Origin of the sequence: Nocardioides sp. YR527 (assembly GCF_900101045.1) — a bacterium.
Classification (GTDB): Bacteria; Actinomycetota; Actinomycetes; order Propionibacteriales; family Nocardioidaceae; genus Nocardioides.
In genome coordinates, this window is the sequence record NZ_FNFN01000001.1 from 676,295 (window position 1) to 731,319 (window position 55,025).

At 68.5% G+C, this 55,025-nt stretch carries 59 protein-coding genes and 3 tRNA genes (2 of these 62 running past the window's edge); 33 read left to right on the plus strand and 29 right to left on the minus strand.

Features of this window, described 5'->3' with window-relative positions; all coding sequences use genetic code 11:
• Positions 1–820 carry the 5' portion of an MFS transporter gene (locus tag BLT25_RS03215; protein ID WP_091041804.1) on the minus strand. The gene continues 497 nt to the left of window position 1, outside the view, so only the first 820 of its 1,317 coding nucleotides appear in the window; its start codon is at positions 818–820; its stop codon lies off the left edge, out of view.
• Between the two features lie 135 nt (positions 821–955).
• Here BLT25_RS03215 and BLT25_RS03220 point away from each other — a divergent pair, with 135 nt between their 5' ends.
• The 5 genes from BLT25_RS03220 to BLT25_RS03245 all read left to right on the plus strand — a co-directional run bounded on the left by BLT25_RS03220 (position 956) and on the right by BLT25_RS03245 (position 6,973).
• Positions 956–1,840, plus strand: coding sequence for a helix-turn-helix transcriptional regulator (locus tag BLT25_RS03220; RefSeq protein WP_091041807.1), 885 nt, complete (start codon positions 956–958; stop codon positions 1,838–1,840).
• Between the two features lie 51 nt (positions 1,841–1,891).
• Entirely contained in the window at positions 1,892–2,827 is a 936-nt protein-coding gene (locus tag BLT25_RS03225; RefSeq protein WP_091041810.1) for an AraC-like ligand-binding domain-containing protein, read from the plus strand.
• A 117-nt stretch (positions 2,828–2,944) separates the two neighbouring features.
• Entirely contained in the window at positions 2,945–5,350 is a 2,406-nt protein-coding gene (locus BLT25_RS03230) for a molybdopterin cofactor-binding domain-containing protein (RefSeq protein WP_256328424.1), read from the plus strand.
• Between the two features lie 13 nt (positions 5,351–5,363).
• Positions 5,364–5,846, plus strand: coding sequence for a (2Fe-2S)-binding protein (locus tag BLT25_RS03235; RefSeq protein WP_091041813.1), 483 nt, complete (start codon positions 5,364–5,366; stop codon positions 5,844–5,846).
• A gap of 575 nt (positions 5,847–6,421) precedes the next feature.
• Positions 6,422–6,973: a flavoprotein gene (locus BLT25_RS03245; protein WP_091041817.1), complete on the plus strand. Its 552-nt coding sequence runs from the start codon at positions 6,422–6,424 to the stop codon at positions 6,971–6,973.
• Positions 6,974–7,251: 278 nt separating this feature from the next.
• On the opposite strand, the gene BLT25_RS03250 is transcribed toward BLT25_RS03245, so the two are convergent.
• The 5 genes from BLT25_RS03250 to BLT25_RS03270 all read right to left on the minus strand — a co-directional run bounded on the left by BLT25_RS03250 (position 7,252) and on the right by BLT25_RS03270 (position 9,032).
• A complete protein-coding gene (locus tag BLT25_RS03250) occupies positions 7,252–7,500 on the minus strand; it encodes a DUF433 domain-containing protein (protein ID WP_091041820.1) in 249 nt (82 codons plus the stop codon).
• A 549-nt stretch (positions 7,501–8,049) separates the two neighbouring features.
• A complete protein-coding gene (locus tag BLT25_RS03255; protein WP_091041822.1) occupies positions 8,050–8,418 on the minus strand; it encodes a hypothetical protein in 369 nt (122 codons plus the stop codon).
• A 327-nt stretch (positions 8,419–8,745) separates the two neighbouring features.
• Positions 8,746–8,820, minus strand: a tRNA-Val gene (locus BLT25_RS03260).
• 33 nt (positions 8,821–8,853) lie between these two features.
• Positions 8,854–8,924: transfer RNA gene (locus BLT25_RS03265), tRNA-Cys, on the minus strand.
• A 35-nt stretch (positions 8,925–8,959) separates the two neighbouring features.
• A tRNA-Gly gene (locus tag BLT25_RS03270) sits at positions 8,960–9,032 on the minus strand.
• Between the two features lie 167 nt (positions 9,033–9,199).
• On the opposite strand from BLT25_RS03270, the gene BLT25_RS03275 reads away from it, so the two are divergent.
• Positions 9,200–10,021, plus strand: coding sequence for an aminotransferase class IV (locus BLT25_RS03275; protein ID WP_091041824.1), 822 nt, complete (start codon positions 9,200–9,202; stop codon positions 10,019–10,021).
• Here the strand turns inward: BLT25_RS03275 and BLT25_RS03280 are convergent.
• From BLT25_RS03280 to BLT25_RS03315, 8 genes are all read right to left on the minus strand, one after another.
• The gene (locus BLT25_RS03280; RefSeq protein WP_256328425.1) at positions 10,018–10,542 is read right to left on the minus strand and encodes a GNAT family N-acetyltransferase; all 525 of its coding nucleotides are present in this window, start codon (positions 10,540–10,542) and stop codon (positions 10,018–10,020) included. The two genes, BLT25_RS03275 and BLT25_RS03280, sit on opposite strands and share 4 nt — an antisense overlap.
• A gap of 171 nt (positions 10,543–10,713) precedes the next feature.
• Positions 10,714–12,078, minus strand: a complete 1,365-nt coding sequence (locus BLT25_RS03285; protein ID WP_256328426.1) for an OFA family MFS transporter — start codon at positions 12,076–12,078, stop codon at positions 10,714–10,716.
• A gap of 192 nt (positions 12,079–12,270) precedes the next feature.
• A complete protein-coding gene (locus tag BLT25_RS03290) occupies positions 12,271–12,708 on the minus strand; it encodes an SsgA family sporulation/cell division regulator (RefSeq protein ID WP_091041827.1) in 438 nt (145 codons plus the stop codon).
• 101 nt (positions 12,709–12,809) lie between these two features.
• The gene (locus BLT25_RS03295) at positions 12,810–13,718 is read right to left on the minus strand and encodes a 5'-3' exonuclease (protein ID WP_091041828.1); all 909 of its coding nucleotides are present in this window, start codon (positions 13,716–13,718) and stop codon (positions 12,810–12,812) included.
• Between the two features lie 24 nt (positions 13,719–13,742).
• Positions 13,743–14,555, minus strand: a complete 813-nt coding sequence (locus BLT25_RS03300) for an ABC transporter permease (protein WP_091041831.1) — start codon at positions 14,553–14,555, stop codon at positions 13,743–13,745.
• Complete coding sequence (locus BLT25_RS03305; RefSeq protein ID WP_091041834.1) at positions 14,552–15,412, minus strand: ABC transporter permease; 861 nt, start codon at positions 15,410–15,412, stop codon at positions 14,552–14,554. The genes BLT25_RS03300 and BLT25_RS03305 overlap by 4 nt, the downstream gene beginning before the upstream one ends.
• A complete protein-coding gene (locus tag BLT25_RS03310) occupies positions 15,409–16,596 on the minus strand; it encodes an extracellular solute-binding protein (protein ID WP_091041836.1) in 1,188 nt (395 codons plus the stop codon). Before BLT25_RS03310 ends, BLT25_RS03305 begins: the two co-directional genes overlap by 4 nt.
• A 25-nt stretch (positions 16,597–16,621) precedes the next feature.
• The gene (locus BLT25_RS03315) at positions 16,622–17,692 is read right to left on the minus strand and encodes an ABC transporter ATP-binding protein (RefSeq protein WP_091041838.1); all 1,071 of its coding nucleotides are present in this window, start codon (positions 17,690–17,692) and stop codon (positions 16,622–16,624) included.
• A gap of 86 nt (positions 17,693–17,778) precedes the next feature.
• Here BLT25_RS03315 and BLT25_RS03320 point away from each other — a divergent pair, with 86 nt between their 5' ends.
• From BLT25_RS03320 to BLT25_RS03330, 3 genes are all read left to right on the plus strand, one after another.
• Positions 17,779–18,519 (plus strand): FadR/GntR family transcriptional regulator, encoded by a 741-nt coding sequence (locus BLT25_RS03320; RefSeq protein WP_091041840.1) that lies wholly within the window; start codon positions 17,779–17,781, stop codon positions 18,517–18,519.
• On the plus strand, positions 18,516–19,217 hold the full coding sequence (locus BLT25_RS03325; protein WP_091041842.1) for a cache domain-containing protein: 702 nt from the start codon (positions 18,516–18,518) through the stop codon (positions 19,215–19,217). The genes BLT25_RS03320 and BLT25_RS03325 overlap by 4 nt, the downstream gene beginning before the upstream one ends.
• 114 nt (positions 19,218–19,331) lie before the next feature.
• On the plus strand, positions 19,332–19,775 hold the full coding sequence (locus BLT25_RS03330; protein WP_091042468.1) for an Lrp/AsnC family transcriptional regulator: 444 nt from the start codon (positions 19,332–19,334) through the stop codon (positions 19,773–19,775).
• Positions 19,776–19,812: 37 nt separating this feature from the next.
• Here BLT25_RS03330 and BLT25_RS03335 read toward each other — a convergent pair whose 3' ends face one another.
• On the minus strand, positions 19,813–21,192 hold the full coding sequence (locus BLT25_RS03335; RefSeq protein WP_256328428.1) for a KamA family radical SAM protein: 1,380 nt from the start codon (positions 21,190–21,192) through the stop codon (positions 19,813–19,815).
• Positions 21,193–21,302: 110 nt separating this feature from the next.
• Between BLT25_RS03335 and BLT25_RS03340 the strand changes: the two genes are divergently transcribed.
• The 7 genes from BLT25_RS03340 to BLT25_RS03370 all read left to right on the plus strand — a co-directional run bounded on the left by BLT25_RS03340 (position 21,303) and on the right by BLT25_RS03370 (position 28,310).
• Positions 21,303–22,349, plus strand: coding sequence for an L-erythro-3,5-diaminohexanoate dehydrogenase (locus BLT25_RS03340; RefSeq protein WP_091041846.1), 1,047 nt, complete (start codon positions 21,303–21,305; stop codon positions 22,347–22,349).
• Entirely contained in the window at positions 22,346–23,914 is a 1,569-nt protein-coding gene (locus tag BLT25_RS03345) for an amidohydrolase (protein WP_256328429.1), read from the plus strand. The genes BLT25_RS03340 and BLT25_RS03345 overlap by 4 nt, the downstream gene beginning before the upstream one ends.
• Entirely contained in the window at positions 23,911–25,464 is a 1,554-nt protein-coding gene (locus BLT25_RS03350; protein WP_091041849.1) for a lysine 5,6-aminomutase subunit alpha, read from the plus strand. The genes BLT25_RS03345 and BLT25_RS03350 overlap by 4 nt, the downstream gene beginning before the upstream one ends.
• On the plus strand, positions 25,461–26,201 hold the full coding sequence (locus BLT25_RS03355; protein WP_091041852.1) for a lysine 5,6-aminomutase subunit beta: 741 nt from the start codon (positions 25,461–25,463) through the stop codon (positions 26,199–26,201). The genes BLT25_RS03350 and BLT25_RS03355 overlap by 4 nt, the downstream gene beginning before the upstream one ends.
• Entirely contained in the window at positions 26,198–26,584 is a 387-nt protein-coding gene (locus tag BLT25_RS03360; protein ID WP_091041854.1) for a 3-aminobutyryl-CoA ammonia lyase, read from the plus strand. The genes BLT25_RS03355 and BLT25_RS03360 overlap by 4 nt, the downstream gene beginning before the upstream one ends.
• A gap of 500 nt (positions 26,585–27,084) precedes the next feature.
• Positions 27,085–27,837 (plus strand): polyprenol monophosphomannose synthase, encoded by a 753-nt coding sequence (locus tag BLT25_RS03365; RefSeq protein WP_176883611.1) that lies wholly within the window; start codon positions 27,085–27,087, stop codon positions 27,835–27,837.
• A complete protein-coding gene (locus BLT25_RS03370; RefSeq protein ID WP_091041859.1) occupies positions 27,834–28,310 on the plus strand; it encodes an FxsA family protein in 477 nt (158 codons plus the stop codon). Before BLT25_RS03365 ends, BLT25_RS03370 begins: the two co-directional genes overlap by 4 nt.
• 64 nt (positions 28,311–28,374) lie before the next feature.
• Here the strand turns inward: BLT25_RS03370 and BLT25_RS03375 are convergent, their stop codons facing one another.
• From BLT25_RS03375 to BLT25_RS03390, 4 genes are all read right to left on the minus strand, one after another.
• Positions 28,375–28,761 carry an RNA polymerase-binding protein RbpA gene (locus BLT25_RS03375; protein ID WP_008359714.1) on the minus strand — a complete coding sequence of 129 codons (387 nt, stop codon included), beginning with the start codon at positions 28,759–28,761 and terminating at the stop codon, positions 28,375–28,377.
• 241 nt (positions 28,762–29,002) lie between these two features.
• On the minus strand, positions 29,003–30,355 hold the full coding sequence (locus BLT25_RS03380; protein ID WP_091041860.1) for an MFS transporter: 1,353 nt from the start codon (positions 30,353–30,355) through the stop codon (positions 29,003–29,005).
• Positions 30,352–31,176 (minus strand): glycerophosphodiester phosphodiesterase family protein, encoded by an 825-nt coding sequence (locus BLT25_RS03385; protein WP_091042473.1) that lies wholly within the window; start codon positions 31,174–31,176, stop codon positions 30,352–30,354. Before BLT25_RS03385 ends, BLT25_RS03380 begins: the two co-directional genes overlap by 4 nt.
• Positions 31,177–31,348: 172 nt before the next feature.
• A complete protein-coding gene (locus BLT25_RS03390) occupies positions 31,349–32,875 on the minus strand; it encodes a UDP-N-acetylglucosamine 1-carboxyvinyltransferase (RefSeq protein WP_091041863.1) in 1,527 nt (508 codons plus the stop codon).
• 137 nt (positions 32,876–33,012) lie between these two features.
• Here BLT25_RS03390 and BLT25_RS03395 point away from each other — a divergent pair, with 137 nt between their 5' ends.
• Positions 33,013–34,041 carry a zinc-dependent alcohol dehydrogenase family protein gene (locus tag BLT25_RS03395; protein WP_091041864.1) on the plus strand — a complete coding sequence of 343 codons (1,029 nt, stop codon included), beginning with the start codon at positions 33,013–33,015 and terminating at the stop codon, positions 34,039–34,041.
• A 57-nt stretch (positions 34,042–34,098) separates the two neighbouring features.
• On the plus strand, positions 34,099–34,602 hold the full coding sequence (locus BLT25_RS03400) for a GNAT family N-acetyltransferase (protein ID WP_091041867.1): 504 nt from the start codon (positions 34,099–34,101) through the stop codon (positions 34,600–34,602).
• A 116-nt stretch (positions 34,603–34,718) separates the two neighbouring features.
• Here BLT25_RS03400 and BLT25_RS03405 read toward each other — a convergent pair whose 3' ends face one another.
• Complete coding sequence (locus tag BLT25_RS03405) at positions 34,719–35,609, minus strand: lytic transglycosylase domain-containing protein (protein WP_091041868.1); 891 nt, start codon at positions 35,607–35,609, stop codon at positions 34,719–34,721.
• 21 nt (positions 35,610–35,630) lie between these two features.
• Positions 35,631–36,320 (minus strand): alpha/beta fold hydrolase, encoded by a 690-nt coding sequence (locus BLT25_RS03410; RefSeq protein WP_091041870.1) that lies wholly within the window; start codon positions 36,318–36,320, stop codon positions 35,631–35,633.
• A 741-nt stretch (positions 36,321–37,061) separates the two neighbouring features.
• Between BLT25_RS03410 and BLT25_RS03415 the strand changes: the two genes are divergently transcribed.
• From BLT25_RS03415 to BLT25_RS03435, 5 genes are all read left to right on the plus strand, one after another.
• A complete protein-coding gene (locus tag BLT25_RS03415) occupies positions 37,062–38,084 on the plus strand; it encodes an LLM class flavin-dependent oxidoreductase (RefSeq protein ID WP_091041873.1) in 1,023 nt (340 codons plus the stop codon).
• 119 nt (positions 38,085–38,203) lie between these two features.
• Positions 38,204–38,701 carry a hypothetical protein gene (locus tag BLT25_RS03420; RefSeq protein WP_091041875.1) on the plus strand — a complete coding sequence of 166 codons (498 nt, stop codon included), beginning with the start codon at positions 38,204–38,206 and terminating at the stop codon, positions 38,699–38,701.
• A 7-nt stretch (positions 38,702–38,708) separates the two neighbouring features.
• On the plus strand, positions 38,709–39,485 hold the full coding sequence (locus BLT25_RS03425; RefSeq protein ID WP_091041877.1) for an SDR family oxidoreductase: 777 nt from the start codon (positions 38,709–38,711) through the stop codon (positions 39,483–39,485).
• Positions 39,486–39,574: 89 nt separating this feature from the next.
• Positions 39,575–39,874, plus strand: a complete 300-nt coding sequence (locus tag BLT25_RS03430; RefSeq protein WP_143033620.1) for a hypothetical protein — start codon at positions 39,575–39,577, stop codon at positions 39,872–39,874.
• A gap of 47 nt (positions 39,875–39,921) precedes the next feature.
• Positions 39,922–40,713 (plus strand): class I SAM-dependent methyltransferase, encoded by a 792-nt coding sequence (locus tag BLT25_RS03435; RefSeq protein WP_091041880.1) that lies wholly within the window; start codon positions 39,922–39,924, stop codon positions 40,711–40,713.
• A 15-nt stretch (positions 40,714–40,728) separates the two neighbouring features.
• Here the strand turns inward: BLT25_RS03435 and BLT25_RS03440 are convergent, their stop codons facing one another.
• From BLT25_RS03440 to BLT25_RS03460, 5 genes are all read right to left on the minus strand, one after another.
• Positions 40,729–41,403, minus strand: a complete 675-nt coding sequence (locus tag BLT25_RS03440) for a methionine ABC transporter permease (protein ID WP_091041883.1) — start codon at positions 41,401–41,403, stop codon at positions 40,729–40,731.
• The gene (locus BLT25_RS03445) at positions 41,403–42,449 is read right to left on the minus strand and encodes a methionine ABC transporter ATP-binding protein (protein WP_091041885.1); all 1,047 of its coding nucleotides are present in this window, start codon (positions 42,447–42,449) and stop codon (positions 41,403–41,405) included. Before BLT25_RS03445 ends, BLT25_RS03440 begins: the two co-directional genes overlap by 1 nt.
• Positions 42,446–43,384, minus strand: coding sequence for a MetQ/NlpA family ABC transporter substrate-binding protein (locus BLT25_RS03450; RefSeq protein WP_091041888.1), 939 nt, complete (start codon positions 43,382–43,384; stop codon positions 42,446–42,448). Before BLT25_RS03450 ends, BLT25_RS03445 begins: the two co-directional genes overlap by 4 nt.
• A gap of 169 nt (positions 43,385–43,553) precedes the next feature.
• Positions 43,554–44,414: an ABC transporter permease gene (locus tag BLT25_RS03455; RefSeq protein WP_091041890.1), complete on the minus strand. Its 861-nt coding sequence runs from the start codon at positions 44,412–44,414 to the stop codon at positions 43,554–43,556.
• Positions 44,411–45,322, minus strand: a complete 912-nt coding sequence (locus BLT25_RS03460; RefSeq protein WP_091041892.1) for an ABC transporter ATP-binding protein — start codon at positions 45,320–45,322, stop codon at positions 44,411–44,413. The genes BLT25_RS03455 and BLT25_RS03460 overlap by 4 nt, the downstream gene beginning before the upstream one ends.
• 132 nt (positions 45,323–45,454) lie before the next feature.
• Between BLT25_RS03460 and BLT25_RS03465 the strand changes: the two genes are divergently transcribed.
• Positions 45,455–46,636 carry a sensor histidine kinase gene (locus BLT25_RS03465; RefSeq protein ID WP_091041895.1) on the plus strand — a complete coding sequence of 394 codons (1,182 nt, stop codon included), beginning with the start codon at positions 45,455–45,457 and terminating at the stop codon, positions 46,634–46,636.
• Positions 46,633–47,304 (plus strand): response regulator, encoded by a 672-nt coding sequence (locus BLT25_RS03470; RefSeq protein WP_091041897.1) that lies wholly within the window; start codon positions 46,633–46,635, stop codon positions 47,302–47,304. Before BLT25_RS03465 ends, BLT25_RS03470 begins: the two co-directional genes overlap by 4 nt.
• On the opposite strand, the gene BLT25_RS29695 is transcribed toward BLT25_RS03470, so the two are convergent.
• Positions 47,301–47,465, minus strand: a complete 165-nt coding sequence (locus tag BLT25_RS29695) for a hypothetical protein (RefSeq protein WP_176883565.1) — start codon at positions 47,463–47,465, stop codon at positions 47,301–47,303. The two genes, BLT25_RS03470 and BLT25_RS29695, sit on opposite strands and share 4 nt — an antisense overlap.
• 110 nt (positions 47,466–47,575) lie before the next feature.
• Between BLT25_RS29695 and BLT25_RS03475 the strand changes: the two genes are divergently transcribed.
• The 6 genes from BLT25_RS03475 (at position 47,576) to BLT25_RS03500 (ending at position 52,493) form a co-directional block, all read left to right on the plus strand.
• Positions 47,576–48,034: a helix-turn-helix transcriptional regulator gene (locus BLT25_RS03475; RefSeq protein WP_091041899.1), complete on the plus strand. Its 459-nt coding sequence runs from the start codon at positions 47,576–47,578 to the stop codon at positions 48,032–48,034.
• A 5-nt stretch (positions 48,035–48,039) separates the two neighbouring features.
• On the plus strand, positions 48,040–48,462 hold the full coding sequence (locus BLT25_RS03480) for a VOC family protein (RefSeq protein WP_091041902.1): 423 nt from the start codon (positions 48,040–48,042) through the stop codon (positions 48,460–48,462).
• A 49-nt stretch (positions 48,463–48,511) separates the two neighbouring features.
• Positions 48,512–50,884: an ATP-binding cassette domain-containing protein gene (locus tag BLT25_RS03485; protein WP_091041905.1), complete on the plus strand. Its 2,373-nt coding sequence runs from the start codon at positions 48,512–48,514 to the stop codon at positions 50,882–50,884.
• A gap of 115 nt (positions 50,885–50,999) precedes the next feature.
• Positions 51,000–51,479 carry a DUF6069 family protein gene (locus BLT25_RS03490; RefSeq protein ID WP_218131220.1) on the plus strand — a complete coding sequence of 160 codons (480 nt, stop codon included), beginning with the start codon at positions 51,000–51,002 and terminating at the stop codon, positions 51,477–51,479.
• Positions 51,480–51,518: 39 nt separating this feature from the next.
• The gene (locus BLT25_RS03495) at positions 51,519–51,989 is read left to right on the plus strand and encodes a VOC family protein (protein ID WP_091041908.1); all 471 of its coding nucleotides are present in this window, start codon (positions 51,519–51,521) and stop codon (positions 51,987–51,989) included.
• A 21-nt stretch (positions 51,990–52,010) separates the two neighbouring features.
• Positions 52,011–52,493, plus strand: a complete 483-nt coding sequence (locus BLT25_RS03500; RefSeq protein ID WP_091041910.1) for a GNAT family N-acetyltransferase — start codon at positions 52,011–52,013, stop codon at positions 52,491–52,493.
• Here the strand turns inward: BLT25_RS03500 and BLT25_RS03505 are convergent.
• Positions 52,490–53,119, minus strand: a complete 630-nt coding sequence (locus BLT25_RS03505) for a class I SAM-dependent methyltransferase (protein ID WP_091041913.1) — start codon at positions 53,117–53,119, stop codon at positions 52,490–52,492. The two genes, BLT25_RS03500 and BLT25_RS03505, sit on opposite strands and share 4 nt — an antisense overlap.
• Positions 53,120–53,192: 73 nt before the next feature.
• On the opposite strand from BLT25_RS03505, the gene BLT25_RS03510 reads away from it, so the two are divergent.
• Positions 53,193–53,687, plus strand: coding sequence for a GNAT family N-acetyltransferase (locus BLT25_RS03510; protein WP_091041915.1), 495 nt, complete (start codon positions 53,193–53,195; stop codon positions 53,685–53,687).
• A 13-nt stretch (positions 53,688–53,700) separates the two neighbouring features.
• A complete protein-coding gene (ddaH, locus tag BLT25_RS03515) occupies positions 53,701–54,471 on the plus strand; it encodes a dimethylargininase (protein ID WP_091041918.1) in 771 nt (256 codons plus the stop codon).
• Positions 54,472–54,485: 14 nt separating this feature from the next.
• On the opposite strand, the gene BLT25_RS03520 is transcribed toward ddaH, so the two are convergent.
• A protein-coding gene (locus BLT25_RS03520; protein ID WP_176883567.1) for a lipase family protein crosses the window boundary here: on the minus strand, positions 54,486–55,025 show its 3' end. It continues 801 nt past the right edge of the window; the window shows 540 of its 1,341 coding nt (coding positions 802–1,341); its start codon lies beyond the right edge, outside the window — the gene reads right to left on this strand; it ends in the stop codon at positions 54,486–54,488.

A 55,025-nucleotide genomic window follows, 5' to 3' on the forward strand; every position in this document is an offset into this window, starting at 1 on the left:
TGCCGACCGCGTAGGCGACCATGAAGCTCGCGCCGGTGTAGAAGGCGCCGAAGACGATCGCCATGATGCCGCCGCCGAGCAGCACCTGGCGCCACTGGTCGCGGATGCACCCGAGGAACGGCAGCGTGCTGCGGCTGCCCGCCGACTGGAGCTTCTTGAAGGACGGGGTCTCGGCGATGTTCAGCCGGACCCAGAGACCGACGCCGACCAGGACGGCGCTCGCCAGGAACGGGATCCGCCAGCCCCAGGCCGCGAACGCGTCGGGCTCCATCAGCCGGAACGTGGTGAGCATGGCGCCGGCGGCGATGATCAGGCCCAGGCTGGGACCGAGCTGGGGGAACATGCTGTAGCGCCCGCGCTGGCCGTGCGCGGCGTACTCCGTGGTGAGGAGGGCCGCGCCGGCCCATTCACCGCCGAGCGCGATGCCCTGCAGCGCTCGCAGGAGCACCAGGATCACCACGGCGCTCTTGCCGATCGACTCCACGCTCGGGATGAGCCCGATCGCGAACGTCGAGGTGCCCATGATCAGCAACGTGGTGATCAGCGTGGCCTTGCGGCCGATCCGGTCGCCGTAGTGGCCGAAGAGGATCGCGCCGAGTGGTCGGAAGACGAACGCGACGCCGAAGGTCGCGATCGAGGCCAGGGTGCCCTCCGGACCACCCATGGACGGGAAGAAGATGGCGTTGAACACCAGGGCCGCTGCTAGCCCGTAGATGAGGAAGTCGTAGAACTCGATGGTGGTGCCGGTCAGTGACGCCGTCGCGACGCGGCGCATGGTGCGCCCGTCGACCTCGGCTCGGTTAGCCGCGATTTGGGCCATGATCGTGCCTCCTACTCGGATTGGTGAACCGAGTGTGGGACTGTCCTCACCTGCCCGATACCCCCGGACGAGTGCCCTCGAAAGAGGGGGTACGCCTCTTGTTGCCTGTGATGGTCGTCACTTACGCTCAACGCCATGAGCACCACCGCGATCGCCCCAGAGGCGCCTTACGACGGGTCCCGGATCGCCCAGACGCTGGCCTCCTTCCGGTCGGCGTCGGGGCTGGATCTGGCCTTCGGCGGTCCGGTGCGCGGTGACGGCACGGCCATCGACATCACCGCGACCTGCGGCGCCAAGGGCGTCTCGCTGCGCGGTCTGCGGGTCGTCAACGGGGAGGGCCTGGGCGGGAAGACCCTGCAGACCCGCCAGCCCGGCTCCGTCGACCACTACTACACCGCTCGAGGCATCACCCACCTCTACGACACCGCGGTCGCCCAGGAGCAGATCCAGACCGTCGCCGCCCTGCCGATCCTGGTCGACCGGGCCCCGCGGATGCTCATCTATCTCGCCTCCCGCTCGCGGCTGGGCCTCGGCGGCGTCTGGTTCGACTCGCTGCGCCCGCTGATCCGCACCCTCGAGCGCGAGATCCTGATCGACGACGAGGTCCGTAACCGGCTCTCCCGGCTTGCGCCCGCGCCGACGTCGGCTCGGAGCACGGTTGACGCCGCGGCGAAGCGTGATCTCGCCGAACGCCGCGAAATGGCGGCCGAGCTCACCGACCTGGCCGGCCAGGTGATCGACCCCGAGGTCCGCGGCCGGCTCGAGGCCATGGTCCGGCGGCTCAGCGCCACACCGGGGGAGAAGCCGGCTCAGCTCGCTCCGGCCGTACGCCTGGCCGCGCGCGAGGTCGACGTCCTGCGCCAGGTCGCTCTCGGGAACAGCAACCGGGAGGCCGCCGAGGCCCTGGGGATCGTGGAGAGCACGGTCAAGTCCTACCTCAAGAGCGCCACCCGCAAGCTCAACGCCAACAACCGCGTCCACGCAGTCAGGATGGCGCGCGAGGCCGGCCTGATCGACTGACGCCCTCGTACGGGGGTACCGCACGACAAGCAGCGTGCGCAGTATCTCGGCATGACGCATGCGGACTCGGGCGGAGTGTCAGAGAGATGGCGGACCGCGCTGGCGGACGCCTTCGCGGGGTTGCAGGCCGAGCGCCTGCCGCCCGGACAGCACGTGAAGCCCGGCCCGTTGGCCGGGGCGATCGAGCACGCGAGCCTGGGCCGGGTCGACGCGTTCCGCGTCGGCGGCACGCCGCAGGTCGTACGCCGCACCCGCCGCTCCCTCGCTGACGTACCCGGCGAGCCGTTCAAGGTCTGCGTCCAGCGCCATGGACGGTCCGTCGTCCGGCTGGGCGGCACCGAGATCGTCCTGAGGCCCGGGGACATCGCGATCTACGACACCAGCCGCCCCTACGAGCTGCGCTTCGAGGAGACGTGGGAGTGCCTCGCGATGACGCTCCCACGCCGTGCGCTGGCCGTCTCGGAGGCCGTGATCGAGCGGTCCATGTCGCACGGCTGGACGGCGTTCGACGGTCGGACCGGCGTACTCGGGCATCTGCTGGGGAGCGCTGTCCGCCAGGCACCGCAGGCCGGGGGAGCGACGCATCTGGGCGAGGCCGCCATCCAGCTGCTCTCGAGCATGGTCGGCGGTGACGACCTGGTCGACCCGGGGGAGGCGCTCCGGGCCCGGATCATCGCCCACATCGAGGCCCATGCCTGCGACCCGGACCTCGGCCACGATGCCGTGGCGGCCGCCCACGGGCTCTCGCCGCGAAGCCTGCACCGGCTCTTCGAGAGCCAGCCACTCTCCGCGATGGCACACCTGCGCGAGTTCCGGCTGTTGGCGATCCGAGACGCGCTTCTCGACTCGGCCCATGCCGCCCACTCCACCGCGTCGATCGCCGGCCGCTGGGGATTTCCGGACCCCTCGCACTTCGCCCGCACCTTCAGATCGCGCTTCGGGGTCACCCCGGGTGCGCTGCGAAAAGACACTCTGACCTCGGTGTGAGCTGATCGCCCGAGCTGGCGCGGAAAGTCAACGAAGTTGGCGTTCCATGGCGACACAGGTGTGACGGCCCGCACATAGCGTGACCTGGACCCGACCGGACCAACGGAGGTAACCGCCTTGTCAACACATCCCGAGACGTCATCAGGCCTATCGGTATCGGGCCTGGCCGAGCACGAGGTCGGCCGCCGTCGCTTCGTCGGCTACCTCTTGGCCGCCGCCACCGTCACCGGCGCGGCCCAGCTCGGGATCGGCCTCGGCACCCCGGCCGCGGCAGTCGTCCCGGGGGTGCCGCAGCCGGCCGACCTCTACGACCTCAACGACCTGCTGACCGATGCCGCACGCCCGACCGCGAACCTGATCCAGGTCGTCGTCGACAAGGACGGCACCGCGTCGTTCGAACTGCCTCGCGCGGAGGTCGGGCAGGGCATCACCACCTCGATCGCGATGCTGATCGCCGAGGAGCTCGACCTGCCCCTCAGCAAGGTGAACGTGACCCTGTCGAAGGCACGCCCCGAGCTGATCTGGAACCAGATGACCGGCGGCTCCAACACGATCCACGCCATGTACACGCCCGTACGTGTGGCCGCCGCCATCGCTCGTGGCGCGCTGCTCGACGCCGCGGCGATCGCGCTCGCGCAGCCGCACGACACCCTCTCCGTCTACGAGGGGGCGATCACCGCTCCCGGCGGTGCCTCCATCTCCTACGGCGAGCTCGCGACGTCCGCGGCCGCCCTGGTGACGAAGGTCGTCGACGTCGACCTCAAGCCGAAGTCCGACTTCGCCGTCATCGGCACTCCGCGGCGCCGCAAGGACGCCTTGGACGCGGTCACCGGGGCGAAGCAGTTCGCGATGGACATCGACGTCCCTGACGCGCTGCCCGCGATGGTCTGCCGCGCCCCCGAGCACAACGGCACGGTGAAGTCCGTCCGCAATCAGAAGGACGTCGAGGCGATGCCGGGCGTGACGCATGTCGTCACCATCCCGACCGGGGTCGCCGTTCGCGCCGGCACGTTCGGGCAGTGCATCAACGCCGTGCGTGCCCTCGATGTCGAGTGGAACCCCGGCTCGGTGAGCGGCAGGTCCGACGCCGATGTCCTCGAGGAGCTCCGCGGGATCGAACGCCCGATGCTGGTGCCTGACGTCGACGAGCTCCTCGGCACGGTGACCGACGCGGTGGGCGGACTGACCGGTGGACTCGGCGCGGCGGACGTGAAGACGCTCGACACCGACTTCGTCTTCTACACCCGCAGCGGCTCGCCGTTGGAGACCAACTGCGCCGTCGCGGATGTCCGCGCCGACAAGGCGACGATCTGGGCGGGTTCGAAGACGCCGATCGTGGCTGTCGAGAGCATCGCGCTCGACCTCGGTCTGCCCCCGACCGCCGTGACCTTCAACGTCGTGGAGTCCGGCGGCTCGTTCGGCCGCAAGCTCTTCTGGGACGCGGCAAAGGAAGCCGCCCTGATCTCACAGAAGTGCCAGGCGCCGGTCCGGCTGATGTGGCACCGCGCCGACGAGCCCCGCCAGGGCCGCAACCATCCGATGGCGACCTCCCGAGTGCGTACGGTCTGGGCGGGGGACAACATCCTCGCCGTCGAGCAGCAGCACACCTGCACGGCCACCGACTACCGCCACGGCTTCGGCGAGATCCTGACCTCGTCGGCCATCTCGCTGCCGGCCGGGGTGAGCAACCTGGGTGTGTCGGAGACCATCTTCGTGACCTCCCAGCAAGTGCCGTACGACTTCGGGGTCACCACCCAGGGCCTCATGGAGACGACCAGCCGCGCTATCAACTCCGGCGCGGTGCGCAACGTCTACTCGCCCGACGTACGCACAGCGCTGGAGCTCACGATCGACAAGGTCGCCAAGAAGATGCGGCTGAGCCCGGTCGAGTTCCGGCTGAAGTACGCCAAGGAGGACCGCCTGCGACGCGTCATCAAGCAGGTGGCGGCCGCCGGCAGCTGGGGCAGGTCGATACCGGCCGGCACGGCCCAGGGGATCGCGGTCCACCAGGAGTACAAGGGCTACTCCGCCTGCCTCGTCGAGATCGACTGCCGTCCCGAGACCGTCAACCGCAAGGTCTACAACGGCGTCACCGGTCCCCGGGTCACCAAGGTGACCTTCGCGATCGACTGCGGAGAGGTGATCAACCCCAAGGGCGTCGAGGCTCAGATGCAGGGCGGGATCATGGACGGCATCGCGCTCGCCCTGACGGCGAGCACCCACCTGGAGGACGGCCGCTACCTCGAGGCCAGCTGGGACAACTACTTCTACACCCGCCAGTGGAACACCCCTCCCGACGTACGCGTCTTCGTGATGGACCCGGTCACCGACATCCCCGGCGGCGCGGGGGAGGCCGGCGTCGCCGCCTCGTTCGCGGCGGTGGCATGTGCCTACGCCCGGGCGACGGGCACCACGCCGACCTCGTTCCCGATCAACCACCACGACCCCATCGGCTTCGAGGTGAAGTCGTTCGTCCCGCCCGTGCCCGCGTCTCCGACCGACGGCCTCAGCCACACCTACTGAGTAGAGGAAGAACATGCCCGAGTACACCTTCAAGCTCAACGGGGACAAGGTCACGGTCGACGTCCAGGACAGCGAGCGCCTGCTGTGGGTGCTGCGCGACGTCCTCGGCGTTCGCGGCCCCAAGTACGGCTGCGGCATCAACGTCTGCAAGGCCTGTACGTCCCACATCAACGGAAAGGCGTTCAACCCCTGCGCCACCCCGATCAGTGCCCTCGATGAGGACGACGAGATCACCACGATCGAGGGCCTCGCCGACACGGCTCCGGGCGACGGCCTGCACCCTATGCAGGAGGCATGGCTCGATGCCGACGTGGCCCAGTGCGGCTACTGCCAGCCCGGCCAGATCATGGCCGCGGTCGCGACCGTCAACAAGGCGCACGCCGAAGGCCGTTCGGTCACCGACGCCGACATCGACGAGATCCGCAACATCTGCCGCTGCGGCACCTACGTACGGATCCGGGAGGCGATCAAGGCCGGCGCCGGGAAGATGGGCTGATCCTCCACGCCAGCCGATGGATGGGCGGCCGGAATGCTTGTCTACGGAAACGGTACGGGCTTGTACGGGCAGCATCGTGTGGACGACCTCACTACCTTCTCAGGCTCCACCACCTCGGAGAAGGAGGTCCCAACGTCTGTCTCAAGAACGGCTCCTACAACGGCGGCACCAAGATCTGGCAGGACCGGACCCCGGGGTACCTGATCCTTCCCGAGGGCGATCGGAACGTGGCGGACTCCGTCATCAATACCAAGAACGACGACTCTGTCTGGCTTCTGGACACCGGCGTGAGCCCGGATCGCCATCTCTGCATTCCTGCTGACACCTACGTGAACCTGGGTTCCTATGCGCATCCGACGCGCGGAGGCACCTGGGCCGGCGATGTCGATGTCGTGCAGATCTGGCCCAGCTCCGACGACTGCAAGTGCAGTGGCAGCACCCAAGTTCGGCAGGGTTGGGTCGAGGACGGATGGAGGCCGTAACGGCGTGACCTCGCTGTGACAGAGGGTCCGACCTTGTGATCACTTCACAAGGTCGGACCCTCTGTCACAGTCCACGTCACGTACGCTCGCGGGGTGGCCATCGTCGGAGTCATCGCCTGCGCCGCAGGCGGTGTGGAGCAACTCTGCGACGAGCTGGTCACCCCGTTGGTGGATGCCGGCCATCAGGTCCCGGTGACCCTGACGCCGACAGCGTTCACCTGGCTCAGGGCGAACGGTGAGGCCGACCGGATCGAGGCCATCACCCGCTTCCCCGTGCGGGGACCGAGCCGTCTCCCGTGGGAGCCGCGAACCCACCCGGCGCAGCTCGACGTGATCGTCGTGGCCCCCGCGACCTTCAACTCCACCGCCAAGATCGCCCTGGGCCTAGCCGACAACCAGGCCCTCACGGTAGTGACCGAGAGCCTCGCGACGGTCCCAGTCGTCCTCTTCCCGCTCATCAACGCCGCCCACGCCGAGCACCCCGCCTGGCCCTCCCACATGGCAGCCCTACGCAGTGCCGGCGTCGAACTCATCGAAGGCCCCGACCTCTGGCCCCTCTACCCACCCCGCGAGCTGCCACCGGACCAGAACCTGCCGTGGAAGGCGATCCTCGATGCCACTCAGCAGGCGGTAGCGCGGAGTTAGGGCCGGGTCGAGTCCACAGGTGGCTTCGAGCCGAGTTATCCACAAAGGCGGCCTGCGGTTAGCCCGCGGTGGAGGCTTTCCTACTTCTCGACAGTCGGCGTGACGCCGAGCGGCAGCCGCTGGACGCGGACCGGGCGGGCGCGATCGAGAAGACAGCGTCGCCCACCGCCCTCGATGGCCTCACCGATCTGCGACATCCTCGGTGTGGACGACGACATCGCATTCGTCGGCGAGCGCCGCGGTCACGGAGTAAGGCAGGTTCTGGTCCAGCAGCAGTCTCACGCAGATTCCGGCAGCGGAAGGTAGAAGTCACGCTGCGCCAGAGCGCCTGCGTATGCGAACCCTTGCTGGGCGTCCTCGGGCTCGAGGAACGGAAAGTCCTCGTGGATCTCCTCAAAGGTCATCCCGGCCGCGAATAGTTCCAGCAGCTGATTGACGCTGAACCGGTAGCCGCGGATACACGGCCGACCACCGAGTTTTTCGGACTCAACGGTTAGCCGGTCGTATCCCGGAACTGTCTGCGTCATGCCTCGAGACTAAGCCTCCTAGACATATCCGCTGGCTGTCTGACTCGCTTGTTCGGGACGCAGAGGATGCCATGTGTGCAACGGAAAACGTAAGAACCCCGCTGGAGTCTCGGGTCACCAGCGGGGCAAGCACCATCATGCACGATACCCATGGGGGTTGTCCGAACTTCCAGGCGAGTCGCCCAAGAACTTTGAGCCGTAGGCCGTTGCCGCCGGTGCGTCAGGCGACACAGACCTCGTCGACTCCGGGTCGAGCATGACGACATGCCCAGGATCGAGCCGGTCTTCCAGGTACGGTGCTTGCCGGCCATCGACCAGACCACCGACGGTATCTGTCGGTGTGCGACGAGTACGACACATGGGCTCGGCAGTCAGGGGATGCGCCGTACGCGCATCCATGACGCGACGCGATTGCCCCCGTTCGAGAGAGCGTCAGCCCGCGTACGGCTCCTCATCTCGCCTGCCGCACACGGGCGACCCTCGGCGTCGATCTACCGCCTGATTCAGTGATGACACCATCCGCCACCTCGCAGCGATCGCGCGGATCTGTCAGTGCGGTTTGTGAATCTCTTTAGTCTGCGGGTCATACAGCACCAACCCATGTCGCCGGGCGAGCCGGGCGATCAGGTTGACGACCCCGGGCGGACTCGCGAAGCTCATGCAGAGGTACGTCGACAAGCGCGTGTCAGGGCCAGGCGTGACGCTCCAGATGCTGCTCCCCAGCTCGTCGTCATTGAGCGATTCGAGCGGGGGATAGCTGGCGAAGATGTCGTGGAGGAAGGCTCGTACGCGGGGATCGACCTCGTCCTCCGGTGGCTCATGCCACTCCTCTCCATCCGCCTCGAGATCGAGGAGGCGCTCGGCGTCAGTAATCGAAGCAGGTCCGTCATTGGCGAAGACCATCAGGTCCAAACTCATTCGTCGCGTCCCGTCGTCCGGCCGACCAGATGCCTTGTCGGTTCGTTGCTTCTGCTACGCCCCGAGATTCCCGGATGTAAGCGACCCCCGGCAGTTGTCGATCTGCGTGTCACCTACATGTGGTACGTCGTGCGACCGGGTCGGTGCTGGCCCAGACCGCCCGGTGATGGAGATCGGCGCTCAGACCGTGGACGCCGCATTCGGCAAGCCCCACAAGGAAGATCGTCCCGAAGCCATGAGTCAGGCGCTTCGTCAGGAAACCCATTCGATACGGTGAAATTGAACCGGCCCCGATTTGCGTTTCCGCAGTTCAGGGGCCGGTTTCTGTGGTGGACGATACTGGGTTTGAACCAGTGACCTCTTCCGTGTCAAGGAAGCGCGCTACCGCTGCGCCAATCGTCCGTGGTTATTCAGTTATATCAGGGTGGTGCTTCGAGGTGGGTACGGGATTTGAACCCGTGTACACGGATTTGCAGTCCGTTGCCTCGCCTCTCGGCCAACCCACCGCTGGAGGCAATGCCTCCGGTGGAGACCTACTCCGAGCGGACGACGAGGCTCGAACTCGCGACCTCAACCTTGGCAAGGTTGCGCTCTACCAACTGAGCTACGTCCGCTTGTGCTTCCGGCCCGGTTTCCCGTGCCCTTGGCGACGAGAAGAACATTAACGGAGCCGCTGTCGGGGGACAAATCGGGGGTCACCTCCGTGTCATTCGCTCGTCGTCTCGGAGGCCGCACCGGCGCGTATTCCGCCCTCTGACCAGGGACGTTTTAGAGTTGCCGCATGCGCGCGTGGATCGATGGTCAGCTTCTCGACAACCCGGCCGCCCCGGCGGTCTCCATCAAGGACCACGGTCTGGTGGTCGGCGACGGCGTCTTCGAGACGCTCAAGGTGATCGAGGACCAGCCGTTCGCGCTCGCCCTCCACCTCGACCGCCTGGAGCGGTCGGCAACCGGCCTCGGTCTGCCCGCCCTCGACCGCGGGCTCGTCACCAAGGGCGTCGAGGCCGTGCTGGGCGCGGCCCCGACGGCGTACGGGCGTCTTCGGATCACCGTCACGGGCGGACCGGCGCCGTTCGGGTCCGGCCGCGTGGAGGTCGCGCCGACGATCATCATCGGCCTCGAGGACGCGGCCCCCAACCCGGCCGAGACGAAGGTCGTCAGCGTGCCGTGGCGCCGCAACGAGCACGGCGCGACCACCGGCCTGAAGACGACGTCGTACGCCGAGAACGTCATCGGTCTCGCCGAGGCCCGCAAGCACGGGGCCAGCGAGGCGATCTTCGCCAACACCGTGGGCGACCTGTGCGAGGGCACCGGCAGCAACGTCTTCTACGTGCTCGACGGCACGCTCAAGACCCCGACGCTCTCCAGCGGCCCGCTGGCCGGGATCACCCGTGCCCTGGTGCTGGAGTGGTTCGGCGCGGAGGAGACCGACGAGCCGCTGGCCGAGGTCGAGGAGTACGCCACGGAGGTCTTCCTGACCTCCAGCCTGCGTGATGTTCAGGCGGTGACCGAGTGGGGCACGCGCACGCTCCCGCACGGCCCGGTCACCCGGGCGGCGCAGGAGGCGTGGCGTACGAACGAGCCGAGCCTGCTCGGCCTCTAGACCTCCGAAGGCACCCCGCTCAGCTCGATCTCCATGAGCACCCGCCGCCCCTCCTGATCCAGGCCGAGCTGCCGTTCGGTCTCGACGAGCCGATGTTCGTACGGCTCGGTCGGCTCGGTCTCGACGAACCCGAGATGGCGGTACAACGGCGCGTTCCAGGGCACGTCGGCGTAGGTCATGAGCGTCATCCTGCGTGCCCCGGTGGCCGCGGCTCGCCCCATCGCCGCCTCCACCAGGGCTCGCCCGTGCCCGCACCCCTGGAACACCGGATCGACCGCCAGCTGCTCCAGGTGCATGTGTCCGTCGAGCTCGAGAACGTGCGCGAAGCCGACCACGTCTGCGCCGTGCACCGCCACCAGCAGGAACCCCGGCTCGATGGCACGTACCGCTCCTTCCGTCGGTGGTGGCCAGCCCGGGTCGTGCCCGAAGTGGTCGACGAACATCGCGTCCCCGGCCGCCTCGATCCTGCTCAGCAACGGAAGGTCGTCCGGCTCGGCCACCCGGGTCGTGTTCATGGTCATGGGACGCTAGCAGCGTCTCGACGACGCTTCGTACGCCTTTTCGAGCGCGTACAACGCCGGCCGACGAGAAGCGTCAGCCCGTGAAGAGCTGTGCCGCACGGCGCAGCGTCTCGATGACGCCGTAGGCCAGCGGGATCCCGACCAGGGCCCAGGCACCTGCGATCCTGGCTTTCATGCTGCGCTCCTCTCGGTCTCGGTGGAGTCGGCGGACGTCGGTTCGTGGAACCGGTCGGGGACCTGGTGGACCAGGAGGTTGGCGATGAAGCCGACCGCGAGGACGCCGACCATGGTCAGCAGCGCCGGCTGGTAGGCGGCCGCGGTGAGCGTGCCTGGTTCACCCTGCGCGTCGAGGAAGGCGTTGATGATGAGCGGTCCAGCGATGCCGGCGGCCGACCAGGCGGTCAGCAGCCGGCCATGGATGGCGCCGACCTGGAAGGTGCCGAAGAGGTCGCGCAGGTAGGCGGGGACGGTCGCGAAGCCGCCTCCGTAGAAGGACAGGATCACGACGGCGAGCAGCACGAACAGCGCCATCGAGGTGTCCCCGACGGTCGCCAGCAGGAGATAGAGCACCAGTCCGACCCCGAGATACATCATGTAGATCGGCTTGCGGCCGATGACATCGGAGGTCGAGGACCAGATGAACCGGCCGCTCATGTTGGCGATCGAGAGCAGACCGACGAAGCCGCCGGCCGCGACCGCGCTGACCGTGGAGACTCCGTCGGTGCGGAAGAAGTCCTGGATCATCGGGGCCGCCTGCTCGAGGATGCCGATGCCTGCGGTGACGTTGCAGAAGAGGACGATCCACACCAGCCAGAACGACCGGGTCCTGATCGCGTTGTTGGCCGAGACGCTGGCCGTGGTGACGAGCTTCTTCTGCATCACGCTGGCCGGATCCCAGCCCGCCGGCGTCCAGCCCTCCGGTGGAACGCGGACGGTGGCCGCACCGAAGGACATGAAGACCAGATAGACCACGCCGAGGGTCACGAAGAGCATCATCACCGCGTGGCCGTCGGGCACGGTGCTGGCGTCACCGGTGTAGGACGGGTCGTAGAGCTCCAGCAGCCGACCGCTCAGCGGGCTGGCGATCATCGCGCCGCCGCCGAAGCCCATGATCGCCATGCCGGTGGCCAGACCCGGCCGGTCCGGGAACCATTTGATGAGCGTGGAGACGGGGGAGATGTAGCCGATCCCGAGTCCGATGCCGCCGATGACGCCGTAGCCGAGGTAGACCAGCCACAGCTGGCCGGTGCCGATGCCGAGCGCGCCGATGAAGAAGCCGGACGACCAGAAGATCGCGGCCGCGGTCATCGCGGCCCTCGGTCCGTTGCGGTCGACCCAGGTGCCCATCACCGCGGCCGAGAGGCCGAGCATCACGATCGCGATCGAGAAGATCACCCCGATCGCGGTCTGGCTGGTGTCGAAGTGCTCGACCAGGGCGGTCTTGTAGACGCTGGTGGCGTACACCTGGCCGATGCAGAGATGGACGGCGAGGGCGGCGGGCGGGATGAGCCAGCGACTGTAGCCGGGACCGGCCACCGTTCGCTCGCGAGAAAGGAAAGCTGGCAGCACTGTGACCTCCGAGGGGTGCATGCGGGTGACGCACATCACTACCACAGTTGACGTGGAAACGGCGAGGGATCGCTTCCGGCCAGCAAAAGCACGAACCCTCCCGTCCCGGGAATCCGGGACGGGAGGGTTCGCAGACGAATGAGCAGGCGGACGGAGTGCCTACTCTGCGTCGAAGGACGAGCCCAGCAGGTCCGCGATCAACCCGTCGAGATCCATGTGCTGGCTCTCGGAGCCGACCGGAACGGCCGAGAAGGACTTGCCGAGGAACATCTGCACCTCGCGCGAGTCGGCGGTCGCGATCAGGCGGCCGTCGGGGGAGCTGAAGTCGAAGACCGCGACGGCCTTGGCGTCCTCGTCGATGCTGGGGTAGATCTTCACGTCACCCTCGCCGGCGGGGGCGGCCAGGCCCTGCAGCATCAGCGTGCGGGACACGACCCACTCGACGTCACCGGTGCTGGAGTGGAAGGTCAGGCTCACTGCGTACGGGTCGTTCTCGCGGTAGCCGAGGGTCGTCGGCACCTCCACGGTCCGGCCCCACGGGTCGAGGCAGGAGATCTTGATGTCTTGCTGCACTGCCGGGTGCTTGATGTCGCTCATTCGTCCGCTCCTTGTTCGTGGTCTTGCCAAGGAGACGGAGCGGTACGCGGAGTCTGATGCTGTTTCTACAAACTTTCTGAACGAAGTTGTGGAGACCCCGATCACACCCGCGCGAGCGCGGCTTCCAGGCGGGCGACGGGGGAAGCGAGGTTGTAGGTCGCGGCCAGCTCGTGCAGGCGTGCCGGGTCGGCCGGAGCGCCAGGCAGAGCGGTGCCGCTGCGGTCCAGCGGGAGGTCCCGGGCGACCGCCACGACCTTCGGTGCGACCGCCAGATACGGGGCCGCGTCGATGAACTTCTGCCGTTGCGCCTTGGTGATCGGGGTGCTCGGGTCGGCGACCGCGGCGATGATCCCCTCCAGGTCTCCGAACTGCTCGAGGAGCTTGGCGGCGGTCTTCTCGCCGACGCCCTTCACCCCCGGCAGCCCGTCGGAGGTGTCGCCACGCATCGTTGCGAAGTCGGCGTACTGCGCGGCGCTGATCCCGTACTTGGCGAGCACCCACTTCTCGTCGACCAGATCCGGGTCGCTCACGCCCCGGGTCGGGTAGAGGATGCGTACGCCGGCAGCGTCGTCGACCAGCTGGAACAGGTCGCGGTCGCCGGTGACGACGTCGACCGGCATCCCCGCGCGGGTCGCGAGGGTGCCGATCACGTCGTCGGCCTCGTAGCCGTCGGCTCCGATGACACGGATCCCGGCCGCGGCCAGCACCTCGCGGATGATCGGCACCTGTACCTGCAGCGGGTCCGGGACCTCCTCGACGTCGGGAGCGGTCTCGACCTCCTCCACCACCCGGTGCGCCTTGTAGGAGGGGATCAGGTCGACGCGCCACTGCGGTCGCCAGTCGTTGTCCCAGCAGCACACCAGGTCGGTGGGGGAGTAGTCGTTGACGAGCCGGGTGATGAACTCCAGCAGGCCGCGCACGGCGTTGACCGGAGTGCCGTCCTCGGCTCGGATGTCGGGCACGCCGAAGAAGGCGCGGAAGTAGAGCGAGGCGGTGTCCAGCAGGAGCATTCGAGGTTCGGCCACGAGTGAAGCCTAGTGAATCGCCCTCGTCGTGTCGGTCGGGTCGGACGAAAGTCGCTGGGCGAGCCAGATCGGCGCGACCGAGACGACGATCATGACGACCGCGACCACGTTGACGATCGGCGCCTGACCGGGCCGGAACAGGTTGGTCAGGATCCAGACCGGCAGCGTGGTGACACCCGGGCCGGCGGCGAAGGTCGTCACGATGATCTCGTCGAAGCTGAGCGCGAACGCCAGCAGCCCGCCGGCCAGCAGCGCCGAGCGCAGCTGGGGGAGCGTGATCAGCCGGAAGGTGGTCCACATCCTCGCGCCCAGGTCGGCGGAGGCCTCCTCGAGGTTGCCGCCCATCCGCCGCAACCGCGCCTGCACGTTGTTGAAGACGGTCACGATGCAGAACGTCGCGTGGGCCACCACGAGCGTGAAGAACCCCAGACGTACGCCGAGGATCGAGGAGAACGCGTTGGACAGCGCGATCCCGGTGACGATGCCGGGCAGGGCGATCGGGAGCACGACCAGCAGGTTGACCGTCTCCTTCCCGAAGAAGGCGTAGCGCTGCATCGCCAGGCCGAGCAGGGTGCCGAGGGCGAGAGCCATCACGGTCGCGCACGCGGCCACGGTCAGCGAGGTGAGGATCGCGTCGTGGGCTCCCGGGTTGACCGCCGCGCGCTGCCACCACTGGGTGGTGAAGCCGCTGGGCGGCCAGGTCAGCGCCTGGGAGGTGTTGAACGAGTTCACCACGACCAGGGCAAGTGGTGCGTAGAGCATGGCGAGCACCAGAGCGGTGATCACGGCCAGCAGGCGCCGGGTCGATCTCGAGATGGTCATAGGTTCTCCAGAGCTCCGGTACGGCGGACCAGCGCCAGGTAGATCATGATCACGAAGATCGGGATCAGTGCGATCGCGGCGGCCAGCGGCAGGTTGGACCCCGAGTTGATGTAGACGAGGTTGCCGAGCATCTGGTTCGCGCCGCCGACGATGTTGACCGTGATGTAGTCGCCCATGGTCAGCGAGAACGCGAAGATCGAGCCCGCGACCAGGCCCGGGACCACGAGCGGCAGCACCACCGTGCGGAACGTCAGCGCCGGCCGGGCGCCGAGGTCGCCGGCGGCGTCGAGCAGCGAGTCCGGGACACGTTCGTAGGCCGCGTAGACCGGCAGGATGACGTACGGAAGCCAGATGTACGCCTGGGTGAGCACGATCGCGGTGAGCCCGAATCCCGGTGTGCCGAGACCGAACAGGCCGCCGGCCCAGTCCAGCAGCCCGCCGTTGGACAGCAGCGAGCGCCAGGCGAGCGCCTTGACGAGGTAGGACGCCCACAGCGGCATCAGGAACGCGATCACCAGCAGATGGCGAGAGCGCCGCGAGGCGACCTTGGCCATGTAGAAGCCGACCGGGAGCGCGATCAGGCAGTCGATGAGCGTCACCAGGAGAGCCACCCCGATGGTGCGCAGGGTGACGGTCCGGTAGAGCGCCTGACCGGTGATCTCGCGGATGTTGTCGAGGGTGAAGGTGCGCTCGAGCTCGTTGGTGAAGGAGTCGATCGTCCAGAAGGCCGTCACCAGCAACGCGGCGAGGGCGACGACGTAGACGAGCACCAGCCAGGTGAGGGGTGCGGCCAGCAGGAGGCCGAGGCGGATCCCCGGCCTCCTGCTGAGCGTGCTGCTGACAGAGCTCAAGGTCACCCCTTGATCTCTGCCCAGGCCTTGGTCCAGTCCTGGTAGTCGGTGCACTTCACGTCGGTCCGGCCGTCCAGGCACTTCTCGATCGGCGTGTTCCAGAACCAGATCTGCTCGGCGTACTCCTCATCGCCGGCGTGGTAGGTCTCGCAGTGACCCTCGGAGGCGAACTCGCAGGCCTTGTCCGAGTTGGGGGCCTCACCGAAGTACTCCGTCGCCTGGGCGTTGATCTCCGGGTCGGCGATGTGGTTGAGCCAGGCGTAGGCGCAGTTGGGCGACTTCGCGTTCGAGGAGATCATCCAGGTGTCGTTCCACCCGGTCGCGCCCTCGGACGGGAGGATCGCCTCGACCTTGGCCTTCTTCGGGTCGATCAGGTTGGCGATCACCTGCCAGGTGGTGCCGACCACGGTGTCGCCGGTCTCGAAGGAGGCCTGCGTCTTGGTGTAGTCGGACCAGTACTCACCGACCGAGGCCCGCTGCGACTTGAGCAGGTCGACGGCCGCGGCGAGCTGCTTCTCGTCGAGGGAGTAGGGGTTCTCGATGCCCAGGTCGGGCTGGTGCGCCATCAGGTAGACCGCGGCGTCGGCGATGTAGATCGGCGAGTCGTACGCGGTGACCTGGCCCTTGTGCTGGGGCCCGTCCTCGAAGACCGCCTTCCACGAGGTCGGGGCCGGGGTGACGTCCTCGGTGTTGTACATCAGCAGGTTGGCGCCGTAGCCGTGCGGGATGCCGTAGTTCTTGCCGTCCACGGTGTTCCACTCGCGGTCCTTGAGGAAGTCGTAGATGCCCTCGTAGTTCGGGATCAGGTCGGTGTTGACCTCGGCCGCCTCGCCCGCCGCGACCATGCGCAGGGTGAGGTCGCCGGAGGCGGCCACGACGTCGTACTCGCCCGACTTGGTCAGGTTGAAGGCCTCGTCGGAGGTGCCGTAGACCTTCGAGGTGACCTGACAGCCGGTCTCCTCCTCGAAGCTGGAGACCCAGTCGACCTCGGGGTCGGTCGAGCCGTCCTCGACGTAGCCGGGCCAGGCCAGGATCGAGACCTCGCCCTCGTTCTCGCCGAGCTCCTCGACCGCTCCGGTCGAGGAGTCGCCGTCGTCACCGCCGCAGGCGCTGAGCGTGATCAGGGACAGGGCCGCGAGAGCGCCGCCGATGGTGCGCCTGGCGGCGCTTGTGGTTGGGATGTTTCGCATGGTCAACCTCTCTGGTTTCGTTGGCTCATCGGTGTTGCACGGCACGGGACGAATCGGTGCCCAGGGGGACCAGGTCGCCCGGCGACCAGGAGGCGACCACGCGGTCGCCCCGAGACTCCGGTTCGGCGGCATCGGGGTGCAGCGAGCCACGGCTCTGCTCGAGGGCGACCAGCCTGGTGCCGTCCTCGAGCTCGATGTGGACCCGATGCCCGGTGCCGATGTAGATGGACTCGGTGATCACCCCGGCGGCGGTCATCGCGCCGACCGGGGCGCCCGCGGCCTCCTTCGACAGCAGGATCTTCTCGGGCCGCAGCGCGAACGCGCCGTCCATCTTCAGCATTCGCTTCGACGCCTGCTCGTCGAAGACGTTCGAGGTGCCGACGAAGTCGGCGACGTATTGCGAGGTGGGCCGCTCGTAGATCTCCTTCGGCGTGCCCAGCTGCACGATCTGGCCGCTGTCGAAGACCGCGATCCGGTCGCTGAGGGTGAGCGCCTCCTCCTGGTCGTGGGTGACGAAGACGAAGGTGATCCCCAGCTCGCGCTGGATCTGCTTGAGCTCGACCTGCATCTGCTCGCGGAGCTTGAGGTCGAGCGCGCCGAGCGGCTCGTCGAGGAGGAGCACCCGAGGACGTACGACGATGGCGCGGGCGAGCGCCACCCGCTGCCGCTGCCCACCGGAGAGCTCGGTCGGCTTCCGGTTCGCGACGTGCCCCAGGCGCACCATCTCCAGGGCCTCGCGTGCCCGGGAGCTGCGCTCGGCCTTCGGAACGCCACGCACGCGCAGGCCGTACGCCACGTTCTCGAGCACGTTGAAGTGCGGGAAGAGGGCGTAGTCCTGGAAGACGGTGGTGACATCGCGGTCGAAGGGCGCCAGGGCGGTGACGTCCTCGCTGCCGAGGCGGATGGTGCCGGAGTCGGCGTGCTCGAATCCGGCGATCAGGCGCAGCACCGTCGTCTTCCCGGAGCCGGACGGTCCGAGCATCGAGAAGAACTCACCATCGCCGATGGTCAGGTCGAGGGCGTCGACAGCCATCACGTCGCCGTAGGCCTTGGTCACGGCTTCGAGCTGGATCTGCGGAGATTCGGTCGGTCCCATTGTTGAATCATATGGAACCAGATCTTAGATTTTAAAGGGTATCTCCGTAAGTTCTTTGTAAACCCACTCGAAGGAGGAGCCCGATCGTGGCCAACGCCCGTGCGACGACCTCGCGCGCCCGGTCGGCGATCTTCGCGCCGATCGGCGACGAAGGCAGAGCCGTACGTGTCGAGAACCGTCTGGCGGAGGCGATCCGCTCGGGCGTGCTCGCCGACGGTGACCGGCTCCCGAGCGAGCTCGAGCTCGCCCAGATGCTGGGCGTGGCGACGGTGACCGCCCGGGAGGCCCTGGTCTCCCTGCGGGCACAGGGCCTGGTGGTGACGACCCGTGGACGTGGGGGTGGCTCCTTCGTGCGCGCTCCCGATCCCGGCGACGTCGTGAAGGGGCGGCTGGCGACCATGTCGCGCGTGGAGCTGCGCGACCGGGCCAGTCTCTATCAGGTGGTGCTGACCGGCTGTGCCGAGCTCGCGGCCGAACGAGCGGCCCCCGACGAGGTCGAGGACCTCCAGGACCTGCTGATCCCGCTTGATGGGGACGACGTCGGCCGGTGGCGCGACGCCGAGAGCGAGCTCTATCTCTCCGTGGCGGCGCTGACCCAGTCGGCGCGGCTCACCCGGGAGGTGGTGCGACAGGAGGCCGACTTCGGTACGTTGCTGCGAGTGCCGCTGAGCGAGTCGGACTTCCGTCACGCCTCCGCTGCGCGGCACCGGGCGCTCGTCGCCGCGCTGGAGGGGGGAGATGTCGCCGCGGCGCGGGGGAGCGTACGCGACCACGTGACCCACGCCGTTGAACGTCTGACCGAGATCCATGAGGTGGTACGACCATGAACATCGATGTGTCGGCCGCCTGTGCTGCCCGGATCGAGCAGCACTTCGGTTCCATCCTCGCCGAGCTCGAGCGGGTGCGCGCCGAGGTCGGTGCCCTCTTCGCCGCGGGACCGGTAACCTCGGACGCGCTGATCGCGCAGGTCGAGACGGGGACGCTGGCCTTTCTCCAGGACCCGAACCTCCTGGGCGGCGGGTTCGTCGTCGCACCGGACGCGCTCGCCGACCGGCGGCTCTATCTGGCCTGGTGGCAGGGCCCGGGCCGGGACTTTCTCGGCGAGGCCGAGGTGCCGGCGACGGGGGAGGCCATCGACTACACGCGTCAGCCGTGGTTCCGGGTGCCGGAGCGCACCGGCGAGCTCTACGTCGCCGGCCCCTACGTCGACTTCATCTGCGCCGACGAGTACGTCCTGACGACCACGCTGCCGGTCTACGCGGGCGGCCGGATGGTCGGCGTCGCGGGCGCCGACAGCTCGGTCGAGACCCTGGAGACGATGTTGCTGCCCGGCCTGCGCGAGGTCGGCGCGACGTTGGTCAACTCGCACGGCCGGGTCGTCGTCTCCGCCGACCCGCACCTGGCCACCGGCGAGGCACTGAACGACGTCCCCGCCGAGGCCCGTGCCGGGCGGCTGCTGTCGGTGGTCCGGCGCTCCGCGGACGGTCCTGGCGAGCAGATGACACTCGCCGGCTGGCCCTCCTGAGGCTCTCCCGTCCCGACGGCGTGGCCGGAAATCTTTCGACGTCAACTAGTTTCGTGGACGTTGCGGCGGAGATATTGCTGTTGTGGGTACGCTGTCGCCGTGACTGCACCTGAGATCGAGGCCACGGACCGTAAAATCCTCCAGCTTCTTGCGGAGGACGGCCGGATGTCCTACACAGACCTGGGCAAGGCGACCGGCCTGTCGACCTCCGCGGTGCACCAGCGCGTCAAGCGGCTCGAGCAGCGTGGCCTCATCACCGGCTACGGCGCCACCGTCAACTACGCGGCGATCGGCGTGCCGCTGACCGCGTTCGTCGCGGTGCAGCCGATGGACCCCTCACAGCCCGACGACTGCCCCGAGCGCGTCGCCGACCTCAACGAGGTCGAGGCCTGCTGGTCGATCGCAGGCGTCGAGTCCTACATGCTCAAGGTGCGCGTCGCCACGCCCGAGGCGCTCGAGGAGCTGCTCGGCCGGATCCGCTCGGTCGCCAACGTGTCCACGCGCACCACGATCGCGATGTACACCTACTACGAGCACCGCCCGACCATGACGCACTGAGACCCGGCGACCAGCGCCGGGTCCCAGTCGCTCGGGGTCACTCCCCGTGCGTACGCCACCACTCCTGGCCCGACTCGGGCAGGGTGTGGATCGGGTCGTAGTACTCGTAGGTCCTGGTCAGCGCCTCGGAGTCCGACGCCTCGATCGAGGTGCGGTAGTTCTTGGTCCAGTAGGAGATGCCGCGCTCGGTGTCGTAGTCGGCGATCTGGTGGACCCAGCGCTTGCCGACGAAAGGTACGTCGCAGACGATGCGCGGAGTGGCGAACCCGGGCAGATAACCCATGATGTCGTGCTGCATCCGCTGGGCCTCGGCGACCGAGACCCGCCAGTGCTCGCTGAACGGGATCATGTCGCACATGTAGAAGTAGTAGGGCATGATCTGCGCGCCGTCGAGCAGGCGGAAGCTCAGGTCGAGCAGGCTGTGGCTGTCGGCGTTGACGCCGGCGAGCAGCACTCCCTGGTTGCGTACGTCGCGCACGCCGGCCGCCAGCAGCGCCTTGGACGCCTCGGCGACCAGGGGAGTGACCGAGTTGGCGTGGTTGGCGTGGGTGTGGATCGCCAGGGAGACACCGCGCTCGCGGGCGATGGTCGTCACCCGGTTCATCCCCTCCAGGAGCGGCTCCTGGAGCCAGTGCTGGGGGAGACCGATCAGGCCCTTGGTTGCCAGCCGGATGTCGCGGATGTTGTCGATCGCCATCAGCTTGGTGAGGAAGTCCTCCAGCCGCGGCCAGGGCAGGTTGGCGACGTCGCCGCCGGAGACCACCACGTCGCGCACCTGCGGGGTGTTGCGAAGGTATTCGAGCATCGCCTCGTGGCGGTCGACCGGCTTGCCGGTGAGCTTGAGCTTGTCGATGACCGGGGTCGAGTTCCCGACCAGGTCCATCCGGGTGCAGTGGCCGCAGTACTGCGGGCAGGTGGAGAGCAGCTCGGCGAGCACCTTGGTCGGGTAACGGTGGGTCAGCCCCTCGGCGACCCACATGTCGTGCTCGTGCAGCGAGTCGCGGCTCGCCTGCGGGTGTGAGGGCCAGTCGGTGCGGCGGTCGGAGAAGACCGGGATCATATAGTGACGGATCGGGTCGGCGTAGAAAGCGGCGGTGAACTCCTCGCCCGCCGAGGCGCCGGAGGGGACCATCGTGTTGACCATCTGGGGCGGCACCAGCATCGACATCGTCGCCCGCTCCGCCATGTCGCGCTCGAGGTCGGCGTAGAAACGCTCGTCGAGAAGATCGCCCATCAGGGCGCGCATCTGGCGGACGTTCTTGATGCAGTTGACCCGCTGCCACTGCACGTCGCGCCACTGCTCCTCGGTCACGTCGGCCCACCCCGGGAACCGGGTCCAGTCGGGCTCGACCAGCTCGACGCGCTGGTAGGCGTAGGGCTGTCCGTCTCGGGTCGTGGGCTCGATGGTTGCCGTCATGTTCTCCACCATAGCGGGAGATCCTCCGGTGGTTGCAAGCCTAGGCCGCAATTCTTCCATCAGCCGCTGGTAGGGTCCGGCGTGAGATGCACGCAAGGAGGCGTACGACGATGACCACTTCTGACCCGACAGGCCTGCACCGGGTGCTCGACGAGCCGGTGAACGGCTCGTTGCCGCTGCCCCAGGCAGCCCGCAGACTCGAGACACGAAAGACGTTGTGGCCCGACGAGGTGCGGATCCGGGTGGAGCGGCTGAACCTGGACGCCGCCTCGTTCCGGCAGCTGGAGTCCGCACACGACGGCGACGGAGTGGCCGTACGCCGCGAGGTTCTCGACATCGTCGCCGATCGCGGCAAGATGCAGAACCCGGTGACCGGGTCGGGCGGCATGCTCGTCGGTGTCGTCGAGGAGGTCGGCGCCGAGTCGCCTCTGGGGCTGAAGGTCGGGGACAAGGTCGCGACGCTGGTGTCGCTGACCCTGACGCCGTTGGTGATCGAGGACGGCCTCGCGCGTTGGACCGGCGAGGACGAGCAGGTGCCGTGCGACGGCTACGCCATCCTGTTCGGCCGCTCGATCGCCGCGGTTCTTCCCGACGACCTCGCTCCCGAGCTCGCGCTGTCGGTGATGGACGTGTGCGGCGCACCGGCGCTGACCCGGCGGGTCGTCGCCGAGCGCTACACCGGTGGAGTGGTCGCCGTGATCGGTGGCGGCGGCAAGTCCGGCTCGCTCTCGCTGGCCGCGGCCCGCGACGCGGGTGCCGGCCACCTGATCGGCATCGTCCCGACAGAGGCCGAGGCGTCGCGACTTCGTGAGGCGGACCTCGCCGACGAGGTCGTGGTGGCCGACGCCCGCAACCCGGTGGCGCTGCGTGACGCGGTCGCCAAGGCCGGCGGCCCCGCCGACGTCACCGTGGTGTGCGTGGACGTGCCAGGCTGCGAGGGCGGCGCCATTCTGGCCACCGCCGACCGGGGCACGGTCGTCTTCTTCTCGATGGCGACCTCCTTCTCCGCCGCCGCGCTCGGCGCCGAGGGTCTGGCCGCCGACGTCACGATGCTCGTCGGCAACGGGTACGTCCCCGGGCATGCCGCGTACGCCCTGGATCTTCTCCGGGCGAACCCGGGCGTCCGGACGCTCTTCGAGGGCAGACTGGCGCCGTGACCCGCATCCTGCTGCGCAACGGTGTGATCCACACCGGCCTGGCCACGGGCGGACCGGCCTCGGCGATGGCCGTCGAGGACGGGCGCATCGTCTGGACCGGCACCGACCCCACTGTGTTCATGAGAGCTGGTTTCGCGAGTCCCGACGAGGTGGTCGACCTCGACGGGCGGCTGATCACGCCGGCCTTCGTCGACAGCCATGTCCACGTTGTCGAGACCGGTGAGCAGATCCTCGGCCTCGACCTCGTCGGCGCGCCCAGCCGGGATGCGGTGCTCGAGAAGCTCGCCACCTACGTCACGGGCCTGACCCCCGACGCCCTGGTCATCGCCCAGGGCTGGGACGAGTCGCTCTGGCCCGACCCGACCCTGCCGACCGCAGCCGAGCTCGACCGCGCCTCGGGCGGGCGCAAGGTCTATCTCAACCGCATCGACGGCCACTCCGCTGTGGTGTCCAGTGCACTGATGACCGAGGTGCCCGGGATCACCGGGCTCGTGGGCTGGACGCCGGACGGACGAGTGGAGCGGGAGGCGTTGCGTGCGCTGCTGCCGCTGCTGACCGACCTCACACCCGCCGGCGACGCCGAGCGTGGTGCTCGTGCGGCGTTGCAGAGCATGGCCGCCCTGGGCATCGGTGCCTTCCACGACAACGCGGGGCCCGACATCGGCCCCGAGTCGGACCTGACGGCCGTCCAGTCCGAAGCCGCGGCGATCGGCCTGCACGGCACCTACTACTGGGGCGCCCACCTCGGCTTCGACGACCTGGACCGACTCGACGACCTCTCCGGCCTCGCCGGCGACCTCAGCGCGGACGGCTCGATCGGGTCCCGAAGCGCGGCCATGACCAGCGACTACGCCGACCTGGCCGGCCACCGTGGCCACGCCTACCTCGCCCCGGAGCAGATGGCCGAGCACATCATCGGCTGCACCCGGCGCGGCGTACAGGCCGGCTTCCACTGCATCGGCGACCAGGCGATCGACAACATCGCCCGGGCGTTCCGGCTCGCCGCCCGAACGCTCGGCCGCGAGGTGGTGAGAGCCCGTCGCCACCGGCTCGAGCACTGCGAGCTGCCCTCGCCGGCCGCGATCGAGACCTTCGCCGACCTGGGCGTGATCGCGAGCGTGCAGCCGATGTTCGACGGTCTGTGGGGCGGCCCCGACCGGATGTACGCCGCCCGGCTGGGGGAGCGCTGGCAGGAGATGAACCCGTTCCGGACCCTGCTCGACGCCGGCGTACGCCTCGCCTTCGGCTCCGACTCGCCGGTCACGCCGCTGGACCCGTGGGCCGCCGTCCACGCGGCCGTTCACCACCGCACGCCCGGCCAGGGCATCACCCCGGCCGAGGCGTTCGCGGCCCACACCGCCGGCGGCTGGTACGCGGCCGGCATCGACGACACCGGCACGCTCGCCGTCGGCCAGCGGGCGACGTACGCCGTGTGGGACCGCACCGCGTTCCCCGACCTGACCGCACCCGACGTCGCCGACGTCACCACTGCCTGCCTGCAGACCGTCGTCGACGGCAGGACCGTATTCGAGAAGGACCGATCCGAGAAGGAGGGTGTCCGGTGAGACTGGATCTGGACCCACGCACGATCGCCCAGGCCCGCGCGCTGGCCGCGAAGGTCGGCGACCCGATCGTCGAGATGGCCACCAAGCACACCACCGTCGCCGTCGAGCGGGCCACGCTACGGCTGGCCGGGCTCGCCGGTGCCGACCCGGACGGCACCCCGTGGGTCAACCGCCTGGTCGACGCGGTGCGCGCCGACATCGGGCTGGAACACGGGGTCGCGCTGCCGGTCTGGCAGGCGCTGGCCAGCTATGGCAACGACCTCTCGCGCCTCGCCGAGGAGGCCGCCGCCGGCCAGGTGACGTTCCGCCTGCCCGAGGGCGCCGAGGCCGAGCTGGCCGCGAAGCACGCCCGAGAGGCGGTCGGGGTCGGCATCGCCCGGCTCGACGCCAGCCGGGTGGCGCGCGAGCGGATGATCGCCGAGATCGGCGACGCGCCCCGCAAGCCGTGGATCTACCTGATCGTGGCCACCGGCGACATCTACGAGGACATCCCGCAGGCGCAGGCGGCCGCGCGCGAGGGCGCCGACATCATCGCGGTCATCCGCTCAACCGGCCAGTCGCTCCTCGACTACGTGCCCGAGGGCGCCACCCGAGAGGGGTTCGCCGGGACGTACGCGACTCAGGAGAACTTCCGGCTGATGCGCGCGGCCCTCGACGAGACCAGCCGTGAGCTCGGCCGCTACGTCCGGCTCACCAACTACGCGAGCGGGCTGTGCATGCCCGAGATCGCGGCGCTGGCGGGCATGGAGCGTCTCGACATGATGCTCAACGACTCGATGTACGGGATCCTGTTCCGCGACATCAACCCGGTGCGTACGTTCGTCGACCAACGGCTCTCGCGCCAGATCCACGCGCGGGCGGGGATCATCATCAACACCGGCGAGGACAACTACCTCACCACCGCTGACGCGGTGGAGGCGGCGCACACCGTCACCACGAGCCAGCTGCTCAACGAGTACTTCGCCAAGGAGGCCGGCCTCGAGGACTGGCAGCTGGGTCTGGGCCACGCCTTCGAGATCAACCCCGACGTGCCGGACTCGTTCCGCCTCGAGCTCGCCCACGCGCTGCTGGCGAAGACGATCTTCCCCGACGCCCCGCTGAAGTGGATGCCCCCGACCCGGCACATGACCGGCGACATCTTCAAGGGCTACCTGCTCGACGGGTTCTTCAACCTGGCGGGCGCGATGACCGACCAGGGCATCCTGCTGGTCGGGATGATGACCGAGGCGGTCGTGACCCCCTGGCTCTCCGACCGCGACCTGGCCCTGCAGAACGTCCGGTACGTGATGGATGCGGCCGGGCGCCTCGGCGAGGACTTCCACCCGGCTCCCGACGGGTTCATCGCCAACCGGGCCCGCGAGGTCCTGGGGGAGTCGATCGACCTGCTCGGGAAGATCATCGACGAGCCCAACGGGCTGCTCGACGCGATCGCGGACGGCACCTTCGGCCTGATGAAGCGCCCCGCCGACGCCGGCAAGGGCCTCGAGGGCGTGGCCGAGAAGTCCTCGGCCTACTACAACCCGGCTAGCGACATCCTGGAGGGAAAGTGAGCATCATCAGGCCGTACGGCGACACCACGGGCGACGGGATGGTGCAGGTCTCCTTCACGCTGCCGATCAAGCACAGCAAGGTCGCCGACGGCGCCGCGCTGCAGCTGGCCAACAAGATGGGCATGGAGCCGGCGATGGTCGTCCACTCCAAGCCGATGGGCGACGACTTCACCTTCTTCGTCGTCTACGGACAGGTGAACCACCTCGTCGACACCGACAAGGTGCAGGTCGTCGAGCGTGACTTCCCGCTGCTGACGCCGAAGGAGGCCAACGCGGTGATCAAGGAGACGCTGCGGCGTCCGATGGTCGTCGTCGGCGCCTGCATCGGCACCGACGCCCACACGGTCGGGATCGACGCGATCCTCAACATCAAGGGCTTCGCGGGGGAGAAGGGCCTGGAGTACTACAAGGAGATCGAGGTCGTGAACCTCGGCGCCCAGGTCTCGGTGCCCTCCCTTGTCGAGGCCGCCGTCACCCGAGGTGCCGACGCCGTTCTCGTCTCCCAGGTCGTCACCCAGCGCGACGCGCACCTGCTCAACACCCGGGAGATGTCGGCGGCGTTCCGCGAGGCCTATCCGGCGGGGGAGCGGCCGCTCCTGGTCGCCGGTGGTCCACGATTCGACGAGTCGATGACCACCGAGCTCGGCGTCGACCGCATCTTCGGCCGCGGCACCACCCCCGCCGAGGTCGCCTCCTACCTCGTCCACCGCACCACCTCGAAGGAGCCCGCCGCATGACGTCACCGGAGATCGGTACGAAGGTCGTCCACCGCCGCTACGTCCCCTACTCGCACGCCCACTACGCCGGGAACCTGGTCGACGGGGCCTACAGCCTCGGTCTCTTCGGCGACGTCGCGACCGAGATGTGCATCCTCACCGACGGTGACGAAGGTCTGTTCGCCTCCTACGACGACGTGCAGTTCAAGGCACCCGTGCGTGCCGGCGACGTCCTGGAGATCACCTGCGAGCTGATCAAGGCCGGGACCCGGTCGCGGGTGATGGCGTTTGCGGTGCACGTCGTGGCCCGAGGAGCCGCGACCGAGGCTCGTCCAGGGGCTGCTGAGGTACTGGGGGAGCCGCTGCTCGCGACCTCCGCGCGAGGTACTGTCGTCGTTCCCTGAGTGCCGTAACGAGTACGTGAAGACGACACGCCGAGGATCCTCGCGAATTCTTCACTTTCTCGCGCCCGACAGGCTGTGGCTGACCTGCGAAAACATCTGTTTCCGCAGGTCAGGGCCGTGTTGACTTCCGCAGAGTCATCGGGTGATGGTGGCAGCGTTCGCCCATGCAGAGTTGCGGCCGGCGGACCGGCGCTCGACGAATCGGGTCGGGGGGTGTCGAGCCAGGCATGCCTTCGACACGTTTTCGTGGGCGCGGTCAACGGCCGCGAGGGCAACGCGGGAGGGCCGAGGCGCCCTTAGACAACGATCGTCCCCTTGCCTCCAGCAGGGATCGGAACGGCCCGAAGATCGTCTTGGTGCTCCCGCGACTCTGCTGATTGGCATTCGAGCATGTGACCAACGGCCGGATATCCTGTGATCTCCACCCCCATTCCTTGACAAGGCCGGCGTACGTGACGAACGAGCAGCTTCCTCCCTGGACCGAGATCGGTCGGGCGGTGATGGTCATCCCGACCTACAACGAGGCGGACAACCTCGCCTGGATCGTCGGGCGGCTACGCAAGGCGCAGCCACGTCTCGATGTCCTGGTCGTCGACGACGGCTCACCCGACGGCACCGGCACGATCGCCAACGAGCTGGCCGACAACGACGACCAGATCCACGTGCTGCACCGCACCGAGAAGGCCGGGCTGGGGGCTGCCTACCTGCACGGGTTCGGATGGGCCCTGGAGCAGGGCTACGACGTCGTGGGGGAGATGGACGCCGACGGCTCGCACCAGCCCGAGGAGCTCCACCTGCTGCTGGAGGCGCTCACCTCTGCCGACCTGGTGATCGGCGCTCGCTGGATTCGCGGCGGCTCGGTGGTCAACTGGCCGATGTCGCGGCGCCTGCTCTCGGTCGGCGGCAACTTCTACGTCCGGCTCCTGCTCGGCATCGGCGTCCACGACGCCACCGCGGGCTACCGCCTCTTCCGGCGTACGACGCTGGAGAAGCTGCAGCTGAACAGCGTCGAGTCGACCGGCTATGTCTTCCAGACCGAGATGGTGACGCGTACGCTGCGGGCCGGCCTCACCGTCAAGGAGGTCCCGATCCAGTTCATCGAGCGGGTCCGGGGCGAGTCGAAGATGAGCCCCGGGGTCGCCGCCGAGTCGATGCGCCGGGTGACCCGCTGGGGCCTGGCCGAACGCCGCGACCAGCTGCTCCGCCTGCTGCGCCGCTTCGGCCTGGACCGTCTCGCGGGAGGCCGTCGATGACCACGCGACGCCGCCGGTTCTCCTGGGTGCTGGTGCTTCTGTTCCTGGTGATGCCGCTGGCCGAGCTGTTCGTGCTCATCCAGGTCGGCCAGGTCATCGGCGTGTGGTGGACGATCCTGCTGCTGATCGCCGACTCGATCTTCGGTGCCTGGCTGATGCGCCGCGAAGGCTCCCGTGCCTGGTCCGCGCTGTCGACGGCGCTGTCCACCGGCAAGCTACCGTCCAACGAGATCGCCGACGGCGCGCTGATCCTGCTCGGTGGCGCGATGATGCTCAGCCCCGGTTTCGTGACCGACATCTTCGGCATCGTGCTGATCCTGCCGTTCACCCGGCCGTTCTTCCGCCGCATCCTGGCCACCATCGTGCAGAAGCGCCTGGTCACCGCGACGATGCCCTCCACGTTCGGGCCCGGAGCCCGGCCCCGTAACGATGACATCGTCACCGGCGAGGTCATCGACAGGGACAAGGCCTGAGATACGCCGACGGCGGCCCTCCGTGATGGAAGGCCGCCGTCGGCGTATCTGGCTGTGTCAGAAGTCAGGCGTTCGCCTTCTTCTTCCCCGGTCCCTTGCGGTGCAGGTGAGCCGGGCCGATCTCGCCACCACGAAGCAGGTCGAGGCGCTCCTTGAGGATGTCCTCGAGCTCCTTCTCCGAGCGCCGCTCCAGGAGCATGTCCCAGTGCGTACGCGCCGGCTTCTCGGCCTTCTCCTCCGGCTTGGCGCCGGAGAGGTTGAGAGCCTCCATGCCGCAGCGCGGGCACTCCCAGATGGCCGGAACCTCGGCCTCGTCCGACATCGTGATCTCGAAGTCGTGACCCTGCGGGCAGCGGTACGCCACCTGCTGACGACCCGCGAACTCGATCCCGCGTTCGTCCTCAAAACTTTGTCCGCCCAGTCGGGCGCCGCGCAACGTGCGCTCGGCCATGAAGCACCTCCTGAGTCGATCGTCCCCCGTTGAATGAGCTGAAGAGCGAGGCGGTCTGCGGACTCATGACGCAGGCCGTCTGGCCTCTTCACATCGTCAACGGTACAGAGGAGGTGATGATTCCGTGAAATGTAGAGATCGTCGCCGTGTTGTTCGACACAGGACCCGCCTGACCTGCGAATCTCCCTGAGAAAGTCCTGAGCGGCCGATGTCTCGAAACCGCCAGCCGCTGAGCACGCTCTCACACGCGCTGAGGCGCTCGGTTGCCCGCCTGCTCGATGCCCTTCGCGGTGTTCACCAGTGCCAGCAGGCCGCCACCGACGACGAAGAACGCGATCAGTGCCAGGATCGCCGGCCGGTAGGAGTCGGTGAGCTGGTAGACGAGTCCGAAGACCAGGGTGCCCATCCAGGAGGTGCCGCGGTCCATGGCGTGGTAGAGGCTGAAGTACTCCGCCTCCTTGCCTGCCGGGATGAACAGCGAGAAGTAGGACCGGGCCAGCGCCTGGGTGCCGCCCATGACCAATCCGATCCCGACCGCGACGACCAGGAGCGGCACCAGGGTCTGCTCCGGTACGAAGTAGGCCGCGACGACGATGACCATCCAGCCGCCCAGACCGCCGAGGATCACCCGCTTGGCGCCGAAGCTCTTGGCCAGCCGGCCGAAGAAGACCGCCCCGCCGACCGCCACGAACTGCACCAGCAGATAGATGCCGAGCATCGTGCCGGTCTCGAACCCGAGCTCCTCGACCCCGTAGATCGACGCCGAGCTGATCACCGTCTGGATGCCGTCGTTGAAGAAGAGGTACGCCAGCAGGAAGGTCAGCGCGACCGGATACTGCGGCAGCTCGCGCAGCGTCACGAACAGCTGGCCGAAGGAGCGCGCCACGACACCGCCGGAGACGTCCTCGACGTCGGCGGGCTCGCGCCGGCGGATCCGGCGCCACGGGATGATGATGAACCCCGCCCACCACAGCCCGGCCGAGAGCATCGAGATCCGCACCGCCAGCGCCGTCCCGAGCCCGAGGGGATCGGCGAAGGTGACCAGGAGGAAGTTGACGGCGAGCAGGAGCCCACCACCGGCGTACCCGTAGGCCCAGCCGATCGAGGAGACCCGGTCGCGCTCGTCCTCGGTCGAGATCAGCGGAAGGATCGAGTCGCTGACCACCACCGCCGCACCCGCGCACAGGTTGGCGATGATGAACATGATCGAGCCGAACCACCAGTTGTCCCCGGTCATGAAGAACAACAGCGCCGCGCAGAGCGCGCCGGCCCAGGCGAACCCGGCCATCAGGTCCGGCTTGCGCGAGGTGCGGTCGGCGATCGCGCCGACCAGCGGGTAGATGATCGCCGACAGGATCGTCGAGAACGTGATCACGAACGACGGCAGCGCGCCGGGCGCAATCGAGAGCCCGAGCACGTCGATGCGGTTGTCGACGGCGGCGGCCTTCGCGATCTCGATCAGGTAGGGCGCGAACAGGACACCGGCCACCGTCGTCTGGAAGGCGGAGACGGCCCAGTCGGTGAAGAACCAGCCCTTCTGCTCCCGCGCCCGCTCGACCGGCGTGAAGTCGCCGATCCCGGCTGATGTGGTCACTTCTCGGGCTCCTCATCGTTCGGTCTCGCTCCGGTCGGAGCAGCCTCCCACAGGCCACGCTCTTCCAGGAACGCTTTCAGGACGTCGGTTCGGTCGGTCATCAGCCCGTCGACGTCGCGATCGAGCAAACGCTCCATCTCAGCCGGATCGTCGACGGTCCAGACGTGGACCTCCTTGCCGGCCTTGTGGGCGCGGCGGACGAAACCGCGCGACGCGACCCGGATCGAGAGCGGGCCACGGAGATGCTGGTGGTGCGGGATCTGGAAGGCGTCGAAGCGCGACCCGACGAGGCGCTTGGCGATCCCGGTGGTCGGCGCCAGCAGGTAGGCGAGCACCTCACGTGGATGCGCCGAGGTTCGCACCCGCCCCTCGGTCAGGCGGCGGAACGCCTTCAGCCGCCTGACCGAGAACGAGCCGACGATGACCTTGTCCTCGTGGTCGGTCGCGGCGAGCAGCTCGGCCACCGCGCCGACCGAGCCGTCGGACTTGAGATCGATGTTGAAGGTGACCTCCGGGAACGCCTCGAAGAGCTCAGCCAGCGTCGGCACCCCGTGGACACCGCCGATCCGGGCGGCCTTCACCTCGGCGTACGTCATCTCCGCGATCAGCCCGCTGACGTCTGTCACCCGGTCGAGCGCCTCGTCGTGGAAGGCGAGCAGCACACCGTCGCGGGTGACGTGGACGTCGGTCTCGAGATGGGTGTAGCCGAGCTCCACCGCATGCCGGAACGCCTCCATGGTGTTCTCCATCCCGACCAGGTCGGGATGGAGCGCTCCACCACGGTGCGCATAGGCGCGTACGCGTCGTTGCTGCTCCCTCACGGGGAGCATCTAACCACCCGTGAGGGCTGCTTCACATGAGCACTGGTGCTCATGTGAACTCACAGCGTAGATCTCGACACGCCCGTCGCGTCTGCTTGCTTCGCGGCGCAGACGCGGGGCTGCTCGATCTCTTCGCCGACGGTGCTCGCGGCTTCGCACGCGAGCACCTGGCTCAGATGTCGCGGAAGGCGGTGATGTTCGCGCCGAGCTGGTTGAGCCGCTCGGCGAGATCCTCGTAGCCGCGGGCGATGACGTAGGTCGAGCGGAGCACCGAAGTGCCCTTCGAGGCGAGCATCGCGAGCAGCACGACGACGGCGGGACGCAGCGCCGGCGGGCAGACGATCTCGGTGCCGGAGAAGTGGGTCGGCCCCTCGATCATCACCCGGTGCGGGTCCATCAGCGTGACGTTGCCGCCGAGCTTGTTGAGCTCGGTCAGGTAGATCGCCCGGTTCTCGTAGACCCAGTCGTGCAGCAGCGTCTGACCCTGCGCCACCGCCGCGATCGCGGCGAAGAACGGCAGGTTGTCGATGTTGAGGCCGGGGAAGGGGAGCGGGTGGATCTTGTCCAGCGGCGCGTGCAGGACCGAGTGCTTGGTGGTGATGTCGACCAGGCGGGTCTTACCGTTGAGCGCCAGGTACTCCTCGGAGAGGGTGTAGTTGAAGCCCATCTCCTCCAGCGTCGCCAGCTCGATCTCCATGAACTCGATCGGGACCCGCTTGATGGTGATCTCGGAGTCGGTCACGATCGCGGCGGTCAGCAGCGACATCGCCTCGATCGGGTCCTCGCTCGGCGCGTAGTCGACGTCGACGTCGATGACCTCGCGGCCGGTGACACGCAGCGTGGTGGTGCCGATGCCCTCGACCTCGACACCCAGCTTCTGCAGGTAGAAGCAGAGGTCCTGGACCATGTAGTTGGACGAGGCGTTGCGGATCACCGTGGTGCCCGGGTGCAGCGCGGCGGCCATCAGGGCGTTCTCGGTGACGGTGTCGCCACGCTCGGTCAGCACGATCGGGCGGCCCGGCTGGATCTCCCGGTTGACGCTGGCGTGGTAGGCGCCGTCGGTGGCCTTGACCTCGAGGCCGAAGGGACGCAGGGCCGACAGGTGCGGCTCGACGGTGCGGGTGCCGAGGTTGCAGCCGCCGGCGTAGGGCAGCTCGAAGACGTCGAGGCGGTGCAGCAGCGGGCCGAGGAACATGATCACCGAGCGCGTACGGCGCGCGGCGGCCTCGTCCACGGCGTCCAGGCGCAGCTCCTTCGGCGGCACGATCTCGAGGTCGTTGTCGTCGTTGAGCCAGCGGGTCTGCACGCCGATCGAGTTGAGCACCTCGATGATGCGGTTGACCTCTTCGATGCGTGCGACCTTGCGCAGCGTCGTACGGCCCCGGTTGAGGAGCGAGCCGACCAGGAGGGCGACCCCGGCGTTCTTCGAGGTCTTGACCGTGATCTCACCCGAGAGTGTCGTCGGGCCGGTGACGCGCAGGTGCGTCGGGCCGGCCCCGATGTCCACGAGGGAGGAGTCCAGAGCGGCACCCACCCGGGCGATCATCTCAAGCGACAGGTTCTGTTGCCCCTGCTCGATGCGGTTGATCGCGCTCTGACTGGTGTTGAGAAGGTCGGCGAGCTGTGCCTGGGTGAGGCCCTTGTGCTTGCGCGCATCGCGAATCAGATTCCCGATACGACCTTTGTATCCGTCGGTCATGGTGCACCACCGTAACTCATATATGAGATAAGCCTGGATTCCCCGCGAAGTGTCGGCGTTTCGTTTCATCTCTGTTGCCTGCGGCTCCAAGGGCCACCATGTGCAACATCTCGTACGCCGGGTGACAGGATGCCACCATGCGCGCGACGACTATCCATGGGGTGGGCGACATCCGCTTCACCCAGGTACCCGATCCTGCCCTGACGAAGCCCACGGACGCCATAGTCAAGGTCGTGGGCTCCTGCATCTGCGGCTCCGATCTGTGGAACTACCGCGGCTCCAACGGTGACATCGACGAGCCGCGCACCATCGGCCACGAGTGCATCGGCGTGATCGAGGAGGTCGGTGCCGACGTACGCGACTTCAGGGCCGGCGACTTCGTGATCGTCCCCTTCGACCACTGCGACAACACCTGCCCGCACTGCCTGGCCGGTGTCCAGTCGGTCTGCGTGAACCTCGGCTTCACGGTCAGCGGTCAGAGCGAGTACGCGTTGGTCACCCAGGCCGACGGCTCGCTGGTCAAGCTCGACGAGACTCCCGACCCGTCGATGTACCCCGACCTGCTCGCGCTCACCGACGTGATGGCCACCGGCTGGCACGCGGCGGTCATGTCGGGCCTCGGTGCCGGAGCCAAGGGCGGCACCGCGGTCGTGGTCGGTGACGGCGCGGTCGGCCTGTGCGGCGTGCTGGCTGCTGCTCAGCTCGGCGCCGAGCGGGTCGTGGCGATGTCGCGCCACGAGGCCCGCCAGGAGATCGCCAAGAAGTTCGGCGCCACCGACATCGTCGCCGCCCGCGGCAAGGAGGGCGAGGCGGCCGTACGCGAGCTCACCGGCGGCGTCGGGGCCGACTACGTCCTGGAGTGCGTCGGCACCGACCAGTCCTTCAAGACGGCCTCCAAGGTGGCCCGCCCGGGGGCGACCGTCGGGTTCGTCGGCGTCCCGCACGACGTCAACCTTCCGGTCAACGCGCTCTTCCGCACCAACGTCGGTCTCAAGGGTGGGATGGCGCCGGTGCGCCGCTACCTCCCCGACCTCCTGCGCCTGACGCTGGAGGGCACGATCAACCCCGGTCTGGTCTTCGACAAGGCGCTGCCGTTCGCGGAGGCCGCGGAGGGCTACCGCCTCATGGACGAGCGGCTCGCGACCAAGGTCCAGCTCACCTACTGAGCCACGCTGATCCCGGGCAGGGGATCGGCCGGGCGCCTCATCTGCAAGACTCGGTCGATGCCCCGCACCGACACCATGCGCCTGCGCCCGCTGTCACCGGGCGACGAACACGTCTTCGCCGACTGGGCACACGATGAGGAGTTCCGGGTGGCCAACGGCTGGCCGGAGCGCGACCGTGACGGTCACCTCCGCCACTGGCGCCGCTTGATCGATTCCCCACCGCCCGAGCTCATCAGGCTCGCGGTGGAGCTCGACGAGGAGGTCGTCGGCTACGCCGATATCCACGGCCTGGCCCCCGACACCCGCGAGCTCGGTATCGCCATCGGCCCCAGCTCACGCTGGGGCCGTGGCCTCGGCCAGCGGGCCATCAAGACCGCGCTCACCTACGGCTTCTCCGTGCTCGACCTGACCCGGATCTGGGCCGAGACGCACGAGACCAACACTCGCGCCAAGAAGCTCTTCGGCACGACCGGCTTCATCGAGACCGGCCGCCACGGCTCCGACACCTACCGCGGCGAGGACGTCAGCCTCGTCCAGTACGCCGTCGAGCGCCCCTACTGACCCCAGCCGAGACGTCACAGGCGTCGGCCGAGACGTCACCTAGGACGGCCGAGACGTCATGCCCTGACGCTTCGGCCGACGTAGCTGACGTCTCGGCTGATGGGGGTGACGGCTGTTCAACCGCTGATGCGTACGGGCTTCTCCTCGGGATAGCCCTCGGGCAGGAGCATGGTGCCGTCCTGGTGGCGGTAGAGGACCTGCCAGTGCCAGTAGAGGTCGTACGCAGCGGGGGACCGCTTCATCTGCTCGGCGTAGGCGCTGACGGCCGCCACGTAGCGGTCGGAGTGGTTGTAGGACCACAGCGCGCCGGCCATGTCGCCGGGTGCGCCGTTGTTGGCGAGCATGCGTCCGGCGGCCATGATCGCGTCGGCGGGGTCGTTGATGTCGCCGCCTGCGCCGTACTGGGCGAAGGTCGAGGGCAGGAACTGCATCGGGCCCTGGGCACCCGCGGTGCTCGTGCCGCGGATGCGGCCCATGCGGGTCTCGACCAGGTGGACGGCCGCGAGGTACTGCCACGGCGTTCCAGTCTCCCGCTGCGCCTTGCGGTAGAGCGGGTGCAGATCGTCCGGCATCGGCGGTGTCAGGATCCGCCAGTCCGGGAGCTCGGGCTGAGGGTCGGTCATGACCATGAGCTCTCGGGCCGCGGCGATGTCCGCCGTGAGCTGGGCCCGGTCGGCGCGGCCGAGCGCGCTCAGCACGGCGTCAGCCTTCGCCTTCGACCCGCGGGCGAGGTCGCGGGCGGTCGTCTGCTCGAACAGCGCGGCCTCACGTACGTCCTCGGCTCCTGGCTTCCCGGCGGCGACCGTCGCCATCGCCTGGGTGAGGCGATCTGCCAGCGGTACCGACGCATCGTCGAGCGGGACCGTCTCCGGTGACGGGGCAGGCGTCGACGGGACGGGCGAGGACGCCGACGGCGTGCCGGCCGGATCCGAAGACGGCTCACCGCCACAGCCGGCGACGAGCGCCAGGGCTGTGGCGGTGGCCAGAGCAACGAGCCGGGTGCGCACGCGTTCGACGCTACCCGACGGTCACTGCGAGCCGCTCTGCCCGATGATGGCCGCGAGCTCGGCCGGCTTGGTCAGCTGCGGCCAGTGTCCCGTGGGCAGGTCGACGAAGGTCGCGTCCTTGTGCTTCGGGATGGCGGCGATCGACTCGGTGCCGTCGGCGATCCACTCCTTCAGATCCGCGGCCGTGTATTCGGGGCAGACGAAGACCGCCGGGACCGAGTAGCGCCGTTCGTCGCCGAGCTCGAAAGGCTCGGAGGTCAGGTTGGCGGGGGAGGGCCGCAGGAGTGCCTCGAAGGCGGCGCGGTCGAGGTCGCGCACGTCGGCCTCGTCGAACTCCTCCCATGGCACCGGCGGCAGGTCGGCGCCGTCTGTCGGGAAGTTCTTGGCCGGGATCATCCCCGGCTCCGCCGGCCAGCCGCCGACGTAGACCACGGCGGCGACCTTGTCGACGCGCGCATCGAGAGCCGCACCGGCCACGGCACAGCCCATCGAGTGACCGACGAGGATCACCGGCGCTGCCGACTCGTCGATGGCAGCCACGACGGCGGCGACCTGGTCGGCGACGTGCACGCCGGATCGGTCGGTCTCGGCCGACTCGAGGCCGGGCAGGGTGAGCGGCCGTGGGGTGTGGCCGGCGTCGGTCAGATGGGGGACGACGAGGTCCCATGAGGAGGCATCCAGCCAGAGGCCGGGTACGAGAACGATGTCCATGAAGCGATCCTCTGCCTGGTTGCGGACGATCTACTTCCGCCACCCGTACCAATCTGAAATTCCCGGCTTTCGAACACAAGAACGGTGACCACCGCAATTGCGGTGGTCACCGTTTCCGGACGCCCGAGACAGCTGACGTCAGGTCGTTCAGCGAGCGCCGGCGACCTCCAGTAGCTCCGCGACCTCGTGGGCGCGGCAGTCGCAGTCGGAGTCGCACGGCAAGAAGCGGTGACGAGCGTGACCGCAGTCGCGGCACGGCATGTCGTGAGAAAGCGTGAAGCTCTGCACCTCAACGGTGTCCCACATAATTAATTCATCCCCCAGAGAATGTTGGTTGGTCCTATATCGGTGAAACTGCATCGGTGAAGCTGCCTGATATGTAACACGATAATCCGCGACTTCGGAAGAGCTCGGACAACACGCCGAGACATTGTTGTCCCTGGTCAGTCGACCGATATGCTTATTCGGTCGACCGATAGATAAACTCATAAGGGGCAGTTGTTGATGCCGTGTGGACGTCCGCTTTACCGGGCGCACGAAGGCGCTCTCGCGTGTTGATCGAATGAGAACAGAACGCAGAACTGCAGGTCACCACCGACAAGGTGGTGTCAGTTCGAGGGCGGTTCCGGAGGGCAGAACGCCCAGAGGCGAAGGTCCCAGCCGCCCTGGCTGACCCGAGGGGGTCGGTGTCCGGGACCTCTTGCAGGGAATCTCGCGGGACTGTTGAGAGTTCTACTAGTCGTGAAGAACATCGGATTCTTGTCTTTCGGCCACTGGACACCGTCGCCCTACTCGCAGACGCAGTCGGCACGGGACGCGCTGATCCAGGGGATCGACCTCGCGGTCGCAGCCGAGGAGCTGGGTGTGGACGGTGCGTACTTCCGGGTCCACCACTTCGCCCGCCAGTACGCCTCGCCCTTCCCGCTGCTGTCCGCGGTCGGCGCCCGCACCTCGAGGATCGAGATCGGCACCGGTGTCATCGACATGCGCTACGAGAACCCCCTCTACATGGCCGAGGACTCGGCGGCCGCCGACCTCATCTCCGGCGAGCGCCTGCAGCTCGGGATCAGCCGCGGCTCACCCGAGCAGGTCATCGACGGATGGCGCTACTTCGGCTACGACCCCGGCGAGAGTGCCTCCGAGGCCGACATGGCCCGTGCTCACACCGAGACGTACCTCAAGATCATCGAGGGGGCGCAGTTCGCCGAGCCCAACCCGCGGCCGATGTTCCCCAACCCACCGGGCAAGCTCCGGGTCGAGCCCTACTCCGAGACCTTGCGCGACCGGATCTGGTGGGGTTCGAGCTCGCTGGCGACCGCCCGCTGGGCGGCGGGTCTCGGGATGAACCTGCAGAGCTCGACCCTGAAGAACGACGAGAACGGCAAGCCGTTCCACATCCAGCAGCGCGAGCAGATCGAGGCCTACCGCGAAGCGTGGAGGGAGGCCGGACACGAGCGTGAGCCACGCGTCTCGGTCTCGCGCTCCATCTTCGCCCTCGTCAACGACGAGGACCGTCGCTACTTCGGTCTCGACCGGCAGACCAAGGACCAGATCGGCAACATCGACGACCAGACCCGCGCGATCTTCGGGCGTTCGTACGCCGCCGAGCCCGACGTCCTGGTCAAGGAGCTCGCCGAGGACGAGGCGATCCAGGCCGCCGACACGCTGCTGCTCACGGTGCCGAACCAGCTCGGCGTCGACTACAACGCACATGCCCTGGAGAGCATCCTGACCCAGGTCGCCCCTGACCTCGGCTGGCGATAGAAACCTGGGGACCGCGCAACTTCCGAGTCACAATAGGGCGCATAATCGTTGTCAACCGCCCCACGTGGCCGCGCCATTGGCTACCGTGCAGGGCGACCGTTATTCAAGGGGGACCCCTGTTGGCCACGTACGCTGAGCTGCTCGACGTCTATCTTCGCGACCCGGGTCCGGAGTCGCTGAGAGCCCTCCGTGAGGCGATCCTGGAAGCTCCGAACTTCCGGCCCGATCTCGAGATCACCGAGATGGTCGCCCCGATGATGTCGGTCGGCGACTACGCCGGCGCGATCGCCGCCGTCCACGTGCTGATGCCTGGCGCGATCTTCAGCCCGTCGGCCCACGCCGCCCTCGCCGACGCACAGCGCGGCCTCGGCAACCTCGAGCAGGCCCAGCGCGAGTCGATCCTGGCCCAGTCCGCGCTCGACAGCATCATCAGCACGGGAGAGGGCACCGAGTCCGAGCCGTGGTCGGTGCTGCGGACCAGCGACGCCTACGACGTGGTGCTGGCCTCGGGCAAGACGCCGCGATCACAGGTCGCTGTCGGCAAGCTCGACCGGATCGTCTGCACCGACTCGACGGTCTGGTTCTTCGACACCAGCAACGACTTCGCCAGAGCCTGACGACAGCGTGCCCAGATCCGCACTGATCACCGGCGCCGCCGCCGGCATCGGCCGGGCGACCGCGCTCCGCTTCGCCCGCGCGGGGTGGCTGGTCGGCGCCTACGACATCGACCTCGACGGCCTGGAGTCCCTGGCGGCCGAGGTCGAGCCGCTCGCCGGCGAGCTGGTCACCGGCACCCTGGACGTACGTGACTCCGCGTCCTGGCAGGCGGCCCTGGACGGGTTCGTCGCCGTGAGCGGCGGCAGTCTCGACGTACTCGTCAACAACGCCGGCATCATCGCGATCGGCAAGTTCGCCGACCTGCCGCTGGATCGGCAGCAGGCGATCATCGACGTCAACGTCAAGGGCATGGTCAACGGCTGCCACCTCGCGCGACCGTTCCTGCGGCCCGGCTCCCACGTCGTCAACCTCGCCTCCGCCTCGGCCATCTACGGCCAGCCGGGCATGGCGATCTACTCCGCCACGAAGTTCGCCGTACGCGGTCTCTCCGAGGCCCTCGACCTGGAGTGGGCCGCCGACGGGATCACGGTGACCGCGCTGTGGCCGCTGTTCGCGGACACCTCGATGGTGTGGGGTCACGACTTCCCGGCGCTGCGGCGGCTCAAGGTCTCGCTCACCCCCGACGATGTCGCCGAGTCCGTCTACGCGGCCGCGACCAGCGGCCACGGCCTGCTCGGCGGCGTCCATCGCGGCGTCGGCACCAAGGCGAGATTCCTGCTCGGCCTCTCCGGAGTAACCCCGAGCTGGGCCAATCGGATGTTCAACCGGCTCATCTCCACCTGACCGGCTCCTCCTGATTGTTCACCGGGTTGTTGCCGGTAGGGACGGTGTGCGTCGGGTTCTTGACGGGACCGGGGCTCACGCTCGGGAGCATGATGAGTCGCACCTTGCGGATTCTGCTCGCCGGGATGGTTGCCGTCGTCCTCGCCTCCGCGGCGTTGAGTGCAGCGACGGCCGACGAGCCCCAGGCCTCTGGTCAGGGGCAGGTGGTGTTCGACCGGCATGAGGTCGCACCCGAGGATGCACGACCGGGTGGTGGCGCGGCGCCGTTCGAGACCGGTGTGGTGATCGTGCTCAACACGCTGCTTCTCGGCGGGCTCGTGGGCGGGATCCTCTGGGGCAGGCGGCGTCTCGGCTGCACCGACTCCGCACTGCCTCGACTGTCCGCATAGCGAGAATTGCGTCTCACTTTTCGGGATTCTGCGCGTACAGTCGATGCATGTCGACCTACACGCATGGCCATCACGAGTCGGTGCTGCGCTCGCACAGGTGGCGTACGGCGGAGAACTCCGCCGCCTACCTGCTGCCGCACCTGAGCCCTGAGCAGCGACTGCTCGACGTGGGTGCCGGGCCGGGGACGATCACGCTCGATCTTGCCGGCCGGGTCGCTCACGTGACCGCGACGGAGATCGGGGAGTCGGAGCTCGAGCTGTCTCGGCGGGCCGCCGAGGCCGGGGGAGTCGCGAACGTCGACTTCCGGGTCGAGGACGTGCACGCGCTGAGCATCGAGGACGATGCCTACGACGTCGTGCACGCGCATCAGGTGCTGCAGCACGTGGCGGACCCGGTGCAGGCGCTGCGGGAGATGCGGCGGGTGACGAAGGCCGGGGGAGTCGTGGCCGTGCGTGACAGTGACTACGCGGCCTTCGTCTGGTGGCCGGAGTCGGCCGAGCTGACCGAGTGGCTGCGCCTCTACCGGCAGGCTGCCCGGGCCAACGGCGCTCAGCCCGACGCGGGCCGGCGGCTGGTCTCCTGGGCACGCGCGGCCGGGTTCGACGATATCGAGGCCACCTCGAGCACCTGGTGCTTCTCCACCCCCGAGGACCGGGCCTGGTGGGGCGGGATGTGGGCGGACAGGTTCACCGATTCTGCGGTCGCCCGGCAGATCGTCGACTCCGGGGACGCCACGACCGCCGACCTCGCCCGGATTGCGGACGGGTGGCGGTCGTGGGCTGAGGCGGATGACGGCTGGTTCTCCGTCCTCCACGGCGAGATCCTGGCGCGCGCCTGAGGGTCGAGCCGAGCCTCAGCGCCGCAGGATCCGCGCCGAGAGCGTGTTGCCGAGCAGCTGGATGACCTGCACGAGCGCGACCAGGATGAGCACGCAGACCCAGGTGACGGTCGGGTCGTACTGGCGGTAGCCGAAGGTCTGGGCGAAGCTGCCCAGACCGCCGCCGGCGATCAGGCCGGCGACCGCCGACATGTCGACGACCGCGACGAAGGCGAAGGTGTAGCCCAGGATGATCGGCGCCAGCGCCTCGGGGAGGACGACGGTGGCGGCGATCCGGGCTCGGCTCGCGCCCATCGCCCGGGCGGCCTCGATGACTCCTGGCGGGACCGTCACGAGGTTCTGCTCGATGATCCGGGCGATGCCGAACATCGCGGCGAGGATCAGCGAGAACACCACCGCCGGCATCCCGATCCCGGTGCCGACGACCAGCCGCGCGGCCGGCTGGACGGCGGCGATGAAGATGATGAACGGGATCGGCCGGAAGAAGTTGACCAAGACGTTGAGGACGACCGATATGACTGCGTTCTCATACAGCCCACCCTTGCGGGTCAGGTAGAGCCCGAGCGCGAGCAGCAGGCCCAGGGTGCCGCCGATCAGCATCGTCAGCGCCACCATGAGCAGCGTCTCGCCGGTGGCCTGCCAGATGTCGGGCCACAGCTCTCCGAGGCGGGTGTCAGTGGGGAGAAGCATCACAGCTCCTTGGCGGGGACGAGGGCGGACAGCTCGCGTACGGCCTCGTCGACCGAGGTCGCAGGACCGTCGAGCGCGAGCGTCAGGTTGCCGAAGGTGGCGCCCTGGATCTCCTCGATGCCGCCGAAGACGAGCTCGAAGGCGACCCCGCGCTCGAGGAGGACCGCGAAGAGGTCGGCCTGGCGGGGACCACCCTCGCGCAGCTCGAGCTTCACGAACCGGCCGGGATGGCGGGACCTCAGCGCGGCCAGCGCGTCGGGGGCGGGCTCGTCGTCGACGACGGTGCCGACGAAGCGCCGGGTCACCGGTTGCCGCGGCGCCGAGAAGACGTCGTAGACCGCTCCGGACTCAACGATCCGCCCGTTCTCCATGACCGCGACGTGGTCGGCGAGCTCGCGGACGACCTCCATCTCGTGGGTGATCGCCACGATGGTGGTGCCGAACTCCTCGTTGACCCGCTTCAGGAGCCGCAGCACCTCGTGGGTGGTCTCCGGGTCGAGCGCGCTGGTCGCCTCGTCGGCGAGGAGGAGGGAGGGGTTGGTGGTCAGCGCGCGGGCGATGCCGACGCGCTGCTTCTGGCCGCCGGAGAGGTTGCGCGGGTAGGTGTGGGCCTTGTCGGGGAGCCCGACGAAGTGGAGCAGCTCGGAGATCCGGCGCTGCTGCTCGGCCTTGGCGACGCCGGCGATCTGCAGCGGGTAGGCCAGGTTGCCCCAGACCGTACGCGACTCGAAGAGGTTGAACTGCTGGAAGATCATCCCGATGCCCAGCCGGATCCGCCGCAGCTGCCGCTCGTGCAGGCCGACCAGCTCGGTGCCCCCGATCTGGATCGAGCCCGAGGTGGCGGGCTCGAGGCCGTTGAGCAGGCGTACCAGCGTGGACTTGCCGGCACCGGAGTAGCCGACGATCGCCTGTACGTCACCAGCGGCGATGTCGAGGTCGACGTCGGCCACGGCGGGCACCTCGTTGCGACCCTTCGCTGCCGGGTAGGTCTTGGTGAGGTTGCGGAGCCGCACCAGCGGCTCCGCAACGGTGGCCGGGTGCGTCACTGACGCTCCTTGACCTGCTTCTCGGTGTCCTCGAGCGACTTCTGCAGGTCCTCGACCGGGATCTTGACGAGCTCGGCGGTGTTGCCGGAGGTCTCGTAGACCCCCTGCTGCACGTCCTCGTTGGTCTGGAAGATCTCGACGAGCTTCTTGTAGGTCGTGTTGTCCTTGTCCTCGGCGCGCGCGGCGAAGATGTTGACGTAGGGGAGCGCCTTGGGGTCGGTGGGGTCGTCGGTGGCGAGCGCGTCCTCGAACTTCAGGCCGGCGTCCTCGACGAAGTCGTTGTTGATGATCGCCGCGGCGACGTCGGGGAGCGAGGAGGCGGTGATCGAGGCCTGGACCGCCCGGACCTTCACCTTGGACGCGGCCGTGTCGACCTCCTTGACGGTGCTGAAGGGCGTGCCGCCGTCGGTCAGCTCGATCAGGCCCTTGGACTGGAGCAGCACCAGGCCGCGGGCCTGGTTGGTCTCGTCGTCGGGGACGATCACGGTCTCGCCGGCCTTGATGTCCTCGAGGCTCTTGTACTTGGAGGAGTAGAGGCCCAGGGGATAGGTCGCGGTCGACCCGAGCGCGATCAGGTCGTCGTCGTTGTTCACGTTGTAGTCGGCCAGGAAGATGATGTGCTGGAACTGGTTGAGGTCCAGCTCGCCCTCCGAGAGCGCCGGGTTGGGCTGGTTGTAGTCCCCGAAGTTCTTGACCTCGAGGTCGATGCCCTCCTCGCGAGCGGCGTCCTGGAAGGTCTTCCAGTAGGGGTCGTCGGCGCCGACGACGCCGAGGGTGACCTTGGTCAGCTCGCTGCCGGAGTCGTCGTCGCGGGTGAGGAAGAAGGCGAGGCCGCCGATCACGACCGCGGCGGCGACGACGATCCCGATGATCAGCGGGAGCTTGGACTTGGGAGCCTCGATGAGCGGGGTGGGCTCAGGCGTGTTGGAGGACACGGGTGGGAACCTCTTCTAGACGGGGATGTCTCGACGATGAGAGTGGACAGCCTGGTTGTTGTCCACTGAAACAGTAGACTTAACGAGGATCACACTCGGATTGTCGGTCACACGCCGAGACGTGTCACGGACCCGTCCCGGCGTGTGTTAAAAGAAGTGTTTTCCGAGGTCAGGCGAGGTCCCGTCGCCTCATCACGACCACCGCGGCGATCGCTGCGACCAGGACGTACGCGGCGACGGTGATCAGCGCCCGCTCGCCCGAGATCGCGTCGAGGACTCCCGGAGTGCCGTTGGGTCCGCCGATGATCGCGCCCGCCAACGAGCCTCCGGCCGTTCCCGGGAGGGCCTCGGTGACGGTCTCGATGCCCGCGAGCAGGCTGCCGACGCCGCGGAGCAGGTTCTCGACCACCAGCGACCAGACCAGGCCCAGACCGACGGCGAGCGCCGGCCCCTTGGCGAGCACGCCGACCAGGAACCCGAGCAGCGCCCACATCTCCAGCACCAGGAACCCTGCGCCGAAGGACTGCGCCAGATCGCTCAGGGCGGGCATGGTGATCGACTGCCCCTCGGTCGCCGCGATCGCCACCGAGACGCCGGCGCACAGGACCAGGGTCGCGGTCATCATCGCGAAGATGAAGATCGAGACCGCGGCCAGCGAGCCGCCGACGGCGGCGGATCGGCTCGGCCCCTGGGTGAAGACGGTCTTCCAGGTGCCCCAGCCGAACCCGTTGCCGGCCACCAGCGCACCGACCACCATCGCCAGAGCACCGCCGAACATCGGCAGGCCGCTGACGATCACGTCGGGGATCGCGTTCGGCATCAGCTCGGCCAGGAGCTGGGCGTTGCCGGCGCCGTCACCGGCGAAGTTGTCGTCGCCGGTCTTGTAAGCGACATAGTTGAAGACGTACCCGAAGGAGAGCGACAGCGCCAGCCAGGCGCCGACGATCACCCAGATCGCCGACCACTTGCGCAGGCGCAGCAGCTCGGCCGCGGTGCTGTTGCCCAGTGCTTTCAAGTTCAGCGCGTTCATGACACGAGCTCCTTGTTGTTGCCGGTCATCTCGAAGAAGACGTCCTCCAGGGAACGCTCCGCGACGGTGACCTCGTGGACATCGATGGAGTGAGCGACCAGATGACGTACGACCTCGGGGGCCGCGGTGACCGGCAGGTCGACCTCGAGGGTCTCGTTGCCGATGCGGCGTACGCCTTCATCGCCGGCCAGCTGCATGACGGCGGCCAGAGCGGCGTCCTCAGGGGTCGCCCGGACCCGCAGGGTCGCGCCACCGCGCAGCTCGGCCACGGTCGACTCGCGCAGCAGGCGGCCGTCGTTGATGACCCCGACGCGGTCGCAGATCTCCTGCACCTCCGCCAGGATGTGGCTCGACAGGATCACGGTCTGGCCGGCCTCGGCGAGGGAGACGACCAGCGCCCGCATGTCGGCCATGCCTGCCGGGTCGAGCCCGTTGGTGGGCTCGTCGAGCACCAGCAGGTCCGGTGAGCCGAGCATCGCGGCGGCGACGCCGAGGCGCTGCTTCATCCCCAGCGAATAGCCCTTGAAGGCGTCCTTCGCCCGGTCGGCGAGGTCGACCATCTCGAGCACCCGGTCGACCTCGGTGGCCGGCAGTCCCTGGTAGCGAGCCATCGTGCGCAGGTTGTCGCGGCCGCTCAGGTAGGGGTAGAAGCCGGGACCCTCGATCAGGGCGCCGATGCGGGCGGTGACCTCGGGTCCTCCGGCGGGACGACCCAGGACGCTGGCCGATCCGGCGGTGGGCCGGATCAGGCCGAGCATCATCCGCAAGGTGGTCGTCTTGCCGGCCCCGTTGGGGCCGAGGAAGCCGTACACCTCGCCACGCATGACGGTCATGCTGACCCGGTCGACGGCGAGCCTGTCGCCGTACCGCTTGGTCAGCCCGTCGGTCTCAACCACGAGTTCATTCATGCCTCCCACGCTCTCGCGGCGGCCCCCTGCTCGGCGTCGGCGCCGTGGAGGCTCCGGGTTACGCAGATCTGCGTAGGCGACCGGCCGCTTTTGTCGTACGTCCCGAACGCCCGCGCGAACTACGGTGGGTCCATGTCCCGGATCCGTCGCCACTGGCTGCCGTGGCTGGTCGTCGTGGTGGAGCTGGTCGGCTCGCTGGGAAGCAACGCCCAGGCCGACACCCGCGGGCCGGCCGTGCTCGCCGCGCTGCTCGCTCTCGTCGCCGTCCTCCCGGTGCTGCTGCGGGAACCGCCCGGCTGGGTGCTCGCGGTCAGCGGGCTCTGTGTCGGCGTCTACTTCACCGCGGGCTACGCCGACGGGCCGATCTTCATGGCGCTGCCCGCGGTCACCTTCGCGGTGGCGTGGTCGCTGCCCCCGCGGAAGTGGGTCGGTTGGGCGGTCGTGGGCGCGGCCCTCGTGGCCACCGGGATCATGCTGAACCCGGCGGAGAGCCCCCGGTTCGACGGTGGCCGCGGTCCCTGGGGGCCCGACGGTGGACCGGAGGGCGATCTGTCGCAGTGGCAGGCCTTCGGGCAGGTCGCCCTGATCGCCGCGAGCGGTGCGATCGCCAGCGCGCTGCGCTCCCGTAACGAGGCCCGCGCCCAGCGGCAGCGCCGGGTGGTCAGCGACGAGCGGGTGCGGATGGCCACCGACCTGCACGACGGTGTCGGTCACGGGCTCGCGGTCATCGCGATGCAGGCCGGCGCCGCGCTGCACGTGCTCGACCGCGACCCAGCCGCCGCCCGCCGCAACCTGGAGGCGATCCGTGCCGAGAGCAAGGAGTCGCTCGACCTGCTGCGCAGCCAGCTGGCCCGTCTGACCGACACCGAGAGCGGCGCCGGTCCGGCGCCGCGGGCACCTGAGCACGGGCTTGCCGATCTGCCTGCTCTGGTCGAGCGGGTGCGCACCGGGGGACTGGAGGTCGCGCTTCGTGTCGAGGTGGACTCGGCCTCGGTGGAAGCGGAACGGGCCGCGTACGCCGTGGTCCAGGAGGGGCTCACCAACGTCCTGCGGCATGCCGGGGCAACGCGGGCCGAGGTGTCGATCGTCTCGACCTCCGCGGCCGAGATGGTCGTGACGGTCCACGACGACGGGCGGGGATCGGACATGTTGAGCGGGGAAAGGCATCCCGGGATGGGAATTGTGGGAATGCGGTCGCGCGTGGAGGCACTTGGGGGCACCCTAGATGCGGGGCCGGAGGTACGGGGCTTCCGGCTGCGGGCTTCCCTCCCGCTTTCAGGGTCCTCGGCGGGTGGCGCGGAGGGGCTGGCATGAGCATCACCGATCACACGCTGATCCGGGTTGCTCTGGTCGATGACCAGCCCCTCGTTCGCATGGGCCTGGCGACGATGATCGGCGCCGAACCCGACCTGGAGGTCGTCGGCGAGGCCTCCGACGGCAGCGCCGCCCTGCCGATGCTGCGCCGCACCCACCCCGATGTGGTCCTGTGCGACATCCGGATGCCGGTCCTCGACGGCCTCGGCATGCTGGAGCAGGTCACCCGCGACCCTGCGCTCGAGGACGTACGGGTGGTGATGCTGACGACCTTCGAGCTCGACGAGTACGTCTTCGAGGCACTCCGGCTGGGCGCGAGCGGGTTCCTGCTCAAGGACGCCGAGCCGGTCGCGCTGCTGGACGCGATCCGGGTGGTCGCCGACGGTGGTTCGCTGCTCGCGCCGACGGTGACCAAGCGGGTGATCGAGGAGTTCGGTTCCTCGCGCCGGGCGGCGAACCCGCACCCACGTCTGGGCGACCTGACCGAGCGTGAGCGCGAGATGGTCGCCTGGGTGGCCACCGGCCGCTCCAACGCCGAGATCGCCGCCGAGCTCGTGGTCAGCCCGGACACGGTCCGCACGCACGTGTCCCGGGCGATGGTGAAGCTGCATGCGCGTGATCGCGCTCAGCTCGTCGTCTTCGCGATCGAGTCGGGCCTGAAGATCTAGGCGGCGAGCGGGACGCTGCCGGGCATGATCACCGGGGCGCAGGCGCAGTTGTCGCTGCAGGCGAGGTAGGTGTGCACCTCGTGGCCACACCGCTGGCACGTCAGGAAGTGCGACATCGGGAAGCTGTGTACGTTTTCGGGGTTCTGGGCTGTGTCCCACATGACTTTCTCCTATCCGTGTTGTTCCTTCACCTACTCCACGAGTGTGCGCGCCCGAATTCGACAACTTTTCTTCGACACGCGGCAGATTCATCAAATGGGAGGATCGGAGAGTGACGACCGACCAGGAGCAACGGCTGCGCGACCTGAAACTGCTGCGGCAGGTCAAGGACCGGATCGACCGTGAGTACGCACAGCCGCTCGACGTGGAGGCATTGGCCAGTGGCGTACACATGTCGGCCGGCCACCTGAGCAGGGAGTTCCGCAAGGCGTACGGGGAGCCGCCCTACTCCTACCTGATGACCCGCCGGGTGGAGCGGGCCATGACCCTGCTGCGGCGCGGCGACCTCAGCGTGACCGACATCTGCTTCGCGGTCGGCTTCGGGTCGCTGGGCACGTTCTCGACCCGGTTCAGCGAGCTCGTCGGGATGTCGCCGAGCCTCTACCGCGAGAAGGCCACCGAGGGTGGCGGTGGGATCCCGCCGTGCGTCTCCAAACAGGTCACCCGGCCGATCCGGCGCAGTTCGGTCAGGAATGAAGAAGCGAAGGTGCCGGACCCCTACATAGGTTGAGGTCCATGGACATCAACATCTGCCACAGCTACCTCCCGCACACCGACCCCGAGGCCTCGCTGAGGTTCTACCGCGACCTGCTGGGATTCGAGGTGAGGAAGGACGTCGGGTACGAGGCGATGCGCTGGCTCACGATCGGGCCGCCGGCGCAGCCCGCTGTAAGCGTCGTGCTCTACCCGCCGCTCGCCGACCCGAACATCAGCGAGGAGGAGGGCCGCGTCATCCAGGAGATGATGGCCAAGGGCACCTTCGCCAGCCTGATGCTCTCCTCCACCGACGTCGACGCCGCCTTCGAGAAGGTCCAGGCCGGCATCGAGGCCAGCGGCGGCGAGATCATGTCGGAGCCGACCGACCAGGACTGGGGCATGCGGGACTGCTCCTTCCGCGACCCGGCCGGCAACACCATCCGGCTGCAGCAGGTCAAGTGAGGCGGAAATGTGCAGGCCTGGATTCACGCCTCCGACTAGCCTGATCGCCATGACCGACCCCGGCTCGAACGAGCACAGCACCGAGCACGACGCAGACACTCACGACCTGATCCGAGTCCAGGGGGCCCGGCAGAACAACCTCAAGGACATCTCGGTCGAGATCCCCAAGCGCCGGCTCTCGGTGTTCACCGGGGTGTCGGGGTCGGGGAAGTCGTCGCTGGTCTTCGGCACGATCGCGGCGGAGTCGCGACGGCTGATCGACGAGACGTACTCGACGTTCATCCAGGGGTTCATGCCCAGCCTGCCGCGACCCGAGGTCGACGCGATGGAGGGGTTGACCACGGCCATCCTGGTCGACCAGGAGCGGCTCGGCGCCAACCCGCGCTCGACGCTGGGCACGGTCACCGACGCCCACGCGATGCTGCGCTCGCTGTTCAGTCGACTGGGGGAGCCGTTCATCGGCGGCCCGACCGCGTTCTCCTTCAACATCCCCACCACCCGCGCGAGCGGTGTGATGACCGGGCCCAAGGGTGAGAAGACGATCGTCAAGGACGCGGTCTACCTCGGCGGCATGTGCGCCGAGTGCGAGGGCCGCGGAACGATCTCCGATCTCGACCTCGCTGCCATCATCGACGAGTCGAAGTCGCTGGTCGACGGGGCGATCCTCGTGCCCGGCTACACCGCCGACGGGTGGATGGTGGCGGCCTACAAGGTGGTCGTGCCCGAGGACGTACCCGTCGAGAAGATGACCGAGGAGCAGCGCCACGACCTGCTCTACGCCGAGCCGCGCAAGATCAAGCTCGAGGGCATCAACATGACCTACGAGGGCCTGATCCCGAAGATCCGCAAGTCGATGTTCAGCAAGGACGTCGAGGCGCTGCAGCCCCACATCAAGAAGTTCGTGGAAGCGGCGGCGGTCTTCAAGCCGTGCCCGGCCTGCGGAGGGACCCGGCTCAACGAGTCGGCGCTCTCCTCGAAGATCCGCGGCAAGTCGATCGCGGACGTGTGCGCGATGCAGGTCACCGACGCCGCGGAGTGGCTGCGGACCATCGATGAGCCCGGGGTGGCCCCGCTGGTCGCCGGGCTCCTGCACCTGTTCGACTCGTTCGTCGAGATCGGTCTGGGCTATCTCTCCCTCGACCGGCCCTCGGGGACCCTGAGCGGTGGTGAGGCGCAGCGTACGAAGATGGTCCGTCATCTCGGCTCCGCGCTGACCGACGTGACCTACGTCTTCGACGAGCCGACCGTCGGCCTGCACCCGCACGACATCCAGCGGATGAACAAGCTGCTCCTCGACCTGCGCGACAAGGGCAACACCGTCCTGGTCGTCGAGCACAAGCCGGAGACCATCGCGATCGCCGACCACGTCGTCGACCTCGGTCCGGGCGCGGGCAGCGACGGCGGCACGATCTGCTTCGAGGGCACCTTCGAGGGGCTCGCCGGCGCCGACACGCTGACCGGGCGCCACCTCGGGCACCGGGCGTCGGTGAAGGAGACGGTCCGCGAGCCGAAGGGGCACCTGGAGATCCGCGGCGCGACCTCGCACAACCTGCGCAACGTCGACGTCGATGTGCCGCTGGGTGTGCTGACGGTCGTCACCGGCGTTGCCGGATCGGGGAAGTCGTCGCTGATCCACGGTTCCATCCCTGCCGGCGCCGACGTGGAGTTCGTCGACCAGAGCGCGATCAAGGGATCACGGCGCAGCAACCCGGCGACGTACACCGGTCTTCTCGAGCCCATCCGCAAGGCGTTCGCGAAGGCCAACGGGGTCAAGCCGGCGCTCTTCTCGGCCAACTCCGAGGGCGCCTGCCCGACCTGCAAGGGCAACGGGATGATCTACACCGAGCTCGGTTTCATGGAGACCGTCGCCTCGCCCTGCGAGGACTGCGGCGGCAAGCGGTTCCAGGCTCTGGTGCTCGAATACCGTCTCGGCGGGCTCAACATCGCCGAGGTGCTCGACCTCTCGGTCGCCAAGGCGCTCGCGTTCTTCTCCGAGGGCGAGTCGAAGGTGGCCCCGGCCGCCAAGATCCTGGAGCGGATGGCCGACGTCGGCCTCGGCTACCTCAAGCTCGGCCAGCCGCTCAACACGCTCTCCGGTGGCGAGCGGCAGCGGATCAAGCTGGCGATGCACCTGGGGGAGAAGGGTGGGACGTACGTCCTGGACGAGCCGACCACCGGTCTCCACCTCGCCGACGTCGACAACCTGCTGGCGCTCCTCGACAAGCTGGTCGACGCCGGCAAGTCGGTGATCGTGATCGAGCACCACCAGGCGGTCATGGCGCACGCCGACTGGATCATCGACCTCGGCCCGGGTGCCGGTCACGACGGTGGCCTGGTCGTCTTCGAAGGCACTCCCGCCGAGCTCGTGGCCAAGAAGTCGACGCTCACCGGCGAGCACCTGGCGGCGTACGTCGGGGCGTGACCGTAGCGCAGCGGGTGGCACGAATCACGTCCGTTTGCGGCTATCTGGATGCGGTGGCGGTAGAGGGTCGCACTTAGTGTGAATTGGTTGCAGTATCAATCAAGGAGCTCCTGAGATGACCCTCTACCTTCCAGAGCACAGGCAGGCCCCGGCGGTGGAGATGACGCCCGAACGCGATCGGCCCGCGCCGGTGTGGCCGCGTGGGCTGGTGGCCACGGCCATCGCTGCGGTCGTCACGACACTGATGGCCGTGGTTGCCAAGGCGGCAGGGGTCGACTTCGGGAGCAGCGTGGGCGACGTACCGATCTCGGCGTTCCCGATGCTCACCGTCTACTGCTCGCTGATCGGCGTGATCATCGCCGAGGTGATGATCCGGCTGGCCAAGATGCCCCGTTCGACCTTCCAGATCACCGCGATCGTGCTCACCGGGCTCTCGCTGATCCCCGACGTCGTGCCCTTCTTCGAGTTCGATCTGACCTTCGTCGGCGTGCTGTGCCTGACCCATCTCGTCGCCGCGGCGATCGTGATCCCGATGGTCGCCCTGCGGATGGAGGAGCGCCGCGGTCTCGGGCTGCCCGGTAGCCACCGCCGATAGCGGACGCCTACCGTCCTGAATCGGTGCCAGGGTGGGGTCATGCCTCTTGAGACCCGCACCTTCCAGGTCACCTTCGACGCGCACGACCCGCGCACGCTCTCCACGTTCTGGCGTGACGTCCTCGGCTACGTCCACCCGGGCCCTCCGGGTGTCGAGGTCCCCGAGGGCACCGATCCGCTGGACGCCTGGGACACCTTCCTCGAGCAGGTCGGGGTGCCCACCGACCAGCGCAACAACGCCTCGGCGATCGAGGATCCCGCCGGCACCGGTCCGCGCGTCTTCTTCCAGCGCGTGCCAGAGTCCAAGACCGCCAAGAACCGCGTCCATCTCGACGTCCGGGCCGCTCCCGGCATGCAGGGCGAGGAGCGGATGGCCGCACTCGAGGCGGAGTGCGAGCGCGTCGTCGCACTCGGCGCCACCCGGGTCCGCCGCTTCGAGCCCGACCCGCCGATGAGCCACGGCTTCATCGTGATGCAGGACCCCGAAGGAAACGAGTGGTGTCTCGACTGACCTCCTCCCTATCCTCCGAGCATGAAGATCAGACCGGCCGTCGTCGATGACGCCGAGGCGTTGACCGACCTCCATCTCGACGTGTGGGAGGAGGCGTACGCAGGGCTGATCCCCGACGAGATCCTCACCGAGCGCCGATCCCAGCGCACAGCGAGGGTCGAGCGGTGGCGTACCAACCTCGGGATGAGCCCGATCGCCAACCTGGTCGTGGAGGCCGACGAGCCGGGGCTGCTGCTGGGCTTCGCGAGCTCCGGGCCGGCCCGCGACGAGGATCCCGGGCTACCGCCGCTCGAGCTCTCCGCGCTCTACGTCCGCACCGAGAGGTACGGCACCGGCCTCGGCCATGAGTTGCTCCAGTCCGCGATCGGGGACTCCGCGGCGTACCTCTGGGTTCTCGACGGCAACCAGCGCGCCACGGCGTTCTACGAACGTCAGGGCTTCCGGTTCGACGGCGAGACCAAGACCGACCCGGTCGGCACCGAGCTCCGGATGGTCCGCGTCTAGGTTCTGGCTCGGCGGGCGAGCAGGGTCGAGTCGTCGATCTGGACCGGGACGCCGTCGCGGATGGTCAAGCGCGGGCGCTGCTCGACGACGACCGGCTCGAACCCGTCGGGCAGGCCGGGAAGCAGGTCGGAGGCGAGGAACATCGCGTTGTGGTGCCCGTGGCGCGCGAACACCTCCGAGGGCGCGTGGCCGACGACGAGCAGATGACCGCCCGGCGAGACCGCGGTGGCCAGGCGGCCGGCGACCTCGACCATGCTCCCGTCGGGGGTGTGCAGGAAGTGGCAGGTGACCAGGTCGAACCGCCTGTCTCCGGCGTCGAAGGTGCGGGCGTCGACCTGCCACCAGGACGTACGCGCCGCAACTCCGGCCTCCTCGGCATGCCGCCTCGCCCTGGCCAGCCCGTTGGCCGAGAAGTCGGCGCCGGTCATGGTCCAGCCCTGCTGCGCGAGCCAGATGACGTCGCCACCCTCGCCGCAGCCGACGTCGAGCGCCGTGCCCGGCGTCAGCTCGGAGACCTCAGCCACAAGCTGAGGGTTAGGGTTGCCGCTCCAGACCTTCTCCTCACCGGCGTAACGCTCCTCCCACGACTCCGGCTCGAACATGCTGCGTCCCTCGTCCTCGCTCATGGGCTCAATCTAGCCGTCGTCCCCAGGTAAACCCGGTGCGTTCGGAGCGGCTCGTGTGATTGCCTGACCGGCGATGATCACCCTGAACGAAGCACCGCGCCTGATCCGCCCGACGACGGCCGTACGCACCTCCTACCTCACCGGGGAGCAGGCCGACTGCCTCCTGCGGGGCACCGACACAGACTGGCTCGGACCGGCCAGCGAGGACTTCGACTCCTTCGTCGCCGCCCGGGACCATGACAAGGAGCGCTGGGAGGTGATGTCGACGGTCTACTGGTACGTCTCCGGCGAGCACTATCTCGGCTCCCTCGTCGTGCGCCACTCACTGACCCCGGAGCTCGCCTCCGAGGGCGGTCACATCGGCTACCACGTCGTCGCGCCGTGGCGGCGCCAGGGCCATGCGACCCGCATGCTCGAGCTCGGCCTCGAGAAGGCCCGCGAGCGCGGCATCTCGCGCGCCCTGCTCACCTGCGCGCCCTCGAACGAGGCATCGCGCCGGGTGATCGAGCGCAACGGCGGCGTGCCCGACGAACAGCTCGGCGGCGAGCTCCGGTTCTGGATCGGGTAGGGATACTTCACCCATGCACGCTCTCGTACGCCGCCCCTCGCCCCGCCTCGCCGAGGGGCTCGTCACCCACATCGAGCGGCGCCCGGTCGACGTCGGCCTCGCCGGCAGGCAGTGGGACGCGTACGTCGCCGCGATGCGTACCGCCGGCTGGACCACCCACGAGGTCGATCCCGCCGACGACTGCCCGGACTCGGTCTTCGTCGAGGACACGATGGTCGTCCTCGCGGACCTGGCCGTGATCAGCCGACCGGGTGCGCTGGAACGGCGCCCGGAGATCGACGCGGCCGAGGACGCGGTCCGCGAGCGGGGCTACCGGGTCGCCCACATCGAGGCGCCCGGGACCCTAGACGGTGGCGACGTGCTCAAGCACGGCGACATCGTGTGGGTGGGGGAGGGCGGGCGTACGAACGCGGAGGGCATCGCGCAGCTCCGGGCGCTGCTCGGACCACTGGGCGCCGAGGTGGTCGCCGTCCCCCTGACGAAGGTGCTCCATCTCAAGTCGGCCGTCACCGCGCTCCCCGACGGCACCGTCATCGGCCACGAGCCGCTGGTCGACGACCCGAGCGTGTGGGGAGCCCGGTTCCTGCCGGTCCCGGAGGAATCGGGCTCCCACGTGGTCGTCCTCGACGACCGCACGCTGCTGATGGCCGCCTCGGCACCGCTGAGCAGAGCGATGTTCGAGGAGCGCGGCTACACGGTCGTCGCGGTCGACATCTCCGAGTTCGAGAAGCTCGAAGGCTGCGTGACCTGTCTGTCCGTGCGGCTACGAGCAGCTCAGGGCTGACCTCAGGGCTGACCTCAGGGCTGGATCGGCATCGTCGCGCAGTTGGATCCGGCAGCGACGCCCTTGACCCGGTCGGTGACCCAGTTGATCGCGGCGGTCTGGTCGACGAGCAACGGGGTCACGTGGTTGGTGACCAGCCCGTCGCCGAGGTTGGGCAGGATGACCGCCTGGTAGGTCACCTTCGCTCCTCGGCCGCACCAGTCGACGGCCAGCTGACGGGACTGCGCGTGCGGGACGATGTCGTCCTCGGTGCCGGTGGCCAGGCGTACCGGGATCCGCGGCTTCACGTGCCCGAGCTTCTGCTCGGCGATGATCGCTTCCACCGCGGGCTCGCGCTCGATGATGTCGTCGAGGCTCTCCCCGGACTTCGTCCAGCTGGTGCTGCGCTGGAACGGGTAGCCGATGATCCCGTCCGCCACGCACGCGGTCGACAGGTCCTCGAGCGCCGCCTGGCCTGCCTCGTTGAGGTTCTCGTCCAGGATCGGCCGCAGCTCCGGGTTGGACTGGGCCAGACCGTTGATGGTCCAGCCGAGAGCGGCGACGAGCGCGGAGCC

Coding starts and splice junctions, on each gene's coding strand:
- BLT25_RS03495 (WP_091041908.1), top strand. CDS start 51,519: ATGCCTCTTGAGACCCGCACCTTCCAGGTCACCTTCGACGCGCACGAC.
- BLT25_RS03280 (WP_256328425.1), bottom strand. CDS start 10,542: ATGACCATGAACACGACCCGGGTGGCCGAGCCGGACGACCTTCCGTTG.
- BLT25_RS03395 (WP_091041864.1), top strand. CDS start 33,013: ATGCGCGCGACGACTATCCATGGGGTGGGCGACATCCGCTTCACCCAG.
- BLT25_RS03360 (WP_091041854.1), top strand. CDS start 26,198: ATGACGTCACCGGAGATCGGTACGAAGGTCGTCCACCGCCGCTACGTC.
- BLT25_RS03340 (WP_091041846.1), top strand. CDS start 21,303: ATGACCACTTCTGACCCGACAGGCCTGCACCGGGTGCTCGACGAGCCG.
- BLT25_RS03225 (WP_091041810.1), top strand. CDS start 1,892: ATGACGCATGCGGACTCGGGCGGAGTGTCAGAGAGATGGCGGACCGCG.
- BLT25_RS03295 (WP_091041828.1), bottom strand. CDS start 13,718: ATGCTCCTGCTGGACACCGCCTCGCTCTACTTCCGCGCCTTCTTCGGC.
- BLT25_RS03400 (WP_091041867.1), top strand. CDS start 34,099: ATGCCCCGCACCGACACCATGCGCCTGCGCCCGCTGTCACCGGGCGAC.
- BLT25_RS03455 (WP_091041890.1), bottom strand. CDS start 44,414: ATGAACGCGCTGAACTTGAAAGCACTGGGCAACAGCACCGCGGCCGAG.
- BLT25_RS03460 (WP_091041892.1), bottom strand. CDS start 45,322: ATGAATGAACTCGTGGTTGAGACCGACGGGCTGACCAAGCGGTACGGC.
- BLT25_RS03430 (WP_143033620.1), top strand. CDS start 39,575: ATGATGAGTCGCACCTTGCGGATTCTGCTCGCCGGGATGGTTGCCGTC.
- BLT25_RS03315 (WP_091041838.1), bottom strand. CDS start 17,692: ATGGGACCGACCGAATCTCCGCAGATCCAGCTCGAAGCCGTGACCAAG.
- BLT25_RS03300 (WP_091041831.1), bottom strand. CDS start 14,555: ATGACCATCTCGAGATCGACCCGGCGCCTGCTGGCCGTGATCACCGCT.
- BLT25_RS03500 (WP_091041910.1), top strand. CDS start 52,011: ATGAAGATCAGACCGGCCGTCGTCGATGACGCCGAGGCGTTGACCGAC.
- BLT25_RS03255 (WP_091041822.1), bottom strand. CDS start 8,418: ATGAGTTTGGACCTGATGGTCTTCGCCAATGACGGACCTGCTTCGATT.
- BLT25_RS03435 (WP_091041880.1), top strand. CDS start 39,922: ATGTCGACCTACACGCATGGCCATCACGAGTCGGTGCTGCGCTCGCAC.
- BLT25_RS03510 (WP_091041915.1), top strand. CDS start 53,193: ATGATCACCCTGAACGAAGCACCGCGCCTGATCCGCCCGACGACGGCC.
- BLT25_RS03250 (WP_091041820.1), bottom strand. CDS start 7,500: ATGACGCAGACAGTTCCGGGATACGACCGGCTAACCGTTGAGTCCGAA.
- BLT25_RS03465 (WP_091041895.1), top strand. CDS start 45,455: ATGTCCCGGATCCGTCGCCACTGGCTGCCGTGGCTGGTCGTCGTGGTG.
- BLT25_RS03490 (WP_218131220.1), top strand. CDS start 51,000: ATGACCCTCTACCTTCCAGAGCACAGGCAGGCCCCGGCGGTGGAGATG.
- BLT25_RS03310 (WP_091041836.1), bottom strand. CDS start 16,596: ATGCGAAACATCCCAACCACAAGCGCCGCCAGGCGCACCATCGGCGGC.
- BLT25_RS03290 (WP_091041827.1), bottom strand. CDS start 12,708: ATGAGCGACATCAAGCACCCGGCAGTGCAGCAAGACATCAAGATCTCC.
- BLT25_RS03365 (WP_176883611.1), top strand. CDS start 27,085: ATGGTCATCCCGACCTACAACGAGGCGGACAACCTCGCCTGGATCGTC.
- BLT25_RS03485 (WP_091041905.1), top strand. CDS start 48,512: ATGACCGACCCCGGCTCGAACGAGCACAGCACCGAGCACGACGCAGAC.
- BLT25_RS29695 (WP_176883565.1), bottom strand. CDS start 47,465: ATGTGGGACACAGCCCAGAACCCCGAAAACGTACACAGCTTCCCGATG.
- BLT25_RS03325 (WP_091041842.1), top strand. CDS start 18,516: ATGAACATCGATGTGTCGGCCGCCTGTGCTGCCCGGATCGAGCAGCAC.
- BLT25_RS03470 (WP_091041897.1), top strand. CDS start 46,633: ATGAGCATCACCGATCACACGCTGATCCGGGTTGCTCTGGTCGATGAC.
- BLT25_RS03440 (WP_091041883.1), bottom strand. CDS start 41,403: ATGCTTCTCCCCACTGACACCCGCCTCGGAGAGCTGTGGCCCGACATC.
- BLT25_RS03375 (WP_008359714.1), bottom strand. CDS start 28,761: ATGGCCGAGCGCACGTTGCGCGGCGCCCGACTGGGCGGACAAAGTTTT.
- ddaH (WP_091041918.1), top strand. CDS start 53,701: ATGCACGCTCTCGTACGCCGCCCCTCGCCCCGCCTCGCCGAGGGGCTC.
- BLT25_RS03335 (WP_256328428.1), bottom strand. CDS start 21,192: ATGACGGCAACCATCGAGCCCACGACCCGAGACGGACAGCCCTACGCC.
- BLT25_RS03410 (WP_091041870.1), bottom strand. CDS start 36,320: ATGGACATCGTTCTCGTACCCGGCCTCTGGCTGGATGCCTCCTCATGG.
- BLT25_RS03390 (WP_091041863.1), bottom strand. CDS start 32,875: ATGACCGACGGATACAAAGGTCGTATCGGGAATCTGATTCGCGATGCG.
- BLT25_RS03220 (WP_091041807.1), top strand. CDS start 956: ATGAGCACCACCGCGATCGCCCCAGAGGCGCCTTACGACGGGTCCCGG.
- BLT25_RS03370 (WP_091041859.1), top strand. CDS start 27,834: ATGACCACGCGACGCCGCCGGTTCTCCTGGGTGCTGGTGCTTCTGTTC.
- BLT25_RS03275 (WP_091041824.1), top strand. CDS start 9,200: ATGCGCGCGTGGATCGATGGTCAGCTTCTCGACAACCCGGCCGCCCCG.
- BLT25_RS03480 (WP_091041902.1), top strand. CDS start 48,040: ATGGACATCAACATCTGCCACAGCTACCTCCCGCACACCGACCCCGAG.
- BLT25_RS03505 (WP_091041913.1), bottom strand. CDS start 53,119: ATGAGCGAGGACGAGGGACGCAGCATGTTCGAGCCGGAGTCGTGGGAG.
- BLT25_RS03235 (WP_091041813.1), top strand. CDS start 5,364: ATGCCCGAGTACACCTTCAAGCTCAACGGGGACAAGGTCACGGTCGAC.